General features: G+C 70.1%; 52 protein-coding genes and 1 tRNA gene (2 of these 53 only partly in view). 25 read left to right on the forward strand and 28 right to left on the reverse strand.

The window, feature by feature from the left end:
• A protein-coding gene (gene map, locus HBH26_RS09280; RefSeq protein WP_168134327.1) for a type I methionyl aminopeptidase crosses the window boundary here: on the reverse strand, positions 1-276 show its start. Its footprint begins 555 nt before the window's first position; only the first 276 of its 831 coding nucleotides appear in the window; it begins with the start codon at positions 274-276; its stop codon lies off the left edge, out of view.
• Between the two features lie 50 nt (positions 277-326).
• Here map and HBH26_RS09285 point away from each other — a divergent pair, with 50 nt between their 5' ends.
• Positions 327-1,085, forward strand: coding sequence for a competence/damage-inducible protein A (locus HBH26_RS09285; protein ID WP_168134328.1), 759 nt, complete (start codon positions 327-329; stop codon positions 1,083-1,085).
• A gap of 95 nt (positions 1,086-1,180) precedes the next feature.
• Here HBH26_RS09285 and dinB read toward each other — a convergent pair whose 3' ends face one another.
• Positions 1,181-2,254: a DNA polymerase IV gene (gene dinB / locus HBH26_RS09290; RefSeq protein WP_168134329.1), complete on the reverse strand. Its 1,074-nt coding sequence runs from the start codon at positions 2,252-2,254 to the stop codon at positions 1,181-1,183.
• Between the two features lie 168 nt (positions 2,255-2,422).
• Between dinB and HBH26_RS09295 the strand changes: the two genes are divergently transcribed.
• Both HBH26_RS09295 and HBH26_RS09300 read left to right on the forward strand, forming a co-directional pair.
• Entirely contained in the window at positions 2,423-3,091 is a 669-nt protein-coding gene (locus tag HBH26_RS09295) for an epoxyqueuosine reductase QueH (RefSeq protein WP_168134330.1), read from the forward strand.
• A 60-nt stretch (positions 3,092-3,151) separates the two neighbouring features.
• Positions 3,152-3,228, forward strand: a tRNA-Pro gene (locus HBH26_RS09300).
• An 18-nt stretch (positions 3,229-3,246) separates the two neighbouring features.
• Here HBH26_RS09300 and HBH26_RS09305 read toward each other — a convergent pair.
• Positions 3,247-4,539, reverse strand: coding sequence for an FAD-dependent oxidoreductase (locus tag HBH26_RS09305; protein ID WP_168134331.1), 1,293 nt, complete (start codon positions 4,537-4,539; stop codon positions 3,247-3,249).
• A gap of 88 nt (positions 4,540-4,627) precedes the next feature.
• Between HBH26_RS09305 and lepA the strand changes: the two genes are divergently transcribed.
• Positions 4,628-6,424, forward strand: coding sequence for a translation elongation factor 4 (gene lepA, locus HBH26_RS09310; protein ID WP_168134332.1), 1,797 nt, complete (start codon positions 4,628-4,630; stop codon positions 6,422-6,424).
• Here lepA and HBH26_RS09315 read toward each other — a convergent pair.
• Positions 6,421-6,657: a KTSC domain-containing protein gene (locus HBH26_RS09315; protein ID WP_168134333.1), complete on the reverse strand. Its 237-nt coding sequence runs from the start codon at positions 6,655-6,657 to the stop codon at positions 6,421-6,423. The two genes, lepA and HBH26_RS09315, sit on opposite strands and share 4 nt — an antisense overlap.
• Positions 6,658-6,809: 152 nt before the next feature.
• Here HBH26_RS09315 and modA point away from each other — a divergent pair, with 152 nt between their 5' ends.
• Genes modA through HBH26_RS09335 form a run of 4 tightly spaced genes read left to right on the forward strand, consistent with a single transcriptional unit; the run spans position 6,810 to position 9,188 of the window.
• The gene (gene modA, locus HBH26_RS09320) at positions 6,810-7,568 is read left to right on the forward strand and encodes a molybdate ABC transporter substrate-binding protein (RefSeq protein WP_239024694.1); all 759 of its coding nucleotides are present in this window, start codon (positions 6,810-6,812) and stop codon (positions 7,566-7,568) included.
• Positions 7,568-8,236 carry a molybdate ABC transporter permease subunit gene (gene modB / locus HBH26_RS09325; protein WP_168134334.1) on the forward strand — a complete coding sequence of 223 codons (669 nt, stop codon included), beginning with the start codon at positions 7,568-7,570 and terminating at the stop codon, positions 8,234-8,236. The genes modA and modB overlap by 1 nt, the downstream gene beginning before the upstream one ends.
• Positions 8,226-8,831 (forward strand): ATP-binding cassette domain-containing protein, encoded by a 606-nt coding sequence (locus tag HBH26_RS09330; RefSeq protein ID WP_168134335.1) that lies wholly within the window; start codon positions 8,226-8,228, stop codon positions 8,829-8,831. The genes modB and HBH26_RS09330 overlap by 11 nt, the downstream gene beginning before the upstream one ends.
• Before the next feature lie 9 nt (positions 8,832-8,840).
• Positions 8,841-9,188 (forward strand): hypothetical protein, encoded by a 348-nt coding sequence (locus HBH26_RS09335; protein WP_168134336.1) that lies wholly within the window; start codon positions 8,841-8,843, stop codon positions 9,186-9,188.
• A 43-nt stretch (positions 9,189-9,231) separates the two neighbouring features.
• Here HBH26_RS09335 and metK read toward each other — a convergent pair whose 3' ends face one another.
• Together metK and lnt are read right to left on the reverse strand one after the other, a co-directional pair.
• Positions 9,232-10,449, reverse strand: a complete 1,218-nt coding sequence (gene metK, locus HBH26_RS09340; RefSeq protein WP_168134337.1) for a methionine adenosyltransferase — start codon at positions 10,447-10,449, stop codon at positions 9,232-9,234.
• 49 nt (positions 10,450-10,498) lie between these two features.
• A complete protein-coding gene (gene lnt / locus HBH26_RS09345; protein WP_168134338.1) occupies positions 10,499-12,028 on the reverse strand; it encodes an apolipoprotein N-acyltransferase in 1,530 nt (509 codons plus the stop codon).
• 161 nt (positions 12,029-12,189) lie between these two features.
• Here lnt and HBH26_RS09350 point away from each other — a divergent pair, with 161 nt between their 5' ends.
• Entirely contained in the window at positions 12,190-12,621 is a 432-nt protein-coding gene (locus HBH26_RS09350; protein ID WP_168134339.1) for a VOC family protein, read from the forward strand.
• The gene (locus tag HBH26_RS09355) at positions 12,618-12,920 is read left to right on the forward strand and encodes a polyhydroxyalkanoic acid system family protein (protein WP_168134340.1); all 303 of its coding nucleotides are present in this window, start codon (positions 12,618-12,620) and stop codon (positions 12,918-12,920) included. The genes HBH26_RS09350 and HBH26_RS09355 overlap by 4 nt, the downstream gene beginning before the upstream one ends.
• A gap of 55 nt (positions 12,921-12,975) precedes the next feature.
• Here the strand turns inward: HBH26_RS09355 and HBH26_RS09360 are convergent, their stop codons facing one another.
• The 13 genes from HBH26_RS09360 to HBH26_RS09420 form a co-directional block, all read right to left on the reverse strand.
• On the reverse strand, positions 12,976-14,301 hold the full coding sequence (locus HBH26_RS09360) for a PQQ-dependent sugar dehydrogenase (RefSeq protein WP_168134341.1): 1,326 nt from the start codon (positions 14,299-14,301) through the stop codon (positions 12,976-12,978).
• Positions 14,302-14,584: 283 nt separating this feature from the next.
• A complete protein-coding gene (gene katG / locus HBH26_RS09365; protein WP_168134342.1) occupies positions 14,585-16,780 on the reverse strand; it encodes a catalase/peroxidase HPI in 2,196 nt (731 codons plus the stop codon).
• Positions 16,781-16,911: 131 nt separating this feature from the next.
• Entirely contained in the window at positions 16,912-17,823 is a 912-nt protein-coding gene (locus HBH26_RS09370) for a hemolysin family protein (protein ID WP_168134343.1), read from the reverse strand.
• A 10-nt stretch (positions 17,824-17,833) separates the two neighbouring features.
• A complete protein-coding gene (gene ybeY / locus HBH26_RS09375; RefSeq protein WP_168134344.1) occupies positions 17,834-18,346 on the reverse strand; it encodes an rRNA maturation RNase YbeY in 513 nt (170 codons plus the stop codon).
• Positions 18,343-18,738: a type II toxin-antitoxin system VapC family toxin gene (locus HBH26_RS09380; RefSeq protein ID WP_168134345.1), complete on the reverse strand. Its 396-nt coding sequence runs from the start codon at positions 18,736-18,738 to the stop codon at positions 18,343-18,345. Before HBH26_RS09380 ends, ybeY begins: the two co-directional genes overlap by 4 nt.
• Entirely contained in the window at positions 18,735-18,983 is a 249-nt protein-coding gene (locus tag HBH26_RS09385; RefSeq protein ID WP_168134346.1) for a type II toxin-antitoxin system VapB family antitoxin, read from the reverse strand. Before HBH26_RS09385 ends, HBH26_RS09380 begins: the two co-directional genes overlap by 4 nt.
• Positions 18,984-19,032: 49 nt before the next feature.
• Positions 19,033-20,031: a PhoH family protein gene (locus HBH26_RS09390; protein WP_168134347.1), complete on the reverse strand. Its 999-nt coding sequence runs from the start codon at positions 20,029-20,031 to the stop codon at positions 19,033-19,035.
• A 72-nt stretch (positions 20,032-20,103) separates the two neighbouring features.
• A complete protein-coding gene (locus HBH26_RS09395; RefSeq protein WP_168134348.1) occupies positions 20,104-20,997 on the reverse strand; it encodes a hypothetical protein in 894 nt (297 codons plus the stop codon).
• Positions 20,998-21,132: 135 nt separating this feature from the next.
• Positions 21,133-22,455 carry a tRNA (N6-isopentenyl adenosine(37)-C2)-methylthiotransferase MiaB gene (miaB, locus tag HBH26_RS09400; protein ID WP_168134349.1) on the reverse strand — a complete coding sequence of 441 codons (1,323 nt, stop codon included), beginning with the start codon at positions 22,453-22,455 and terminating at the stop codon, positions 21,133-21,135.
• Between the two features lie 32 nt (positions 22,456-22,487).
• Positions 22,488-24,035 (reverse strand): DHA2 family efflux MFS transporter permease subunit, encoded by a 1,548-nt coding sequence (locus HBH26_RS09405; RefSeq protein ID WP_168134350.1) that lies wholly within the window; start codon positions 24,033-24,035, stop codon positions 22,488-22,490.
• Between the two features lie 88 nt (positions 24,036-24,123).
• The gene (locus tag HBH26_RS09410; protein ID WP_168134351.1) at positions 24,124-25,308 is read right to left on the reverse strand and encodes an HlyD/EmrA/EmrK family protein; all 1,185 of its coding nucleotides are present in this window, start codon (positions 25,306-25,308) and stop codon (positions 24,124-24,126) included.
• The gene (locus HBH26_RS09415) at positions 25,305-26,702 is read right to left on the reverse strand and encodes an efflux transporter outer membrane subunit (protein WP_168134352.1); all 1,398 of its coding nucleotides are present in this window, start codon (positions 26,700-26,702) and stop codon (positions 25,305-25,307) included. Before HBH26_RS09415 ends, HBH26_RS09410 begins: the two co-directional genes overlap by 4 nt.
• Positions 26,690-27,151: a MarR family winged helix-turn-helix transcriptional regulator gene (locus HBH26_RS09420; RefSeq protein WP_168134353.1), complete on the reverse strand. Its 462-nt coding sequence runs from the start codon at positions 27,149-27,151 to the stop codon at positions 26,690-26,692. The genes HBH26_RS09415 and HBH26_RS09420 overlap by 13 nt, the downstream gene beginning before the upstream one ends.
• A gap of 110 nt (positions 27,152-27,261) precedes the next feature.
• Between HBH26_RS09420 and HBH26_RS09425 the strand changes: the two genes are divergently transcribed.
• Together HBH26_RS09425 and HBH26_RS09430 are read left to right on the forward strand one after the other, a co-directional pair.
• Positions 27,262-30,105: a M16 family metallopeptidase gene (locus tag HBH26_RS09425; RefSeq protein WP_239024695.1), complete on the forward strand. Its 2,844-nt coding sequence runs from the start codon at positions 27,262-27,264 to the stop codon at positions 30,103-30,105.
• 13 nt (positions 30,106-30,118) lie between these two features.
• Positions 30,119-30,418 carry a DUF3833 domain-containing protein gene (locus tag HBH26_RS09430; protein ID WP_168134354.1) on the forward strand — a complete coding sequence of 100 codons (300 nt, stop codon included), beginning with the start codon at positions 30,119-30,121 and terminating at the stop codon, positions 30,416-30,418.
• A gap of 73 nt (positions 30,419-30,491) precedes the next feature.
• Here the strand turns inward: HBH26_RS09430 and HBH26_RS09435 are convergent, their stop codons facing one another.
• The 3 genes from HBH26_RS09435 to HBH26_RS09445 form a co-directional block, all read right to left on the reverse strand.
• Positions 30,492-31,559 (reverse strand): 5-(carboxyamino)imidazole ribonucleotide synthase, encoded by a 1,068-nt coding sequence (locus HBH26_RS09435; RefSeq protein WP_168134355.1) that lies wholly within the window; start codon positions 31,557-31,559, stop codon positions 30,492-30,494.
• A complete protein-coding gene (gene purE / locus HBH26_RS09440; protein ID WP_239024709.1) occupies positions 31,556-32,032 on the reverse strand; it encodes a 5-(carboxyamino)imidazole ribonucleotide mutase in 477 nt (158 codons plus the stop codon). Before purE ends, HBH26_RS09435 begins: the two co-directional genes overlap by 4 nt.
• A gap of 113 nt (positions 32,033-32,145) precedes the next feature.
• Positions 32,146-33,144, reverse strand: coding sequence for an LLM class flavin-dependent oxidoreductase (locus HBH26_RS09445; RefSeq protein WP_168134356.1), 999 nt, complete (start codon positions 33,142-33,144; stop codon positions 32,146-32,148).
• A 112-nt stretch (positions 33,145-33,256) separates the two neighbouring features.
• Here HBH26_RS09445 and HBH26_RS09450 point away from each other — a divergent pair, with 112 nt between their 5' ends.
• The 4 genes from HBH26_RS09450 to HBH26_RS21175 all read left to right on the forward strand — a co-directional run bounded on the left by HBH26_RS09450 (position 33,257) and on the right by HBH26_RS21175 (position 36,682).
• The gene (locus tag HBH26_RS09450) at positions 33,257-33,922 is read left to right on the forward strand and encodes a pyrimidine 5'-nucleotidase (RefSeq protein ID WP_168134357.1); all 666 of its coding nucleotides are present in this window, start codon (positions 33,257-33,259) and stop codon (positions 33,920-33,922) included.
• A complete protein-coding gene (gene dapD / locus HBH26_RS09455) occupies positions 33,919-34,734 on the forward strand; it encodes a 2,3,4,5-tetrahydropyridine-2,6-dicarboxylate N-succinyltransferase (RefSeq protein WP_168134358.1) in 816 nt (271 codons plus the stop codon). The genes HBH26_RS09450 and dapD overlap by 4 nt, the downstream gene beginning before the upstream one ends.
• A gap of 148 nt (positions 34,735-34,882) precedes the next feature.
• Positions 34,883-35,845: a class II fructose-bisphosphatase gene (gene glpX / locus HBH26_RS09460; protein ID WP_168134359.1), complete on the forward strand. Its 963-nt coding sequence runs from the start codon at positions 34,883-34,885 to the stop codon at positions 35,843-35,845.
• Between the two features lie 117 nt (positions 35,846-35,962).
• Positions 35,963-36,682 carry a CPBP family glutamic-type intramembrane protease gene (locus HBH26_RS21175; protein WP_168134360.1) on the forward strand — a complete coding sequence of 240 codons (720 nt, stop codon included), beginning with the start codon at positions 35,963-35,965 and terminating at the stop codon, positions 36,680-36,682.
• On the opposite strand, the gene HBH26_RS09470 is transcribed toward HBH26_RS21175, so the two are convergent.
• The 5 genes from HBH26_RS09470 to HBH26_RS09490 all read right to left on the reverse strand — a co-directional run bounded on the left by HBH26_RS09470 (position 36,654) and on the right by HBH26_RS09490 (position 43,278).
• Positions 36,654-37,415 carry an ABC transporter permease gene (locus HBH26_RS09470; protein ID WP_168134361.1) on the reverse strand — a complete coding sequence of 254 codons (762 nt, stop codon included), beginning with the start codon at positions 37,413-37,415 and terminating at the stop codon, positions 36,654-36,656. The genes HBH26_RS21175 and HBH26_RS09470 overlap by 29 nt on opposite strands.
• Complete coding sequence (locus tag HBH26_RS09475) at positions 37,412-38,341, reverse strand: ABC transporter ATP-binding protein (protein WP_168134362.1); 930 nt, start codon at positions 38,339-38,341, stop codon at positions 37,412-37,414. The genes HBH26_RS09470 and HBH26_RS09475 overlap by 4 nt, the downstream gene beginning before the upstream one ends.
• Positions 38,342-38,434: 93 nt before the next feature.
• On the reverse strand, positions 38,435-39,151 hold the full coding sequence (locus HBH26_RS09480) for a DsbA family protein (RefSeq protein ID WP_338057310.1): 717 nt from the start codon (positions 39,149-39,151) through the stop codon (positions 38,435-38,437).
• A complete protein-coding gene (locus tag HBH26_RS09485; protein ID WP_168134363.1) occupies positions 39,148-40,494 on the reverse strand; it encodes a M48 family metalloprotease in 1,347 nt (448 codons plus the stop codon). Before HBH26_RS09485 ends, HBH26_RS09480 begins: the two co-directional genes overlap by 4 nt.
• A 93-nt stretch (positions 40,495-40,587) precedes the next feature.
• Entirely contained in the window at positions 40,588-43,278 is a 2,691-nt protein-coding gene (locus HBH26_RS09490) for an Rne/Rng family ribonuclease (protein WP_168134611.1), read from the reverse strand.
• A 414-nt stretch (positions 43,279-43,692) separates the two neighbouring features.
• Here HBH26_RS09490 and HBH26_RS09495 point away from each other — a divergent pair, with 414 nt between their 5' ends.
• Positions 43,693-44,697 carry an N-acetylmuramoyl-L-alanine amidase family protein gene (locus HBH26_RS09495; protein WP_338057311.1) on the forward strand — a complete coding sequence of 335 codons (1,005 nt, stop codon included), beginning with the start codon at positions 43,693-43,695 and terminating at the stop codon, positions 44,695-44,697.
• 37 nt (positions 44,698-44,734) lie between these two features.
• On the opposite strand, the gene HBH26_RS09500 is transcribed toward HBH26_RS09495, so the two are convergent.
• Positions 44,735-46,132 carry a porin gene (locus HBH26_RS09500; RefSeq protein WP_168134364.1) on the reverse strand — a complete coding sequence of 466 codons (1,398 nt, stop codon included), beginning with the start codon at positions 46,130-46,132 and terminating at the stop codon, positions 44,735-44,737.
• A 102-nt stretch (positions 46,133-46,234) separates the two neighbouring features.
• On the opposite strand from HBH26_RS09500, the gene HBH26_RS09505 reads away from it, so the two are divergent.
• From HBH26_RS09505 to lspA, 8 genes are all read left to right on the forward strand, one after another.
• Positions 46,235-48,697: a penicillin-binding protein 1A gene (locus HBH26_RS09505; protein ID WP_168134365.1), complete on the forward strand. Its 2,463-nt coding sequence runs from the start codon at positions 46,235-46,237 to the stop codon at positions 48,695-48,697.
• A gap of 347 nt (positions 48,698-49,044) precedes the next feature.
• Positions 49,045-50,172: a peptide chain release factor 2 gene (gene prfB / locus HBH26_RS09510; protein WP_168134366.1), complete on the forward strand. Its 1,128-nt coding sequence runs from the start codon at positions 49,045-49,047 to the stop codon at positions 50,170-50,172.
• Positions 50,169-50,939, forward strand: a complete 771-nt coding sequence (locus HBH26_RS09515) for a class I SAM-dependent methyltransferase (RefSeq protein WP_168134367.1) — start codon at positions 50,169-50,171, stop codon at positions 50,937-50,939. Before prfB ends, HBH26_RS09515 begins: the two co-directional genes overlap by 4 nt.
• Positions 50,940-51,006: 67 nt before the next feature.
• Positions 51,007-51,801, forward strand: a complete 795-nt coding sequence (locus HBH26_RS09520; RefSeq protein ID WP_168134613.1) for a thymidylate synthase — start codon at positions 51,007-51,009, stop codon at positions 51,799-51,801.
• A 145-nt stretch (positions 51,802-51,946) separates the two neighbouring features.
• Positions 51,947-52,417, forward strand: a complete 471-nt coding sequence (locus tag HBH26_RS09525) for a dihydrofolate reductase (protein WP_338057312.1) — start codon at positions 51,947-51,949, stop codon at positions 52,415-52,417.
• Between the two features lie 51 nt (positions 52,418-52,468).
• A complete protein-coding gene (locus HBH26_RS09530) occupies positions 52,469-53,410 on the forward strand; it encodes a bifunctional riboflavin kinase/FAD synthetase (protein ID WP_168134368.1) in 942 nt (313 codons plus the stop codon).
• Between the two features lie 23 nt (positions 53,411-53,433).
• Positions 53,434-56,250, forward strand: a complete 2,817-nt coding sequence (gene ileS, locus HBH26_RS09535; protein WP_168134369.1) for an isoleucine--tRNA ligase — start codon at positions 53,434-53,436, stop codon at positions 56,248-56,250.
• Positions 56,247-56,492, forward strand: the 5' portion of a protein-coding gene (gene lspA, locus HBH26_RS09540; RefSeq protein WP_168134370.1) for a signal peptidase II. It continues 318 nt past the right edge of the window; only the first 246 of its 564 coding nucleotides appear in the window; its start codon is at positions 56,247-56,249; the stop codon falls past the right edge of the window. Before ileS ends, lspA begins: the two co-directional genes overlap by 4 nt.

Genomic DNA, 56,492 nt, shown 5'->3' on the forward strand with positions numbered 1-56,492 from the left:
CACGACGTGGTTGATCGAGATGCAGCTGGAGTGGGTGTAGCCGCGATAGCCCAGCGTCGCCGGCGTGCCGCCGTTCGCGGCGACGAAGTCGTAGATCAGCCGGTCGATCTCCGCCGTGGTGACGCCTGGCACCATGTGCGGCACCAGCATGTCGAGCGTCTCGGCGGCCAGGCGCCCGGCCTTGTGCATCCCCGCGAAGGCCTCGCGCCCGTGCAGCTTGATCGCGCCGGTGCGCCCCAGCGGCGCGTCGGAAGTGACGGTGACGTAATCGGTCATGACCGCGATATAGCGTGACGCGCGGCGCTTTGCGAGGTTATGCCCCGGGGATGGCAGAGGAACGCATCTTCACCGCCGCGCTGGTCGTCATCGGCGACGAGATCCTGTCGGGGCGCACGCAGGACAAGAACGTGGCGCAGATCGCGCAGTGGCTGAACGTGCAGGGCATCCGCCTGGCGGAGGTGCGCGTGGTCGCCGACCAGGAGGAGGCGATCGTGGAGGCGGTGAACACGCTGCGTGCGCGCAACGACTATCTGTTCACCACGGGCGGCATCGGCCCGACGCACGACGACATCACCGTGGACGCGATTGCCGCCGCGCTGGGCACCGGCGTGACGCATCACCCCAAGGCGGTCGCCACGCTGACCCGCTACTACGAGACGCGCGGCGGCGTAACGCAGGCGCGGCTGCGCATGGCGCGCGTGCCAGAGGGGGCGGAATTGATCGAGAACCGCGTGTCCGGTGCCCCGGGTATCCGCATCGGCAACATCTTCATCATGGCGGGCGTGCCGCATATCACGGCCGGCATGCTCGATGCGCTGACCGGCACGCTGGAGGGCGGGCGACCGGTGGTCAGCAAGACGATCGGCGGCTGGGTGGCGGAGAGCGAGGTGGCCGACATCCTGCGGGAGGCGGAGAAGGCGCACGCCGGCGTGGCGATCGGCAGCTACCCGTTCTTCCGGGAAGGACGCGTCGGCGCCAATTTCGTCGTCCGCTCGCCGGACGAGGTGCTGGTGGACCGCTGCCTGGCCGATCTGACGCGCGCGCTGGAGGGGGCGGGGCACGTGGTGACGGGCGGGGGCATCTAATTCCTCGCACCGTTCGTGCTGAGCCTGTCGAAGCACGTGGTCCGGACAGGCCCTTCGACAGGCTCAGGGCGAACGGCAGTCCTGCTACGCCGGCCTCACCCGAACGGCAACGTCGGCTGCGCGACGTCTTCCTCGCGGACCAGGCCCGACAGCGTCAGGCCGAGGAGGCGGATGCCGCGTTCCACCGGCAGTTCCGCGCGCAGCAGCGACCAGCCCGTTTCCAGCAGCATCTCCCGCGTCGTCACCGCCTCCACGGTCGATCGCGCGCGGGTGAGGGTGCGGAAATCGGCGTGGCGCAACTTCAGCGTCACCGTGCGGCCCCGCGCGGCGTGCCGCTCGATCCGTACCCAGGCGGCGTCGGCCACCCGCTCCAGCGCGGCGCGAAGGTCCGCCTCGGCGGCGAGATCGGTCTCGAACGTGCGCTCGGCACCGATCGACTTGGCCTCCCGGTCGGCGCGCACCGGCCGCTCGTCGATGCCGCGCGCGGCGCCGTGGAGATAGTCGGCGTGGCTGCCGAAATGTGCGCGCAGGAACTCGATGCTCTGCGCCGCGAGGTCGGCGCCGCTCTCGATGCCCAGCCGCGCCATCTTCGCCGCGGTGACGGGGCCGACGCCGTGGAAGCGCTTGACCGGCAGGGTCTGAACGAAGGCGGCGCCTTTCGCGGGCGGGATGACGCACACGCCGTCGGGCTTGTTCTGGTCGGAGGCGAGCTTGGCGACGAACTTGTTGTAGCTGACCCCTGCCGAGGCGGTGAGTGCGGTGTCCGCGCGGATGCGCGCGCGGATCTCCTCCGCGATGGCGCGCGCCGAGCCGAGCGCGCGGCGATCCTCGGTCACGTCGAGGTACGCCTCGTCGAGCGACAGCGGCTCGATGAGGTCGGTGTAGTCGGCGAAGATTGTGTGGATCTGCCGGCTGACCGCGCGATACACGTCGAAGCGCGGGGGCACGAAGACGAGGTCGGCGCAGCGGCGGAGCGCGGTGACCGAGGGCATGGCGCTGCGCACCCCGAACGCCCGCGCCTCGTAGCTCGCCGCTGCCACCACCCCGCGCCCCCTCGCGCTGCCCACCGCCACCGGCCGTCCGCGCAACGCCGGATCGTCGCGCTGCTCCACCGACGCGTAGAAGGCGTCCATGTCGATGTGGATGATCTTGCGCGAGTTCCCGGTCACCAGGGGCTATATAAATATCCTCCCCGGCACGGGGAGAGGGATCATGCGCAGCATGGTGGAGGGGTGGGCCGCATACGCCGCACGCCGTGGCACGCCCCCTCCACCACGCCGCTGCGCGCGTCGCGGTCCCCCTCCCCGTACCGGGGAGGATATGGTAGGCGCGCCGGCATGACACAGGAACTCGTCCGTCCCGTCCTCGTGCCCCCCGCGGGCGAGAAGAAGGTGCTGCTCCACAGTTGCTGCGCGCCCTGCTCGGGCGAGGTGATGGAGGCGATGACGGCGAGCGGGATCGACTATACGATCTTCTTCTACAATCCCAACATCCACCCCAAAGAAGAGTATCTCCTGCGCAAGGACGAGAACATCCGCTTCGCGCGGGAGCACGACGTGCCGTTCGTCGATGCCGACTACGATACGGCCAATTGGTTCAAGCGCGCCAAGGGAATGGAGTGGGAGCCGGAGCGGGGCCCGCGCTGCACCATGTGCTTCGACATGCGGTTCGAGCGGACGGCGCTCTACGCGCACGAGCACGGCTTTCCCGTCATCACCTCCTCGCTCGGCATCTCGCGCTGGAAGAACATGGCGCAGATCAACGATTGCGGGGAGCGCGCGGCGGCGCACTATCCCGGCATTCGTTACTGGACGTTCAACTGGCGCAAGGGCGGCGGCGCCGCGCGCATGATCGAGATCTCCAAGCGGGAGCGCTTCTACCAGCAGGAATATTGCGGCTGCGTCTATTCGCTGCGCGACACCAACGCCCACCGCGTCGCGCAGGGGCGGGAGGAAATCCGCATCGGCGAATTGTTCTACGAGGATAAGCCGAAAGCGGACGAATGACCGTTTTTTGGCTTGCGGGCCGGGGGGCGGACGTCTAGGCGCTCCGCTTCCGCAATGTGTCGGGGCGTGGCGCAGTCTGGTAGCGCACTGGTCTCGGGGTCCAGGGGTCGTAGGTTCGAATCCTATCGCCCCGACCATTGCGGTGTTTCACCCCGTCATCTGCGCGCGTCCAGCATCGCCTCGATCGCGGTAAACTTCTCGCGCGGGGCACCGTCGCGCGCATTGGCCACTTCCGCCTTCTCGATCGCCTGCCAGTCGCGGAAGGTGACGACGTCGACCCCGCGTTCCGCCAGCAGCGCATCCAGCCCCGCCCGGCCCGGCTTGCCCGAACCGTCCGCCACGTCCGCGGCGATATGGTCCGCGATCAGGAAGCCGTCGGGCCGGTTGGTGCCGATCGTTCCGGTCGGTCCCCGCCGTGCCCAGCCGACCGCGTAGAGGCCGGGTGCGATCCGTCCCTCGCTGTTGGCGAAGCGCCCCAGCTTCGCATCATAGGGCACGCCCTCGATCCGCGGGGTCTGATAGCCGATGCAGCTGACGACCAGGGTGGCGGGGATCGCGTAGGTCTCGCCGGTCCCGCTCGCACGGCCATCCGCGTCCAGCCGGGTGCGCTCGACGATCACCTGCTCGACCCGGCCGTCGCCCTCGATCGCGACCGGCTGCGCGAAGAAGTCGAAGGCGATCGTCACCGGTTTCTCCTCGCCCGCTTCGGCAAAGGCGCGCAGATGGGCGACCGACTTGCGCTGGCCGGGATCGAGCGCCGCGTCCGCCGCCGGGGCGGGCAGGTCGGCGGCGTCCACCATGGCCCGCGCGCGCGACAGATGGGCGAGCTCGCCCAGCTCCTTGGGCGTCATCGCGATCTGGTGCGGCCCGCGCCGCGCCAGTAGCGTGATCCGGTCGTGCGTGCCGGTGCCCAGGTGGTCGAGCGCGTGGCCGACGATGTCCGACCCGCCGAACTCCTCCGCGGTCTTCGCCAGGATGCGCGCGACGTCCAGCGCCACGTTGCCCGCGCCGACGACGACGGCGGGACCGTCGAGCGGGGGGCGGAGCGCGGCATGATCGGGATGGCCGTTGTACCAGCCGACGAAGGCTGCGGACCCGACCACGCCGGGCAGGTCGTCGCCCGGCACGCCGAGCGGTCGGTCCGCCGGTGCGCCGGTGGCGAGCACGACCGCGTCGTAGAGCGAGAGCAGCTCGCCGATCGACACGTCCCGCCCGACCGCGACGTTGCCGACGAAGCGGACGTTGTCGCTGAGCGCGGTCGCCTCGTAGCGGCGCGACACCGCCTTGATCGACTGGTGGTCGGGTGCGACCCCGCTGCGGATCAGGCCGTAGGGGACAGGCAGGCGATCGACGATGTCGACGCGCACGTCGTCTGCGAACAGCTTCTGCAACGCCTCCGCGGTATAGTAACCCGCCGGGCCGGAGCCGATCACCGCGACGTGCCGCATCCGCTTCCTCTCTCGCTGTCCGTGCCGGACCCTAGCCGGTTATGCGCGACGCTGGAAAGAGCGCACCGCCTTCGCTACGGCGCGCGGCATGGCCACTCCGCTCGACAAGATCCGCAACTTCTCCATCATCGCGCATATCGACCACGGCAAGTCGACGCTGGCCGACCGGCTGATCCAGCGCACCGGCGGCCTGTCCGACCGCGAGATGAGCGCGCAGGTGCTCGACAACATGGAGATCGAGAAGGAGCGCGGCATCACCATCAAGGCGCAGACCGTGCGCCTGGAATGGAAGGGCCATGTCCTGAACCTGATGGACACGCCCGGCCACGTCGACTTCGCCTACGAGGTCTCGCGATCGCTGGCGGCGTGCGAGGGCGCGCTGCTGGTCGTCGACGCCGCACAGGGCGTGGAGGCGCAGACGCTGGCCAACGTCTACCAGTCGATCGAGCACGACCACGAAATCCTGCCCGTCATCAACAAGATCGACCTGCCCGCCGCGGAGCCGGAGAAGGTGCGGCAGGAGATCGAGGACGTGATCGGCCTGGACGCGAGCCACGCCGTCCTCGCCAGCGCCAAGTCGGGCATCGGTATCGAGGAGATCCTCGACGCGGTGGTGGAGCGCATCCCCGCGCCCAAGGGGGACGCCGCTGCGCCGCTGAAGGCGATGCTGGTCGATTCGTGGTACGATCCATACCTCGGCGTCATGATCCTCGTCCGCGTGATGGACGGCGTGTTGAAGAAGGGGCAGCAGGTCAGCTTCATGCAGGCGGGTACGACGCACCTGATCGACCGCGTCGGCTGCTTCCGCCCGAAGATCGAGCAGCTGGCCGAGCTGGGGCCCGGCGAGATCGGCTTCATCACCGCGCAGATCAAGGACGTGGCGCAGGCCCGCGTCGGCGACACGCTGACCGACGCGAAGAAGCCGGCGGCGGCGGCGCTGCCGGGCTTCAAGGAAGTGCAGCCGGTCGTCTTCTGCGGGCTGTTTCCCGTCGACGCCAACGACTTCGAGAAGCTTCGTGAGAGCATCTCGAAGCTGCGGCTGAACGACGCCAGCTTCTCGTTCGAGATGGAGACGAGCGCGGCGCTGGGCTTCGGCTTCCGCTGCGGCTTCCTCGGCCTCCTCCACCTAGAGATCATCCAGGAACGGCTGACGCGCGAGTACGACCTCGACCTCATCACCACCGCGCCGAGCGTGGTCTATCAGATCGAGCTGACCCACAACGGCGGCCACATCGACCTGCACAACCCCGCCGACATGCCCGATCCGAACAGGATCGCGTCGATCAGCGAGCCGTGGATCGAGGCGGTGATCTACGTGCCGGACGAGTATCTCGGCTCGATCCTGAAGCTGTGCCAGGATCGGCGCGGCATTCAGAAGAACCTGACCTACGTCGGCGGACGTGCGCAGGCGACTTACGAGCTGCCGCTGAACGAGGTCGTGTTCGACTTCTACGACCGGCTGAAATCGCTGTCGAAGGGCTATGCCAGCTTCGACTATCACCAGATTGGCCATCGCGAGGGCGACCTGGTGAAGATGAGCATCCTTGTGAACGAGGAGCCCGTCGACGCGCTCAGCATGATCGTTCACCGCGGCACGGCGGAGACGCGCGGGCGCGGCATGTGCGAGCGGCTGAAGGAACTGATCCCGCGCCACCTGTTCAAGATTCCGATCCAGGCGGCGATCGGCGGGAAGGTGATCGCGCGCGAGACGATCAGCGCGATGCGCAAGGACGTGACCGCCAAATGCTACGGCGGCGACATAACGAGAAAGCGCAAGCTGCTGGAAAAACAGAAGAAAGGTAAGCTGAAGATGCGCGAGTACGGCTCGGTGCAGATCCCGCAGGAGGCCTTCATCGCGGCGCTGCGGATGGGCGACGAGAACTAGCTTTCCAACGGGTACCGCCGCCGATTTGATTGGACCGCGAAATGTCCGCGGATCGCCTCGTTGAAGAAGCGTCCCGCGGATCGGGCCGTCGTCAGCGCGTCGTAGATCGCGCGGGGCACGCCGAAATAGGTGTAGCTGCGCCCCGACCCGCGGAACGACACGCGCAGCGTCTCCGCCTCGTCGTCGAACACGACGCGATCGATCAGCGAGGACTTCAGCCGGCGGGCACGCATCCTGCCGCGACGAGCGACCGACTCGCGCGTTCCTGCGCCTGCGCCGACGCGAATCGGATTTACGGCGAAGCGAATCGTCCATCGCTGGAGCCGCCGACAGACGCATGGAGGGGCTGCCGCGTTGTTTCTCCGTTGCGAGAATGCGATGAGCCATGACGATGCGCCGGATCTGCTTCCTTCTCTCGCTCCTCCTCGGCCTGATCGCCACCTCCGCGACCGCGCAGCGGCGCGGGCCGCTCGTGCTGGCGGCGGCGAGCATGCAGGAGGCGCTGACCGACGCCGCAGACGCCTGGCGCGCGCAGGGGCACGCCCGCCCGGTGCTGTCATACGCCGCTTCGTCCGCGCTCGCGCGGCAGGTGATGGCCGGAGCGCGCGCCGACCTGTTCGTCTCCGCCGACGCGGAGTGGATGGATGCGGTGGCGGCGAAGGGCCTGATCGTCGCGGGCACGCGTGCGACGCTGGCGCGCAACCGGCTGGTCGTCGTGGGGCGGGTCGGCGGTCCCAGGCTCGGCACGTTGCGCGGGGCCGCGCTGGCGCGGGTGCTGGCGGCGGGGCCGCTGGCGATGGCCGATCCGGATAGCGTGCCCGCCGGCCGCTACGGCCGCGCTGCGCTGACCAGGCTGGGTGCGTGGGAGGCGGTCGCGCCGCGCGTGGTGCGGGCGGAGAACGTCCGCGCCGCGCTGGCGCTGGTCGAGCGTGGCGCCGCGCCGTACGGCGTCGTCTACGCCACGGATGCGCGGGCGGCGCGTGGCGTGGCGATCGCCGGCTACTTCCCCGCCACCAGCCACGTGCCCATCGTCTACCCGGTCGCGCGGCTGTCGGCCTCCGACGAGGCGGAGGGCTTCCGCCGCTTCCTGCTGTCGACGCGCGGGCAGGCGATCCTCGCGCGGCGCGGGTTCGCGCGGCGCTGATGGAGGATGTCGCCGGGATCGTCCGGCTGTCCCTGCTGGTCGGGCTGGTCGCGACCGCGGCGGCATTGCCCGTCGCCTTCGCGCTCGCCTGGGTGCTGGCGCGCTGGCGGTTTCCGGGGAAGGTGCTGCTCGACGGGCTCGTCCACCTGCCGCTCGTCGTGCCGCCGGTCGTCACCGGCTGGCTGCTGCTGATCGCCTTCGCGCCCGAGGGGCCGCTGGGGTCCATCGGCGACCGCGTCCTTTTCCGGTGGACTGGCGCCGCGATCGCTGCCGCAGTCATGGCCTTGCCGCTGATGGTGCGCGCGATGCGGCTGTCGATCGAGGGGGTGGACCGCCGGCTGGAGCAGGCGGCGCGCACGCTCGGCGCATCGCGCTGGCGCGCCTATGCCACCGTTACGCTGCCGCTCGCGCTGCCCGGCGTGCTGGCCGGTGCGATGCTGGGCTTCGCGCGGTCGCTGGGGGAGTTCGGCGCGACGATCACCTTCGTCTCGAACGTGCCGGGCGAGACGCAGACGCTCCCGCTCGCCATCTACGCCGCGCTCCAGCGTCCCGGTGGCGAGGCGCTGGTGTGGCGGCTCGCCGCCGTTTCCGTCGCCCTCAGCCTCGCCGCGCTGGTCGCGTCGGAGGCACTGGCGCGGCGCGCGGGCAGGGGGGTGCATGTCCTTTGACGTCGACGTAACGGTGCGGCGCGGCGGGCGCGACCTCCACGTCGCCTTCGCCGCGGGGGGCGGCGTCACCATCCTCTTCGGCCCTTCGGGCGCGGGCAAGACCAGCACGCTGGACATGATCGCCGGCCTGTTGCGGCCCGCGGCGGGCCACGTGCGGGTCGCCGAGCGCACCCTGTTCGACCACGCGGCGGGGATCGACCTGCCGCCCGAGCGCCGGCGCGCGGGCTACGTCTTCCAGGACGCGCGCCTCTTCCCGCACCGGCGCGTGCGCGCCAACCTGCTGTACGGCGCGCGGAGCGACGCGCGGCTGGCGGAGGTGGCGGCGACGCTCGACATCGCGCCGCTGCTGGGCCGCTGGCCGCGCAGCCTGTCGGGCGGCGAGGCGCGGCGCGTGGCGATCGGCCGCGCGCTGCTGGCCGATCCGGACTTTCTGTTGCTGGACGAGCCGCTATCCTCGCTCGACGCCGACCGGCGCGAGGAGGCGACGCGCGCGATCGAGCGAGTGCGCGACGCGGCCGGGCTGCCGATCCTGCTGGTGACGCACGACGCGGCCGAGGCGGACCGGCTGGGCGACCGCGTGGTGCGCGTGGGATAGGAGGCGGACATGCCGGGCTTCGACGAGGTGTACGCGGGTCTGCGGGCGATCATGCTGGAGGCGGCAGGCGACCTGACCGTCGCGCGCGACCTGCCGGGCGACCTGGAGGTGCGCACGCCTGTGCTGGACGCGAAGACAAGGCAGCCGGGCTGGTTCGGGACGGTGACGCTGAAGAAGAGCTACGTCGCCTATCACCTGATTCCGCTCTACGACGCGCCCGCGCTGACCGAGGGACTGTCCGACGCGCTGACGAAGCGGCGGCAGGGCAAGACCTGCTTCAACTTCAAGGTAGTGGACGAGGCGCTGTTCGCCGAAGTTGCGATGCTGACGCGGCGGGTGCGCGCGGCGGTCGCATGACCGCGCCCGTGCTCCCGCGCGAGCGGGAGCACGGGGAAGGGGATCAGGCGACCGCGGCCTTCAGTGCGTCAACCAGGTCGGTCTTTTCCCAGGTGAACAGATCGCCCTCCGGCTCGCGGCCGAAATGGCCGTAGGCGGCGGTCTTCGAGTAGATCGGCGCGTTCAGCTTCAGGTGCTCGCGGATGCCCTTGGGCGTCAGGCGCACCAGCTGCGGCAGCGCCGTCTCCAGCTTCGCCTCCGCCACCGTGCCGGTGCCGTGCAGGTCGACGTAGACCGACAGCGGCTCGGCGATGCCGATGGCGTAGGACAGCTGGATCGTGCAGCGACGCGCCAGGCCCGCGGCGACCACGTTCTTCGCCAGGTAGCGCGCAACATAGGCGGCGGAGCGGTCGACCTTCGTCGGGTCCTTGCCGCTGAACGCGCCGCCACCGTGCGGCGCCGCGCCGCCGTAGGTGTCGACGATGATCTTGCGCCCGGTCAGCCCGGCGTCGCCGTCCGGCCCGCCGATCTCGAACTGGCCGGTCGGGTTGATGTAGACCTTCGTGTCGCCATCGATGAACCCGTCGGGCAGGACGTCGCGGAACACCTGCATCACGTAGTCGCGCAGCACCGCGTATTTCGCGGCATCGGCGTTGTCGCCCTTCTCGCAATAGCCGGGCGCGTGCTGCGTCGAGACGACCAGCGCGGTCGCCTTGACCGGCTGCTCGTTCTCATAGGCGAGCGTCACCTGGCTCTTCGCGTCCGGCTCGAGGAAGGGCGCCGCGCCCGAGTGACGGTCGGCGGCCATCCGCTCGAGGATCTTGTGGCTGTAGTAGAGCGTGGCGGGCATCAGGCCTGGGGTCTCGTCGGTGGCGTAGCCGAACATGATGCCCTGGTCGCCGGCGCCCTCGTCCTTGTTGCCGCTCTCGTCCACGCCCATCGCGATGTGCGCCGACTGGCCGTGCAGGTTGTTCTGGAAGACGAACTCGTTCCAGTGGAAGCCGGACTGGGCGTAGCCGATGCGCTTCACCGTGGCGCGGACGGTGTCCTCGATCTCCTGCTCCACGCCCGGCGCCCACTGGCCGTTCTCGTACACGCCCTTGCCGCGGATCTCGCCGGCCAGGACGACCAGCTGCGTCGTCGTCAGCGTCTCGCATGCCACGCGCCCCTGCGGGTCCTTCGACAGGAACAGGTCGACGATGGCGTCGGAGATCTGGTCCGCGACCTTGTCGGGATGGCCCTCGGACACGGATTCGGAGGTGAACAGGAAAGACTGGGGCATGGAGGCTCCGCGAACAGATAACGATATAAAGATAACTTTATGTGTTCCCCTATCGCGCCCGCCGCCGCAAGGCAATCGCCGCGGCGACCAGCGCGATGCCGACGATCAGCGCCGCCCAATTACCGATGCGCGAAAAATGTGTGGGCGGCAGCGCTGGTGGGATCGGCACGTCGATCGCGCCGGCGACCTTGTGCGGCACCTGCGCCAGCACCCGTCCGTCCGCCGCGATCACCGCAGAAATGCCGTTTGGCGTAGAGCGCGCGACCGGCACGCCCTCCTCAATCGCACGCATCTGCGCCTGGCGCAGGTGCTGCGGCGGGCCCCAGGAGCCGAACCAGGCGTCGTTGGACGGATTGAACAGCAGCAGGGGGCGATGGTCCCGGTCGATGACTTCGCCGGAGAAGATGATCTCGTAGCAGATTTGCACCGCCACGGGGCCGAACAGCGGAAGGTCGCTGGTCTCCGGCCCTGGCCCGGGAAGGAAGTCCATCTCTCCTGGCACCAGCCGGGCGAGGCCGAGCGGCTTCAGCAGCCACGGCATCGGCAGGTATTCGCCATAAGGTACGAGATGCGACTTGTCGTAGCGCATCTCCACCTGTCGCCCGCTGTTCAAGGCGAAAACCGAGTTTGTCGCGGCGACCACATCGCCACGCGCGTCGAATTGCAGCGCATCGCCCCCGGTCATCAGGATGTCGCGCGGTCCGAGCACCGATGCCAGTCGCGCGCGCGTCGCCCACGGACTGGTCGCGCCATACACCCACAACGGATAGCCGCCCTCGATCAGGTTGCGCATCACCCCTTCCGGCCACAGCACCAGCCGCGGCACCGCGGCCGGGCGCCCGGACAGGCGGGTGAGCCGCGCCAGCATCATCTCCTGATCGCTCTCGCCGCGCTGGTCCTGCGGCACGTTGGGCTGGACGACGACCAGCCGCGGGGCACCGGCGGGGGGCGGGGGCAGTGCGGGCGTGCCGCGGACGACCTGAACGGCGACCAGCGCGACGATCGCGGCGGCGAGCGGCCAGCGTCGGCGTGCGAGGAGAAGAAGCAGCGCGCCGGCCGCCGCCACGAACAGCGCGGACAGCGCGTAGGTGCCGATCTCGCGCCCCAGCAGCGCGACATGCGGGATCGGCAGCCCGAGCCAGGCAACGCCCAGCGGATCCCACGCATAACCGGTAAAGACCCAGCTGCGCAGCCACTCGCCGAGCATCCAGGCGGCGGCGAAGAACAGCACCCACGCCGTGTCGACCCGCTCGCGCCGCATCCGCCACGCCAGCCCTGCCGCGAGCGCGGGATAGACGGCGAGGTACAGCGCCAGCGCGAACGGGGCGATATAGCCCAGCTCCGCCGGCATCTTGTCCTGAAAGGTGAAGGCGTGCTGGAACCAATTGTCGTTGATCGTGAAATGGCCGACGCCGAAGGCGTAGCCGCGCCACAATGCCTGACGCGCCGAGGGGGCGGCGTGGACCAGCCACATCCACGCGGCGAGCGCGGGCAGGGCGAGCCACCACAGGTCGAGCGGCGCGAAGGCGCAGGCGGTGACGACGCCGAGGAGCAGGGAGAGCGGGGCGGGAAAGCGCATGGGCCGCGACCTAGCCTATCCTCCCCGGTACGGGGAGGGGGACCAGCGACGCTGGTGGAGGCGGGGCGCCACGAATGTCACGCTTGTGGCCACCCCCTTCACCATTCGCTGCGTGAACGGTCCCCCTCCCCGAGCCCGGGAGGATAGTGTATGAGAGCGCCATGACACTCCGCCCCTTCCATCTCGCTTTCCCCGTCCACGACCTCGACGCCGCGCGCGCCTTCTATCGCGACGTGCTCGGCTGTGCCGAAGGGCGGTCGAGCGGGCAGTGGATCGACTTCGACTTCGGCGGACACCAGATCGTCGCGCACCTCGACCCCGCTGCGAAACCGGTCGCGGTTGCCAACGAGGTGGACGGCCATCACGTGCCGGTGCCGCATTTCGGCATCGTGCTGACGATGGCCGACTGGCAGGCGCTGGCGACGCGGGTGGAGGCGGCCGGCGTGCCCTTCGGCATCGCGCCGCACGTCCGCTTCAAGGGGAAACCGGGGGAGCAGGCGACGATGTTCTTTCGCGATCCCAGCGGCAACGCGCTGGAGTTCAAGGCGTTCGCCGACGACACCATGCTGTTCGCCACGGAGGAGCCACGATGAGCCGCCCGATCGAGATCGACCTTCCGCACAAGCTGGGCCGCGACGCCGCGCGCGCGCGGATCGATGGCGGGTTCGGCAAGATGGCGAGCTACATCCCCGGCGGCGCGGTAACCGAGCATCGCTGGACCGGCGACCGGCTGGATTTCACCGTGGAGGGCATGGGGCAGCGCGTGGCAGTGACGCTGGACGTCGCCGACACCAACGTCCACGCCACCTTCGTCCTGCCCGCCTTCCTGCAGATGTTCGCCGAGCCGCTTCGCGCGAAGCTGCAGAAGGACGGGCCGAAGCTGCTGGAGTAAGCGACCTGCCCACGGTCGACTGAGCGTCGACAGGCTCGGTACGAACGGTTCGGGTCTAGCGCGCCGCGCTGACCCGCCAGATCGCGTTGCCGACATCGTCGGCCACCAGCAGCCCGCCGGTCCGGTCCGCGATCACACCGACGGGACGGCCCCGCGCCTTGCCGTCTACGAGGAAGCCCGACAGCACGTCGATCGGCTTCGCGCCCTTCATCGGCCAGCCCTGCGGCGTGAACGGCACGAACACCACCTTGTAGCCCGACAGCGGCTTGCGGTTCCACGATCCGTGCTCACCGACGAAGGCGCCGCGCTGGAACCGCCCGCCCAGCTTCAGCCCGTCGGCGAAGGTCAGCCCCAGCGCAGCCACGTGCGGCCCCAGCGCATAGTCCGGCCGCTTTGAATATTGCTGAAGCTGCGGGTTCTTCGGCTCCACCCGCGGGTCGACGTAGCCGCCCCAGTAGAACCACGGCCAACCGAAATGGTCGCCCAGCTCCACCGCCGTCAGGTAATCGGGCACGATATCGGAACCGAGCATGTCGCGCTCGTTCACCACCGTCCACAGCGCCTTGGTCGACGGCTCCAGCGCCATGCCCACGGGGTTGCGCAGGCCGGCGGCGTAGATGCGGCTGGTCTTGTCGTCGGGCCACACCTGAAGGATGGCGGCGCGGCGCTGCTCCGCCGCCACGCCGTTCTCCGCCACGTTGGAGGAGGAGCCGACCGAGACGTAGAGGCTGCGCCCGTCTTCCGCGGTGATGAGGCCGCGCGTCCAATGGTTCGCACCGCCGGGATAGCGCACGATCGTCTCCGGCGTCGCGCTGATCCGCGTCTCGCCGCCGCGATAGGGCACCCGCACCAGCGCGTCGGTGTTCGCGATGTAGAGCTGCCCGTTCAGCAGCGTCATGCCGAAGGGCGAGTTCAGCCCCGTCATGAAGACGCCGCGCGTCTCGGCGACGCCGTCGCCATCCGCGTCGCGCAGCAGCGTGATTCGATTGGGGGAGGGCACCCCCGCGCCGACCCGGCCCATCAGCACCTTCATGACCCAGCCCTTGATTCCGCCGCCCTCGCGCGGAGGCGAGTTGCTCTCCGCCACCAGCACGTCGCCATTGGGCAGGCGGTAGAGCCAGCGCGGGTGGTCGAGCCCCGTGGCGAAGGCGCGCACCGCCAGCCCCGGCGCGGCGACCGGCGTCTGCCCCTGCTGCCAGCCGACCGGCTCCGCGGTGCCGACGGTGGGGATCACCTGCTCGCGCGGCGCGGTGATCTGCGGACGCTGGCCGGTGACCGCGGCGAGATCGAGCTGCGCCTTGTCGGGCCAGGCGAGCCAGGCGACCACGGCGATGCCGATGAGGAGCAGGAAGGCGAGAAAGCCCAGGATGTGTTTGCGCATGGCGTCCCGATACCGCGCCGGCGGCACAAGCGCCACGGGCTGCGTGGAAACGCGTGACGCAGGCTGTCGGGAGCAGCCGTCCGCGCAGCGATCGTCTCGCGGGACGCCAGAAAAAAGTTAGGCCGCCGACGTGGGGGGCACGCCGACGGCCTCCGGCCTTTCCGACCCAAGGTGCGACCCGAGGGGCATACTCAACCGGTTCCGGAGGGGAGGGGCGCCGTACCGACCGGTGCGACGCCCCTTCCTCAAACCATTCCGCTACCCGTTAGCGGAAGCCGGACCGTCACGCCAGATCGAAACGGTCAGCATTCATAACCTTAGCCCATGCCTGCACGAACTCGGCGACGAACGTGTCCTTGGCGTCATCGCAGGCATAGACCTCCGAGATGGCGCGCAGCTGCGAGTTGGAGCCGAACACCAGGTCGGTGCGCGACGCGGTCCACTTCTGCTCGCCGGTGTGGCGGTCGGAGCCGACGAACTCCTGGTCGCTCTCCTCGCTCACCTGCTTCCACGCCGTGCCCATGTCGAGCAGGTTGACGAAGAAGTCGTTGGTCAGCTGCCCGGGACGATCGGTCAGCACGCCGTGCTTCTCCGCCTTGGCATGGTTGACGCCCAGCACGCGCAGGCCGCCCACCAGCACCGCCATCTCCGGCGCGGACAGGCCGATCAGCTGGGCGCGGTCGACCAGCAGCTCCTCCGTCGGCACGTTGAAGCGGACCTGCAGGTAGTTGCGGAAGCCGTCGGCCTTGGGCTCCAGCGGCTCGAAGCTCTCGACGTCGGTCCACTCCTGCGTCGCGTCCCCGCGACCCGAGGTGAACGGCACGGTCACGTCGTGGCCGGCCGCCTTCGCCGCCTGCTCGATGCCCAGGTTGCCGCCGAGCACGATCAGGTCGGCGATACTCACCGTCCCGGCGAAGTCCGCCTTGATGCCCTCGTACACGTCGAGCACCTTGGCGAGCTGCTCCGGCTCGTTGACGTCCCAGCTGCGCTGCGGCTCCAGCCGGATGCGCGCGCCGTTCGCGCCGCCGCGACGGTCCGAACCGCGATAGGTGGAGGCCGAGGCCCAGGCGGTCTTCACCAGCTGCGCGATCGTCAGGCCCGACGCCGCGATCTTCTCCTTCAGCGTGGCGACGTCGCCGTCGGACAGCGGCGTGCCGGCGGGGATCGGATCCTGCCAGATCAGGTCTTCGGTCGGCGCCTCGGGCCCCAGGTACCGCGTCTTCGGGCCAAGATCGCGATGGCACAGCTTGAACCACGCGCGCGCGAACGCATCGGAGAAGTACGCCGGATCGGCGCGGAACTTCTCCAGGATCTGGCGGTAGCCGGCGTCGTCCTTGAACGCCTTGTCCGCCGTGGTCATCATCGTCGGCACCTTCTTGCCCGGCGTGTGCGCGGCGGGAGCCTGCGTCTCTTCCGGATTGCCGACCGGCTGCCACTGGTTCGCGCCCGCGGGGGACTTCACCAGCTCGTATTCATGGTCGAGCAGGTTGTCGAAATAAGTCATGTCCCACTTGGTCGGCGTCGGCGTCCACGCGCCCTCGATCCCCGAGGTGATTGTGTGGTCGCCCATGCCGCTCTCGTGCGTGGAGGCCCAGCCCAGGCCCATCTGCGCGATGTCCGCGGCTTCCGGCTCCCGGCCGACCAGCGAGGCGTCGCCCGCGCCGTGCGCCTTGCCGAAGGTGTGGCCGCCGGCGGTGAGCGCCGCGGTCTCCTCGTCGTTCATCGCCATGCGCTTGAACGTCTCGCGCAGGTCGCGGGCGGAACCCTTGGTGTCCGGCTTGCCGCCCGGCCCCTCCGGATTGACGTAGATGAGGCCGTGCTGGATCGCCGCGAGCGGGCTCTCCATCGCGAGGCCCGCCTCGTCGTCGATGCGGGTCTGGCCGAGCCACTCCTCCTCGGTGCCCCAGTAGATGTCCTTCTCCGGCTCGAAGACGTCCTCGCGCCCGCCCGAGAAGCCGAACACCGGCCCGCCCATCGACTCGATGGCGACGTTGCCCGCCAGAATGAACAGGTCCGCCCAGCTCAAGGCGCGACCGTACTTCTGCTTGATCGGCCACAGCAGGCGGCGAGCCTTGTCGAGATTGCCGTTGTCCGGCCAGGAATTGAGCGGAGCGAACCGCTGCGAGCCGGAGGACGAGCCGCCGCGCCCGTCACCGGTGCGGTACGTGCCGGCCGAATGCCACGCCATGCGGATGAAAAAGGGACCGTAGTGCCCGTAATCGGCCGGCCACCACGGCTGGCTGTCGGTCATCAGCGCGGTCAGGTCCTTCTTGACCTGCCAGTAATCGAGCTTCTGGAACTCGGCGCGATAGTCGAAGTCCTTGCCATAGGGGTTCGGCGACACGCCGTTCTGGGCCAGGATGTCGAGGCTCAGCTGCTCCGGCCACCAATCGCGGTTGGTGCGGCCCAGCAGCGTGCGCAGCGCCGCGGGCTGCTTTTGCGGGTCGTTGATCGGGCTGCCTTCGGTGATGGCGTCCATGATTGTCTCTCCAGTTGAGCCGCTGCCCGTATCGCTCTCGCGTGACGGGGTCATGGCGACGGACTAGACCAAGTGTATTGATCGGGAAAACGCGAAAAGGTGCGCGCGTTGATCGAGTGATGCGATCAGAACTACTCGTCCACGCCCTCGGGCACCGGGCGGGGCGGGTGGAGGCGCAGCCGGTCGATGCGGCGCTCGTCCGCGGCGACGATCTCGAGCCGCCAGCCGCTGGGATGGTCGATGCAGTCGCCCGGCTGCGGTACCCGCCCCGCCAGCACCGCGGCGAGTCCACCGAGCGTGTCGACGTCGCTTTCCGCCTCCGCCAGCCGCGGATCGACCTCGCGACCTACATCCTCCAGTTCGACCCGCGCGTCCGCTTCCCACGCGCCGCCGTCCAGCGGCACCAGTTGCAGCACGGGCGCCTCGTCGTGCTCGTCCTCGATCTCGCCGACGATCTCCTCGATCAGGTCCTCGATCGTGACGAGCCCCTCCGTGCCCGAATATTCATCCAGCACGACGGCGAGGTGGATGCGCGACTGGCGCATGTCGGCGAGGAGGTCGAGCGCGCCGCGGCTCATCGGCACGTAGAGCGGCTGGCGGATCAGCGCCGCGATGTCGTCCGGCCGCGGGCCGCCGGTGGCGAGGATCGCGAACACGTCCTTGATGTGGACCATGCCGATGATCTCGTCGAGGCTGTCGCGATAGACCGGCAGGCGGCTGTGCCCGGCCTCCGCGAACAGGTGGACCAGGTGGTCGAAGCTGGTCTTCTCCTCCACCGCGATCACGTCCGCGCGCGGCACGCCGACGTCGCCCGCGTCGCGCTCGCCGAAGTGGAGGAGGTTGCGGACCATCTGCCGCTCCAGCGGGGTCAGGTCGCCCTTGGCGTCGGGCGCGGGGTCGCCCTCGTGCCGGTCGATCGCGTCTTCCAGCTGGTCGCGCAGGGTATCTTCCTGCGGTTCGCCGAAGATCAGGTTGCGCAGCCCCGTCCAGATGCCGCTTTCGTGGGAGTCGCCGTTCCCGGCGGTACTTCGGTCCTCGGCCATGATGGCTGGGTCAGTCCTCTCGGATCAGATAGGGGTCGGCGATGCCGAGATCGGACAGCGCGGCGCGCTCGATCTCCTCCATCGCGTCCCCCTCGTCGTCGGTCAGGTGATCGTAGCCTAGCAGATGCAGCGCGCCATGCACCATCAGATGCGTGGCATGATGATCGACGGAGATGCCGCGCTCCGCCGCCTCGGCGGCGCAGACGCCATGCGCGAGGACGATGTCGCCCAGCAGCACCTCGCCGTCGTCGCTGTTCTGCGTGACGGTGGCGATCAGGTCGGGCTGCACCATGGGGAAGGACAGCACGTTGGTCGGCTTGTCCTTGCCGCGATACTGGCGGTTCAGGGTGTGCACCTCCTCGTCCGAAGCGAGCCGCACGCTGACCTCGACGTGCGCCGGGGTGGCCAGCAGCTCGCCATGCGGTGTTCGGGCGATCGCGGCGCGGGTGGCGGCGAGGGCGATCTCCTCCCAGCGGCCGCCATCGGGCCAGGGATCTTCGCGGGTGAGTTCGACGTGGATCATGCGAGGTCCGTGTGGGAGAAATCGTCACCCTTGTAGAGCAATTTCGCATCGTTGGTCACGGCACAGGCATAGGCGAAACAATCACCCATGTTGAGCCGGGCCGGGTGACGGCCCTTGCCGTAGCGGTCGTGCGCGTCGATGGCGGCGCGGTTCTCCGCTTCCCCGATGTCGACCATCCGCAAGGCTGCCTCCACGGCGAAGCTGGCGACGGCGTCGCTGGCCGCCCGCAAGCCGACCGTACGCGTTCTCGCAATCGCACGTGCGGCTTCCCAGGCACCCACGGCGCAGTAGCAGCGATCATTATGCCGCTCGATCGCGTCCGAGAAGGCGTCTGCCTCAGGTTCGCCGCTCATGATCGCGACGATCGCCGACGCATCGACGAGGATCGTCAATCGTCGTCCTCGTCGTTGAGGGAATCGTAGAAGGCTTTGTCGGCTTCCAGGCCGGTCGGTTCACCGAGCGGATGTGCCTTCCGCCACGCCGCCATCCGCTCGCGCAAGGGCGCAACTTGCTCCTCACGAGCGAGTTCGCCTCTCAGCGCCAGCTTCACCGCCGCGGTCTTCGATATGCCCCGCCGCGCCGCAAGCCGCGTCGCGAGTTCGTTCGCTTCCTCATCCTTGACGTAGAGCGACGCCACGACGGCCTCCCCGGATATCCTTCGAAGCTAGGAAGGATATCCTGCCCCGTCAAGCATCCGCCCCCTCGTACGCCTCCACGATCCGGCCGACGATCGGGTGTCGCACCACGTCGCCCGCGGTGAACCGGCAGAGCGAGATGCCCTCCACGCCCTCCAACCGGTAGGTCGCGTCGGCCAGCCCGCTCGCCGCCACGCCGCCGGGCAGGTCGGTCTGGTTCGGGTCGCCGCAGATCACCATCCGGCTGTTCTGGCCGAAGCGGGTGAGGAACATCTTCATCTGCGCGGGCGTCGTGTTCTGCGCCTCGTCCAGGATCACGAAGGCGTCGGCCAGCGTGCGGCCGCGCATGAAGGCGATCGGTGCGATCTCGATCTCGCCGCTGGCGATGCGCCGCTCCACCTGCTCGGCCGGCAGGCAGTCGTAGAGGGCATCGTACAGCGGGCGGAGGTAGGGATCGACCTTCTCCTTCATGTCACCGGGCAGGAAGCCGAGCCGCTCGCCCGCCTCCACCGCGGGGCGCGACAGGATCAGGCGCTGGACGCTGCCGGTGATGAGCTGCGCGACGGCCTGCGCGACGGCGATATAGGTCTTGCCCGTGCCGGCAGGGCCCAGCGCGAAGATCATGTCGTGCGTCGTCAGCTCGCGCATGTAATGCGCCTGTGCCGGCGTGCGCGGGACGATCGTCTTCTTGCGCGTGCGGATCATCACCGAGGGCGCGGCGCCCTTCTCCGCGGAGATGATGCCGTCGAGCGTGGGTTCCGCCATCATCGCGATCGACGCGTCGACCAGCCCCCCGTCGACGTCCTCGCCGCGCTGGATGCGCTTGTAGAGGTCGTTCAGCACGTCGCGCGCCATCGCCACCTGCTCGGCGGTGCCCTCCAGCCCGACCCGGTTGCCGCGCGCGGTGATGTAGACGCCGAGGCGATTCTCCAGCGCGACGAGATGCTGGTCGTACTGGCCAAAGAGCTGCGCCAGCAGCTGGGGGCGGTCGAACAGCAGCTCGACGCGCGAACGCTCGCCATGCTGCGCGGGTACGGGCTTGCGACTCATGCGGTCCTTTCGATCACGGCGCCCAACGTAGGACCGCGCAGGGCCCATGCAACCGGAACGATCGTCGCGCGGTCAATCGATCGGCGTCGTCGCGGGGCGTCCGACGACATAGGCGGATTCCGGATCGTCGAAGGGGAAGCCGAGCATCGCCAGCCCGGCCATCAGCCGCCGCAGGTTCGCCCACATGGCGACCTTCGTTTCCATGGACCGCGGGCTGCGCAGGAACGCCTCGTTGATGACCAGTCCGTCGGGCAGCTGCTGCACCTGTTCCTGCAGCATGATGTCGAGCCGCCGCCGAACCGTGGCCTTGGGCATCATCAGCAGCTCGCCCAGCCGCCGCGGTCTGAGCGGCACCTTCAACGCCTCGGGCAGCGTGGTGCCCATCGCGGCATACCGGCGTGTCAGCACCGGATTGGTCGCGACCTGCCGGTAGTTCGCGCACTGGATGGTGGAGAACAGCACCAGGTTCACGCGGTCCTGATGCGTGCCGATGTTGCAGTCCACCACCGCCAGCATCATGTCGACCGCGGTGAACCAGCCCGCGCGCCACGAATAGGGCCGCGTCGACCGGCGGAACGAGGGCAGGGCCCCGGTGGCGCCCAGGTCGGCGATGAAGCGGACCATGCAGTCGTGCGCCAGCGGTGCGAGCACGTCCATCGGTGCATCGTCCAGCGAGCCGGTGAACAGAACCCCGCCGCGATCGCGCCGGCACCAGCCGGCCTCCGCCAGCGCGGCGACGTGCCGCCGCGTCGTCTCGAACGGCAGCCCCAGCGAATTGGCGATCGAGAGGACCGGCGTCGGCCGGCCGCTGTCCAGCGTCCGCCGGGCGAGGAGCGTGAAGACCAGCAGGCGATCGATCCGGCCGCCGGCGTAGGGCAGCGCGGCCGAGATCATGGTGAACTGCATCTCGGAAAGGCCGTGGGACAGCGCCCGCAGCGGCAGTTCGGTGACGGGGTCAGGGCACATGGTCCGGCCGACCTGCGGGCGAACGCCCGCCGCTGTCCAGACCGCCGGGCCAAAACGGGTAAACCTGCGTCGCCCGGCGCGGCAGGAACACGCGCTCTCGATCCATGTAATTGACGATGCGGGAGCTTCGTCCCGTCAGGCGGCCAGGCCGGCGGTGACGATCCCGCCGAGCGAATTCGGCCCCGCGTGGGCGATCTGCACCGTCACGATATCGCCGATCGCGGCCGACGCGGTCAGGTGGACGGATTGCAGCCACGGCGATTTGCCGAGCATCTGCCCCGGCAGCTTGCCCCGGCGTTCGATCAGCACGTCGCAACGCGCGCCGACGGTGGCGGCGTTGAAGCGCTGCTGGTCGCGGTTCAGCGCCGCCTGCAAGCGACGAAGCCGGTCGTCCATCACCTCCGCCGCGACCTGTCCCGCCATGTCCGCGGCGGGCGTGCCCGGGCGCGGCGAATATTTGAAGCTGAACGCCTGCGCGTAGCCGACCGCGTCGACCAGGCTGAGCGTCGCGGCGAACTCCGCCTCCGTCTCGCCGGGAAAGCCGACGATGAAGTCGCCCGACAAGGCGATGTCGGGCCGCGCGGCGCGGATACGGTCGATCAGGCGCAGGTAGCTGTCCCGCGTGTGGCTGCGGTTCATCGCGCGAAGGACGCGGTCGTCGCCCGCCTGCACGGGCAGGTGGAGGAACGGCATCAGGCTCTCCACGTCGCGATGCGCGTCGATCAGGCCCTGCGTCATGTCGTTGGGATGGCTGGTCGTGTAGCGGATGCGCGCGAGCCCCGGGATGCGGTCCAGCACGCGGATCAGCGCGCCCAGGTCGCGCTCGCCGTCGGTCCACGCATTCACGTTCTGGCCCAGCAGCGTGATCTCGCGCGCGCCGGCATCGACCAACGCCTTCGCCTCGTCGACGATCGCGGCGAACGGCCGGCTCACCTCCGCCCCGCGCGTATAGGGCACGACGCAATAGGTGCAGAATTTGTCGCACCCTTCCTGCACGGTCAGGAACGAGCTCGGCCCGACGCGGCGGCGCGCGGGCAGCTGGCCGAACTTGCTGGCGAGCGGCATGTCGGTGTCGAGCGCCGGCGTACCGGCGGCGGCGTCCGCCACCAGGCGGGGCAGGTTGTGATAGGCCTGCGGCCCGACCACCACGTCCACCTTCGCGCGGCGCACGATCTCCGCCCCCTCGGCCTGCGCGACGCAGCCGGCGACCGCGATCATCGGCGCTGCGCGCCCCGCTTCGCCCTGCGTTTTGCGGATGCGGCCGATGTCCGAATAGACCTTCTCCGTCGCCTTCTCGCGGATGTGGCAGGTGTTCAGGACGACGAGGTCGGCGGCGCCGGCATCGTCGGTGGCGACCATGCCGTCCGCCGCCATCAGTTCGGCCATGCGCTCGCCGTCGTAGACGTTCATCTGGCAGCCGAACGACTTGACGTGGTAGGTTTTCGGAGTGCGCTTCATCGCGCGCGCCTTACTCCTCCCCGCGCCCGCGCTCAATCCGCCGCGACCGGCCCGCTGGGCGCCTGCGGCCGGCGGCAGAGCCAGACGAGGATGACGAGCGATCCGGCCAGCCACGCGGACAGGCGGAACAGGTCGGTGGAGGCGAGCAGATAGGCCTGGCCCACCATCTGCCGCGTCACCGCCGCCGCGGCCTGCGTCGCGTCGAGGCCGAGCCGCCGCAGCTGCTCGGCCGCCATGCGATACGGAACGCCGTTGCCGATCGCCTCGGCCAGCCGGTTCTGGTGCAGCGCTTCGCGCCGGTCCCAGGCGGTGGTGATGATCGACGCGGCGAAGCTGCCCGCCACGATGCGGCAGAAGTTGCTGATCCCGGTCGCCGACGGCAGCCGCTCGGGCGGGATGCGATCGAGTGAAATCGTCAGCATGGCAAGGAAGAAGGTGCTCATCGACACCCCCTGCACCAGCAGCGGCAGCATGAAGTCGGTGAAGCTGGCCGTGGTCGTATAGCCGGACCGCATCCAGTAGCTGATCGCGAAGCCGACGAAGGCGACCGTCGCCAGCAACCGCGCGTCGAACCGGCCGGACAGGCGCGCCACGAACGGCGTCAGCACCACCGCGACGAGCCCGCTGGGCGCCGCGACCAGCCCGGCCCAGGTGGCGGTGTAGCCGAGCTGCGTCTGCAGCCATAGCGGCAGGATCAGGATGTTGGCGAAGAAGACCGCGTAACCCAGGGCGAAGGCCAGGTTTCCGATCAGGAAATTGCGCCGTGCGAACAGCGTCAGGTCCACCGTCGGATTGGCGTCGGTCAGCTCCCAGATTACCCAGGACACGAACCCGACGATGGCGACCAGCGCGAGGACGACGATCAGGTCGTCGTTGAACCAGTCGGCATTCTTGCCGAGGTCCAGCATCACCTGCAACGCCCCCACCCACAGCACGAGCAGGCCGAGCCCGACCGTGTCGATCGGCAGCTTGGCCGTGGGCGTCTCCCGGTCCTTCAGGTTCGTCCAGCACACTGCCGCCGCCAGCACGCCGAAGGGCACGTTGATGAGGAAGATCCACGACCAATGGTAATTGTCGGAAATGTAGCCGCCCAGGATCGGCCCCATGATCGGCGCGACCAGCGTCGTCATCGACCAGATGCCGAGCGCGGTCGCGCGCTTCTGCGGCGGGAAGATCGAGATCAGCAGCGCTTGGCTGCCCGGCATCATCGGACCCGACACCGCGCCCTGCAGGACGCGGAAGGCGATCAGCGAGGGCAGGTTCCACGCGATGCCGCACAGGAACGAGGCGATGGTGAACATCACGACGGAGATGCAGAACACGCGCACCACGCCGAACCGCCGCATCAGCCAGCCGGTCAGCGGCACGGCGATGCCGTTCGCCACGGCGAAGGCGGTGACGATCCAGGTCGAATTGTCGCTGCTGACGCCGAGGTTGCCGGCGATCGTCGGCAGCGAGACGTTCGCGATGGTCGTGTCGAGCACCATCATGAAGGTGCCGAGCGCGAGGGCGAAGGCGGTGAGGCCCAGCCGCGCGCCTGATAGCGGCGTGGGGGCGGGGGGAGCGGGACGATCCGTCATGCCGGGCTCGTCCCGGCATCCAGGGCGCCAAGCCACGCCGTTCCTGGCTCTGGATGCCGGAACAGGCCCGGCATGACGAAGCAGGATTTCACCGATTCGCCGCCACGATCCGCGCGATCGCCGCCTCCACCGCGGGATCGTCGTAATTGGCGGTGTCGCCGCGATAGGGCGAGGCCGCCGCCTGTGCCAGCCGGGCGCCGCCCCTGGACGCGGTGTCCACCGTCGCCTTGACGGAGAGGCCGACGCGCAGTGGATTGGCGCCCAGTTCGCGCGGGTCGAGCGCGATGCGCACGGGCACGCGCTGGACGATCTTGATCCAGTTGCCGCTCGCGTTCTGCGGCGGCAGCAGCGCGAAGGCGTTGCCGCTGCCCGCGGCCAGGCCGACGACGCGGCCGTGATAGACGATGTCGTCGCCGTACATGTCCGCCACCACCGTCGCGGGCTGGCCGATGCGCAGGTCCTTCAGCTGCGTCTCCCGGAAGTTCGCATCCACCCACAATCGCCGCATCGGCACGATTGCCATCAGCGGGGTGCCGCCCTGGATCTGCTGGCCGACCTGCACCGTGCGCTGCGCGACCACGCCGTCGATCGGCGCAGTGACGCGCATGTGGCTGCGGGTGATGGCGGCGCGGCGATAGGCCGCCTTGGCGGCGAGGACGGCGGGGTTGGTGTCGACGTTGGTGCCCTGCACCGCGCTGGTCGCCTGACGCCGCTGCTCGCGTGCGAGGCGCAGGTTGGCGCTCGCCACCTTCACCGCGTCCGCGGCGTTGTCCAGCTCCTCGCCGGACACGGCGCCCTCCGCGGCGGCACCGCGACGGCGCGCGTAATTGCCGCGCGCGCGCGCCAGTTCCGCCTCCGCCTGCACGATCGCGGCGTCTGACTGGCCGACGCGGGTGAAGTCGGCGCGGGTGGCGCGTACCGCGCGGGCGAGCTCCGCCTCCGCCGACTGGAGCGCGACGTCGCTGGCGAGCGGGTCCAGCTCCAGCAGCGGCTGCCCCGCCTTCACCGACTGCGTGTTGTCGGCGTGGAGCGCCACGACGGTGCCGGGATCGCGCGCCGTCACCGCCACCACGTCGCCCGCGACATAGGCGTCGTCGGTCTCCTCCTCCGGCGCGGCGAGCAGGAAATGGAAGATCGCCCATATTACGACGCCGACCAGCACGACGACGGCCAGGATCGCGAAGGCGCGCCGGCGCGCGCGCGGCTTGCCCGAGGGAGCGGGGGCGGGGGTCGGGGTGTCGGCCGCAGGAGCGGGCGCGGCGGTGTCGGTCATCGGGCGGGGTCCTGCAGGGGATCGAACCCGCCGCCCAGCGCGACGGCGAGGGCGGCGCGCGCGGTCAGCGCGTCGATCGAGAGGTTGGCGGCGGCCAGCTCGGCGTCGAGCAGGCGGATGTCGTTGTCGATGCCGGTCAGCCGGCTGTCGAGCCCGCTGGCGACGCGCACGGCGTTGAGCCGCCCGGTCTCGGCGAAGCCCGCCACCACGGCGCGCTGGCGCACGCGGGCGGTGTCCGCGGCCTGCACGCGCGCGATGGCGTCCGCCGCGTCGCGCGCGGCGGCGATGACCGCCTCGTTGTACTGCGCGGTGGCCACGTCCTGCGCGGCGGTGGCGCCGGCCAGGTCTGCCTTCAGCCGGCCGTTGTCGAAGATCGGCAGGTGCAGCGCGGCACCCACGCCGGCCGTGCCCGCGTCCGGCTCGATGAAATTGCCGATGCCGATCGCCTGAAGCCCGACCAGCGCGGTCAGGTTCACGCTGGGGTAGAAGGCGCGCCGTGCCACCTGCCGCCCCGCCGCCGCGGCCTCTACCCGGGCGCGCGCCGCGGCGATATCGGCGCGGCGTGCCAGCAGGTCCGCGGGAACGGCGGTGGGGACGGGGAGGGCGACCTCCTCGGGGATGCGCGTGGGGCCGATGCCGCGGCCATAGTCCGGCCCGCGGCCCGCCAGCGCGGCGATCGCGTCCACCGCCAGCACCCGGGCCGCGCGCGCTTCCACCAGCGCGAGCTCCGCCTGCGCCAGCAGCGTGCGCGCCGCCTCATGGTCCAGCCGGCTGGCCAGCCGGTTGCGGACGCGCGCATCGACCAGCGCCAGCGAGCGGCGGCGCGTCTCGATCGCGCGGGCGGCAATGGTCGCGCGCCGCTCGGCGCGGGTCACCTCGGCATAGGCCTGCGTCACCGCGCCGGACAGCATCAGTCGCGCCGCCGCCGCGTCGAACCGCGCCGCTTCGGCGCCCGCCGCGGCTTGCGCGATGGCGGCGCGCTGACGGCCGAACAGGTCCAGGTTCCAGCCGAGCCCGGCCTGCGCGGTGCCCAGCTCGCGCACCGTGCCGGCGAAGGGCGGGGGGATGGTGTAGCGGCCCGACAGCCGCGAGGCCTGCACCTGCGCGTCGAGCGCGGCGTCGGGGCCGCGATCCGCATCCGCGCGCGCGAGCACCGCCCGCGCCTGACGCACCCGCGCCGCGGCGACCTCCAGCGAGGGGCTGGTCGCCAGCGCGTCGGCGACGATGCGGTCGAGCTGCGGGTCGCCCGCCGCGCGCCACCAGTCGGTCGCGACGGGCACGCTGGCACCGGTCAGCGCCAGGTCGCCCGCCACGCGCGGCGCGACGGCAGGCGGGGAGGCGGGCACCGCGCAGGCAGCGAGCGCCAGCGGAGCGAACGGGATCAGGCGGCGCACGTCTTGCCCTCCATGGTGGCGTGAAGGCGCGCGAGCTGCGCGATCAGCGCGTGAATATCCTCATCGGGCCAATCGGACAGCAGGTCGTTCCAGCACGCCATGGCATGGTCGCGGCAGCGCAGCGTCATCGCCTCGCCCGCGGGTGTCAGCGACAGGTTGACGACGCGTCGGTCGACGACGTCGCGCCGTCGCTCCACCAGACCGCGTTCTTCCAGGCCGTCGATAATGCGCGTCATCGCGCCCTTGTCGTGTGCCAGGTCGCGCGCCAGCGCCGCGCACGTTCCGCCACGGTCGAAGTGGATCGAGATCAGCGCGCTCCACTGCACCGCCCGCAGCCCCTCGGCGGCGAGCACCCGGTCCAGCGCGGCGACGCTGTGCTGATGGCAGACGCGCAGCAGATAGCCCGCCGACGTGGCGGGGTAGAAATTCGTGTCGTCGTAGAACGCCATCCCGTTGACATGACAATCGTTGCAACGGCAGTCAATTTCTTTTTGTTGCTGGCTTGTTGCTCCCCCGGCGGCGGCTATACCGGGGCTTTCCGCCCGAGGAGCCTCACCCCTTGTCCACGCGCCACCACGCCCTGGTCGTCGCCCTGTCGGCGCTCGCCGTTTCTTCGGCCTCGTCCCATGCCGCTACCGTCCAGCCGACCCCGGCCGCCGCGCCGGTCGCCTCGCTGGTCCGCGCGGTGGACATCCCGTTCGAGCAATTTACCCTGCCCAACGGCCTGCGCGTCGTGGTGCACACCGATCGCAAGGCGCCGGTGGTGGCGGTCAGCGTGTGGTACGACGTCGGATCGAAGCATGAGCCGAAGGGAAAGACCGGCTTTGCGCACCTTTTCGAGCACCTGATGTTCAACGGCAGCGAGAATGCGCCGGGCGACTTCTTCGAACCGCTCAAGCAGGTCGGCGCGACCGACTTCAACGGCACCACCTATTTCGATCGCACCAATTATTTCGAGACGGTGCCGACCGCGGCGCTGGACCGGGCGCTGTTCCTCGAATCCGACCGCATGGGCTATCTGACCGGGGCGATCACGCAGGGCGTCCTCGACGAGCAGCGCGGCGTGGTGCAGAACGAGAAGCGGCAGGGCGACAATCAGCCCTACGGGCTCGTCCGCTACAAGCTGACCGAGGGGCTGTTCCCCGCCGACCATCCCTACGGGCACACGACCATCGGCTCCATGGCGGACCTCGACGCGGCCAGCGTGCAGGACGTGAGGAACTGGTTCCGCAACCATTACGGGCCGAACAATGCCGTGCTGGTGCTGGCCGGCGACGTCGACGTGCCGACCGCGCGCCGGCTGGTGGAGAAGTATTTCGGGGCGATCCCCGCGGGGCCGAAGAGCGTCGCGCCGCCCGCGCCGGTGCCGACCGCGTTGCCGGGCGTGGCCGCGGAGGTGATGAAGGACCGCGTCGCGGCGCCGCTGATCCTGCGCACCTGGGCCGTTCCCGGCCTGAACGACGCCGATGCCGCCGGGCTGGACGTCGCCGCGGGCATCCTCGGCGGGCTGGCCAGCTCTCGGCTCGACAATGCGCTGGTCAAGCGCGAGAAGGTCGCGGTGCAGGTGGGGGCCGGCTACAGCGACTTCGCGCAGGTCGGCACGTTCACCGTCAACGCCGTGGTGCGCCCCGGCATCGATCCCGCCGCCGTGTCGAAGCGGATGGACGAGATCGTCGCCGACTTCGTGAAGAACGGTCCGACCGCGGACGAGGTCGCTCGCTACGTGACGCAGACCGTGTCGGGGCGGATCGCGGGCCTTGAATCGGTCGGCGGGTTCGGCGGCAAGGCCGTCGCGCTGGCGGAAGGCGCGCTCTATTCGGGCGACCCCGGCTTCTACAAGAAGCGGCTGGCCGCGCTGGCGGCGCAGACGCCGGCGACGGTGCGGGCCGCTGCGGCGCGCTGGCTGACGAAGCCGGGCTATCGCCTGTCGGTGCTGCCGGGTGCGCGCGACGCCTATCAGGATGCCGCGGTGCCGCCCGCCGTGCCGGTCGCCGCCGCGCCGGAACAGGCGCCCAAGGGCACGCGCGGCCCGCTGCCCGGCGTCGGGCAGGTCGCCGACCTCGGCTTCCCCGCGGTGGAACGCGCACGGCTGTCGAACGGGATCGAGCTGGTCTACGCCCGCCGCGCCGTGGTGCCCGTCACCCGCGCGGTGCTCAGCTTCGATGCCGGCGTCGCCGCCGACGTGCCGGACTGGTTGGGCACGCAGCAGCTGACGCTGGCGATGCTGGACGAGGGGACGCGGACGCTCGATTCGATCGCGCTGGCCGAGGCGCAGGAGCGGCTGGGTGCGGAAATTTACGCCGGCGGCTCGTACGATCGCACGATCCTGGGGCTGCGCGTGCCGAGCGCGAACCTGGCCGCGGCGTCGCAATTGTGGGCGGACATGGCGCGCGCGCCGTCCTTCGCCGAGGCGGAGCTGCCGCGCGTGAAGACGCAGCTGCTGACGCAGATCCAGCAGGAACTGACCAGTCCCGACGGGCTGGCGCAGCGCGTGCTGCCGCGGCTGGTGAACGCAGGCACCCCTTATGCCAAGGCGCAGGGGTCGGGCGATCCGCGCGCGGTGCAGGCGCTGACCCGCGCCGACCTGGTCGCGTTCCAGCAGGCGTGGCTGCGGCCCGAGAAGGCCAGGCTGTTCGTCGTGTCCGACCGCCCGCTCGACGAGATTCGCGCGCTGATGGAGCGACGCCTGGGCGACTGGAAGGGTACGGGCGCCGCCGGGACCAAGGGCGACGCCGCGCAGCCGACGCCGCTCACCCCGCGCATCGTCCTGATCGACCGGCCGGACAGCCCGCAGTCGCTGATCGCGGGCGGCACGCAGACCGGACTGAAGGGAACCGACGACCTGCTGCCGGTCGAAGTCGCCAACGACGCGCTGGGCGGCGGCTTCCTGGGCCGGCTCAACATGAACCTGCGCGAGGAGAAGCACTGGTCCTACGGCGTGGGCGGCAACTTCAGCCGCTACGCCGGCGCGGCCCCCTACATGGTCAACGCGCCGGTGCAGGCGGACAAGACCGGCGAGGCGCTGGCCGCGCTGCGCACCGACATCGCGCAGTTCGTCGGCACGAAGCCGATGACGCGGCCGGAGTTCGACCGCGCCATCGCCGGCGCCACCCGGTCGCTGTCCGGCAATTTCGAGACGTCGGACGACGTGCTGACCGCGATGCAGCTGAACGACCTCTACCGCCGGCCGGACGATTACTATGCCACGATCACGCGCCGCTATCGCGCGCTGACGCTGCCGCAGGTGACGGACGCGCTGCGCGGCGCGATCCGGCCCGACCGCTTCGTCTGGGTCGTCGTGGGCGACGCGTCCAAGGTGAAGCCGCAGCTTGACACGGCGGGGCTGCCCGTCGAGGTCATGCCCGCCGCGACGGTCGCAGGGGCGGGCGCGAACGGCAAATAGGTTGGAGAAGGCGATGTCTGATATCGACGGCAACTGGGACGTGGTCGTGAAGTCGCCGCTGGGCGATCAGAAGCTGACGCTGAACGTGAAGAGCGACGGCAGCACCTTCACCGGCACCGGCTCGGGAGCGATGGGGTCGGCCGACATCACCGGCCAGGTCGAGGGCAACACGCTCAGCTGGAAGCAGCAGGTGACGACGCCGATGCCGATGACGCTGGACATGACCGCCACGGTGGAAGGCGACAGCATGACCGGGTCGGTCGGCGCGGGCGCCTTCGGCAGCTTCCCGCTGTCGGGCACGCGCGCGGCGTAACCTAGCGTACCCTCACCCTTCCGGCGCTACGCGCCTCCCGGCGCAGCCGGGCGGGAAGGGTGAGGGTGACGATCTATCGCACCAGCCGGGTGACGTGTCCCATCTTGCGGCCGTCGCGGGTCTCGCGCTTGCCGTAGAGGTGCAGGTGTGCGTCCGGCTGGCCGACCAGTTCGGGCCAGCGCTGCCACTCCTCGCCGATCAGATTCTCCATCTCGACCCGCGTCGCGACCACCTTCGTGTCGCCGAGCGGCAGGCCGCAGATCGCCCGCACGTGGTTCTCGAACTGCGACGTGGCGGCGCCCTCGATCGTCCAGTGGCCGGAATTGTGGACGCGCGGCGCCATTTCGTTGAACACCGGGCCGTCGGCACCGGCGAAATACTCGCACGTCAGCACGCCGACATGGCCCAGCGCCTCGGCGATACGCCCCGTCAGCGCCGCCGCCTCCGTCCATTGGCCGGCGATCGGCGCGGGGGCGGGGAGCGTGGAGCGGTGCAGGATGCCGTCCCGATGCTCGTTCCACGGCGGCGGGTAGCTGGTGATCGTGCCGTCGCCGGCGCGCACCAGCACGATCGAGAATTCGTGCGTGAACTCGACGAAGGCTTCCAGCACCGCCGGTCCGCCCACCGCTTCCCATGCCGCGTCGGCATCGAGCGATGTGGCGATGCGCGCCTGTCCCTTGCCGTCGTAGCCAAAGCGCGTGGTCTTCAGCACCGCGGGCGTACCGATGGTCGCCAGCGCGTCGTCCAGTTCCGCGCGCGTCGCCACCGCGGCCCAGCGCGCGGGGCGTCCGCCCACCTCCTCGACGAAGCGCTTCTCCGCCACGCGGTCCTGCGCCACCTGCAAGCTGCGCGGCGATGGGTGGACGGGCACGCGCTCGGCGAGCCAGCGCACCGGCCCGGCGTCGATATTCTCGAACTCGTAGGTGACGACGTCGCACTGCGCCGCGAAATCGGCGAGGACGACGGTGTTGTGATAGTCGGCGCGCGTCAGCGAGGAGGCGGTCTGCGCCGCGACGCTCTCACGATCGGGGGCGAGGACATGGGTGCGATAGCCAAGCTGCGCCGCCGCCGCCGCGATCATCCGGCCGAGCTGCCCGCCGCCCAGGATGCCGATGGTGGAACCGGGCGGCAGCGCGGTCATGCCGGATCGGTCGCGACGCCGTCGGTCTGCGCGGCGCGCCACTCCTGGAGCCGCTGCGACAAGGCCGTGTCGGACAGCGCCAGGATCGCGGCGCCGAGCAGCGCGGCGTTGATCGCCCCCGCCTTGCCGATCGCGAGCGTGCCGACCGGAATGCCGCCGGGCATCTGCACGATCGAGAGGAGGCTATCCATGCCCTTCAACGCGTGGCTCTCGACCGGCACGCCCAGCACCGGCAGGTGCGTCATCGACGCCGTCATGCCCGGCAGGTGCGCGGCCCCGCCCGCGCCGGCGATCACCACCTTCAGTCCGCGGTCCGCGGCGGAAGCGGCGTAATCGTACAGGCGCTGCGGCGTACGGTGCGCGGACACCACCTTCGTTTCGTGAGCCACGCCGAGCGCGTCCAGCGTCGCGGCGGTGTGGCGCATCGTCTCCCAATCGGACGTGGACCCCATGATGATGCCGACCTGCGCCATCCGCGGCGCGTAGCGGGGGAGGGCGGCAGGGGTCAAGCACGCCTCCACTCGTCGAGCGAAGTCGCGGCACATGCCCGTGCCCTTCGGCTTTTCAGGAGGGCGCAGGTCGCGCCTTACGCCGCCACGGCCAGCTCGCCCATCGCCGCCGCCGCGATCGTCAGCGAGCGCTTGCGCGCCGCGTGGTCGTAGATGCTGCTGGTCAGGATCACTTCGTCCACGCCGGTGCGCCGGACGAAGGCGGCGATGCCGTCCGCCACGTCGGCCTGCGTGCCGGTGGCGCTGCACGACAGGACGTGGTCGAGGATCGCGGCGTGCGACGGCGGCAGCGATTCGCGGTAGCCCGCCACCGGCGGCTTCATCCGCCCGGGATTGCCGGTGCGCAGCGCGACGAACGCCTGCTGCTGCGATGAGGCGAGCAGCGCCGCCTCCTCGTGCGTGTCCGCGGCAAACACGTTGAAGCCCGCCGCGGCATAGGGGCGGTCGAGCGTCGCCGACGGCTTGAAGTCGCGCCGGTAGATGTCGAGCGCGGCGTCCAGCGCATCGGGCGCGAAGTGCGAGGCGAAGGCGTAGGGAAGGCCGAGGATCGCAGCGAGCTGCGCGCCATAGGTACTGGACCCTAGGATCCACATCTGCGGCGCGGCGCCAGCGCCGGGCGTGGCGGAGATGCCGGTACGCCCATCGTCCGCGAAATAGCTCTGCAGTTCGACCACGTCGGAAGGGAATTGGTTCGGGTCGCTCGCCAGCGTCCGGCGCAGCGCGTGCGCGACCCGCTGGTCGCTGCCGGGCGCGCGGCCGAGGCCCAGGTCGATGCGACCAGGGAACAGCGCGTCGAGCGTGCCGAACTGCTCCGCGATCTGCAACGGCGCCGAATTGGGAAGCATGACGCCGCCCGCGCCGACGCGGATCGTCCGCGTCGCCTGTGCGACGTGCGCGATCACGACGGCGGTGGCGGCCGACGCGATGCCGTTCATGCCGTGGTGCTCGGCCACCCAATAGCGGTGGAAGCCCAGCGCCTCGGCATGGCGCGCGAGGTCCGCGGCATTGGCCAGCGCCTGCGCAACGGAGCCGCCTTCGACGACGGGGACGAGATCGAGGAGGGAGTATCGGGTCATGCGGGGAAGATGGGGTCGGGGCGGGGAGAGCGCCAGCGAAGCTTTTCTATCCGCGCTGGAACGGGGAGGATCGCTTGCCCGCACCAGCCGCGCGACCTACAGCCCGCCATCGATGCTGCCCGCGCTCTCCCATGTCGACACGTGGATCTTCGATCTCGACAACACGCTCTACCCGGCGCGCGCGAACCTCTTCGCGCTGATCGACGCGCGGATGACTGCCTTCGTCGCCGACCTCTTGAAGGTCGATCGTATCGAGGCCTTCCGCGTGCAGAAGGAATATTTCCTCGGCCACGGCACCACGCTTGCCGGGCTGATGGCGCACCACGACGTCGATCCGCACGCCTTCCTGTCCTACGTCCACGACATCGAGATGGATGTGTTGGAGGAGAATGCGCCGCTCGCCGCGCATCTCGCCTGCCTGCCCGGGCGCAAATTGGTCTTCACCAACGGCGACAAGCCCTATGCGCTGAAGGTGCTCGACCGGCTGGGCCTCGGCGCCAGTTTCGAGGCGGTCCACGACATCATCGCGATGGACCTGGCGCCCAAGCCGTCCGCCTCCGCCTATGCGGGCCTGTGCGCCGCCTACGACATCGATCCGGCGCGCGCGCTGTTCGTGGAGGATATGGCGCGCAACCTGAAACCCGCCAAGGCGATCGGCATGACCACGGTGTGGGTCGACAACGGCAGCGAGCAGCACCACGACGCCGACCGCGACTACGTCGACTATCGCACCGACGACCTGACCCACTGGCTCGAACATATCCTGGAGGCCCGATGACCGACCTGCAACAGACCATCGACGCGGCATGGGAGGATCGGGCGAACCTGGGCCTGTCGACCGGCGGCGAGGTGCGCACGGCGGTGGACCGCGCGCTGGCGCTGCTCGACGGGGGCGAGGCGCGGGTGGCGGAGCCGGACGGTGCGGGCGGCTGGCAGGTCAACCAATGGCTGAAGAAGGCGGTCCTGCTGTCCTTCCGTCTGAACGACAACGCGCTGATCGATAACGGCCCGGGCGCCGGCCACTGGTTCGACAAGGTGCCGAGCAAGTTCTCCGGCTGGAGCGAGGCGGATTTCCGCACCGCCGGCTTCCGCGCCGTCCCCGGCTCGGTCGTCCGGCGCGGCGCCTTCGTCGGCAAGGGCGCGATCCTGATGCCCAGCTTCGTCAACATCGGCGCGCATGTCGGCGAGGGGACGATGGTCGACACCTGGGCGACGGTCGGATCGTGCGCGCAGATCGGCAGGAACGTCCACCTGTCGGGCGGCGCGGGTATCGGCGGCGTGCTGGAGCCGTTGCAGGCCGACCCCGTCATCATCGGCGACGGCGCGTTCATCGGCGCGCGCAGCGAGGTGGCGGAAGGCGTGCGCGTGGGCGAGGGCGCGGTGCTCTCCATGGGCGTGTACCTGGGCCAGTCGACCAAGATCATCGACCGCGAGACGGGTGAGGTGTTCCGCGGGGAGGTGCCGCCCTACGCGGTGGTGGTGCCCGGGTCGACGGGCGGCAACCTCGGCCTCTACTGCGCGGTGATCGTGAAGCGGGTGGATGCGCAGACCCGGTCGAAGACGAGCATCAACGACCTGCTTCGCGATTGATCGGAAGCGAAGCTGCGTTAAAGCCGGGAAGGATCACGTCTTCCCTCCGTTCGCCCTGAGCGAAGTCGAAGGGCAAGCGCGGCGCTTAGGCTTCGACTTCGCTCAGCCCGAACGGGCGTGGGGAAGAGCATACGAGAGGGGAACCGTTATGACGACCGCCGCGAGCCACGTTCTCGACCGCGTGCTGGTGCTGGAGATGGTGCGCGTCACCGAAGCCGCCGCCATCGCCGCGTCCACCCTGGTGGGCCGGGGCGACGAGAAGGCGGCCGATGCCGCCGCGGTGGAGGCGATGCGCGCCGCGCTGAACTCGCTCGACATGAACGGCACTGTCGTGATCGGCGAGGGCGAGCGCGACGAGGCGCCGATGCTCTACATCGGCGAGAAGGTGGGGACGGGGCACGGCCCGGCGATCGACATCGCGCTCGACCCGCTGGAAGGCACGACGATCTGCGCCAAGGCGGGGCCGAACAGCCTTGCCGTGCTCGCCATCGCGGAGGCGGGCGGGCTGCTGAACGCGCCCGACGTCTACATGGACAAGATCGCGGTCGGCCCCGGCTACTCGCCCGACGTCATCGATCTCGACCGCACGCCGACCCAGAACGTCCACGCCATCGCGGCGGCGAAGGGGGTGGAGCCCAACGAGATCATCGCCTGCGTGCTCGACCGCCCGCGCCACGAGGCGCTGATCGCAGAGCTGCGGCAGATCGGCTGCGGCGTCGTGCTGATCGGCGACGGCGACGTCGCGGGCGTGATCGCGACCACCGATCCCGACACGACGATCGACGTCTACATGGGCTCGGGCGGCGCGCCGGAGGGCGTGCTGGCCTGCGCGGCGCTTCGCTGCGTGGGGGGGCAGTTCAAGGGTCGGCTGCTGTTCCGCAACGACGCCGAGCGGTCGCGCGCGCGCAAATGGGGGATCGAGGACCTCGACCGCCAGTACGACCTGAAGGACCTGGCGAAGGGCGATTGCATCTTCGCCGCCACCGGCGTGACCGACGGCTCGCTGCTCGACGGCGTCAAGCGGCAGGGCAAGCGCATGACGACGGAGAGCGTCGTGATGCGCGCCTCGTCCGGCACGGTGCGCTGGGTGAAGGGCGAGCACCGGCTGTAAGCCCTGCGCCCTCGCCTTCAGCCTCACCCTTCCGGCGCTGTGCGCCTCCCTCCCTGTCCCGGTGGGAGAGGGAAGGGGCCCATCGGCGCCGCCGATGGGACGGGTGAGGGCGGGTAGGTGACAGCCGCCATCCTCCTGCCCACGCTCGGTCTCCTTTGGCTCTTCCTGCGCGGCGACATGCTCGGCCGCTGGCGCCGGGCCGCGGCATGGCGGCGCTACCCGGCGTGGATCGCGCGCGCGTGGACGCTGTTGGGGGCCGGATCGCTGACGCTGCTCGCCGCGATGGGCGAGGTCGGGGCGATCGCCGCCTTGCCCGACCGCTTCCTGCCTGCGCGCGCGATTGTGGTGACGTGGATCGGTGCGATCGATCCGTTCGGCAGCATGGGAGCGGCGGCGCTGGGCGGGGTCCTGCTCGGCGGGATCGTCGCGGGCCTTCTCGAGCGGCGCGGGCGGCGAGTCGCGTTCGGCGACGTGGAGCGCGTGCTGCCGCGCGACCGGCGCGAGTGGCGGTGGAGCGCCGCGCTGGCGTTGACCGCGGGGATGACGGAGGAGCTGTACTTCCGTCTGCTCCTGCCGCTGTCGATCGCCGCCGTCACCGGCAGTGCCGCGGCGGGATTCGCAATCGCGGCGATCCTCTTCGCGGCGGCGCATCGGTATCAGGGCTGGGCCGGGATCGCCGCCACGGGCGCGGTCGGCGTGCTGATGACGATCGTCTACCTTTCCACCGCCAGCCTGATCGCAGCGATGCTGCTCCACGTCGCGATCGACCTCAACGCCCTGGTGCTGCGGCCGATCGTCTCGCGCAGGCTCAGCTCTTCAGCCGCCACCCCGTCCTGAAGATCGCCACGATCGCCGCGAGGCACAGCAGCAGGAAGCCGAAGGTCACGCCCATGGCGAGGCCGACGTCGACGTCGCTGACGCCGAAGAAGGTCCAGCGGAAGCCGTTGATGAGGTAGACCACCGGATTGAACAGCGTCACCGTCCGCCACGGTTCGGGCAGGACCGTGACCGAGTAGAAGGCGCCGCCCAGGAACGTCAGCGGCGTGACCACCAGCAGGGGGATCACCTGCAGCTGCTCGAACCCGTTCGCCCATATGCCGAGCGCGAAGCCGAACAGGCTGAACGCCACGGCGACCAGAACCAGGTACAGCGGCATCAGCAACGGGTGCGCGATCGGCAGGTCGACGAACAGGTGCGCGGTGGCGAAGATGACGAGACCGATCACCACCGACTTCGTCGCCGCCGCTCCGACGTAGCCGAGCACCGTTTCCAGCGGCGACAGCGGCGCGGAGAGCAGCTCGTAGATCGTGCCGGTGAACTTGGGCATGTAGATGCCGAGCGAGGAGTTGAAGATCGACTCGCTGAAGATCGTCAGCAGCATCAGCCCCGGCACGATGAACGCGCCATAGGGCACGCCCTCCACCGATCCCATCTGCCGCCCGATCGCCGAGCCGAAGACGATGAAGTACAGCGTCGTCGTGATGACGGGGGTGAGCAGGCTGGTCCAGATCGTGCGACCGAAGCGCGCCATCTCGAAGCGATAGATCGCGAAGATGCCGTGGAGGTTCACCTCTTCTCCCCCACCAGATCGACGAAGATGTCCTCCAGGCTGGACTTGCTCGTCTCCAGGTCCTTGAACGCGATGTTGCGCTCGCCAAGGCGCTGGAGCAGTGCGGGGATCCCCGTTTCCTCCGCCTTGGCATCGAAGACGTAGCGCAATTTGTGCCCCTCGTCGGCGAGGGCGAGGTGCCATTCGTCGAAGCCGTCCGGCACCGCGTCCAGCGGCTCGACCAGGGTCAGGTCCAGCTCGCGCTTGCCCAGCTTCGCCATCAGCGCGGCCTTCTCCTCGACCAGCAGCAGCTCGCCGCTGCTGATGACGCCGACGCGGTCGGCCATCTCCTCGGCCTCTTCGATATAGTGCGTCGTCAGGATGATCGTGGTGCCGTTCTCGCGCAGGCGGTGGACCAGGTTCCACATGTCCCTCCGCAGCGACACGTCGACGCCGGCGGTGGGCTCGTCGAGGAACAGCAGCTCGGGTTCGTGTGCCAGCGCCTTGGCGATCAGCACGCGGCGCTTCATGCCGCCCGACAGGTCCTTGATCTTCGCGTGACGCTTTTCCCACAGGGACAGGTCGCGCAGGACCTGTTCGACGTGCCCGCCGTCGGCGGAGCGGCCGAACAGGCGGCGCGAGAAGGTGACGGTCGCGAGCACGCTCTCGAACTGGTCGGTCGACAGCTCCTGCGGCACCAGCCCGATCGCGCGTCGCGCCGCCTTGTAGTCGCCGAGGGCGTCGTGCCCCGCCACGGTGATGCTGCCCGACGAGGGGGTCACGATGCCGCAGATGATGCTGATGAGCGTCGTCTTGCCCGCGCCGTTCGGGCCCAGCAGCGCGACGATCTCGCCGCGTTCGACGGTGAGGTCGACCGACTTCAGCGCGGTCGGGCCGTTCTTGTAGGTCTTGGAGACGCCGCGAACGGTCAGGATCGGTTCGGGCATGGAGGGGGAGGTAGAGCGCGGAGCGTCGCGTCGCAAGTCTTTGACCCCGCTCTTCCGGGTGAACGCAAGTGGTGCCTGCCGTGCTCCCCCGACTCAGCGCGCCCGTGCCGCCGAAACGGCTTCCTTCAGCTTCTCGATCGGCAACGCGCCGGTCAGCAGCTGGTCGCCGACCACCCAGCTCGGCGTGCCGGAAATGCCGAGCTTCGCCGCGGTATCGAGCGTGTCGCGGATCGTCGCGTCGGCGTCCGCGGGGACGGCGGCGAGGTTCACGCCCGCCTTCGCCGCGGCGGCGCGGATCGTGTCCGGCGTCACCTGGCCGGCGGCGTAGAGCGCATCGTGGAACGGCTTGAAGCGCCCCTGGCTCGCGGCGGTCAGCGCGGCGCGCGCGGCGTTCCGGCTCGAGTCGGCGAGCACGGGCATCTCCTTGAAGACGACGCGAAGCCGCTTGTCCTCCGCCACCAGCCGCTCGATCGTCGGCAGCGCGGCGCGGCAATAGCCGCAATTGTAATCGTAGAATTCGACCAGGGTGACGTCAGCGTCCTTCGCGCCGATCCAGGCATCGCCGTACGGCTCCTCGATCGCGCCGCGATGCGCCGCCACGGCCTTCGACGATTCCTTCTGCTGCAATCGCTCCATCGCCTCGGGCAGCAGTTCGGGATGCGCGAGCACATAGTCGCGCACGATCCGCTCGACGCGGGCGCGATCGGCGCCGGAGAGGTCTCCGGGCGCCGCCCGCTCGGCCAGCCACATGCCGCCGGCACCGAAGAGGACGCCCAGCAGGACGAGGCCGAGCAGCGTCAGTCGGTTCACTTCTTCTTCTTCTTGTCCTTGTCGACCAGGTCCTGCGCGGTCATCGCGATGTCCTGCGCGCGGATCCAGTCGGCGGTGTTCTTCGGAATGCCCGCCATGGCGTAGCGCGCGCGGGCGACGGCGGTGCGGGGATCGCCCGTCATGCTCGCCCGCTCCGCAGTGGCGAGCGCGGCGCGCGCGTCGTCGCCGGTCAGCTCGTAGATCGTGCCCAGCTGCTGCCAGGCGAACGGGTTCTGGTCGTCGCGCGCGACGGCGATGCGCAGGATGCGCCGCGCCTCGTCGTAGTGCGACGGATCCTCGGTCGCGATCAGCGCGTGGCCGTAGGTGGTGGCGATCAGCGGGTCGGATCGCGAGCCGTCGGTCGCGGCCTTCAGCGGCGCCAGCGCGGCCTTGGGCTTGCCCGCCTCCAGCAGGATCTGCCCGACGATCTCCTGAAAATAGGGGTCGTCCGGCTGCGCCCTCAGCAGCGCCGCGCCTTCCGCGTCGGCTTTGTCGGGATAGCCGGAGCGGTGATAGGCGTAGGCGCGGGCGTAGTGGGCGCGGAGCGATTGGTCGCTCTCCGGATATTTCTGCAACGCCTGCGCGGGCGGCAACAGGTAGCCGTCCAGCTTCGCCTGCACCCGCTTGAACCGCGATTCCAGATCGGCGTTGGGCGCGTGTGCCCAGGCCGGGTCCTTCTCCATCGTCTCCGTCAGGTTGGCGATCCGCTCGCTGGAGACGGGGTGGTCGAGCAGGAACTCCACCTTGCGCGTGATGCCGTAGCGATATTCAAGCTGCTGCATCTTCTTGAAGAAGGAGAGATACCCCTTGCCGGTGATCCCGGCGGCAGAGAGGTATTTCGCGCCGGCCGCGTCGGTCGACGCCTCCTGCGCGCGGCTGAAGGCGAGATACCGGCCCATCGCCGCCTGCTGCCCCGCGGCCATCACCCCCGCGCCGGCCTCGCCCCCGCCCGCCGCAATGGCGGCGACGCCGATCAGGAGGCTGAGGAGCGTGATGCCGGTCGCCTCCTTCATCGCGCCGCCCGCCAGCGGCACGTGGCCGCCCGCGATATGCCCCAGCTCGTGCGCGATCACGCCCTGCACCTCGTTGGCGCTGGTCGCGGCCTGGAGCGTGCCGGTGTGCACGAAGACCATCTGCCCGCCGGCGACGAAGGCGTTGATCGAATCGTCGTTGACCAGGACGATCCGCACGTCGCGCGGGCGCAGGCCGGCCGCGGTGATGAGCGGCGCCGACATGTCGTTCAGCAGCTTCTCCGTCTCCGCATCGCGCAGGATCGACTGCGCATGCGCGGGCTGCACGGCGAGGAGGATCGCGGCGGCGAGGGCGGCGAGCAGCCGTTTCATTGCGTGGTCGGTCCCCCGTGGGTCGTGTCCGTGCGGCCGGACCCGTGCAGCGGCGCGACTGAACCGCTGCTGAAGGTCCGGCCGGACATGACGTCAGCCGCCGAAGGTGCGCTGCCACCAGCCGCGGCGCGGCTGGCTGCCGCCGCCCGCGGCGTCGCCCGTGGCCGCGGCTTCTTCCTCCGCCGCGTCCTGCTCTGCCTCGGCGGGAGCCGCCTTGACCGGCTCGGCCACCGGCTCTGCCACCGGCGCGTCCGCCTTCTTGCGGCGCGTGCGCTTCGGCTTGGCGGGCGGTGCTTCCTCTTCGGTCGCCGTGTCGGGCGCGGGCAGGCCGTCGCTGACGGGGGCGGCGTCTCCCGCCTCCACCACCGGGTCGGTCGCCTTCTTGCGACGCGTGCGCTTGGCCTTCACCGGCGCTTCCGCAGCGGCAGCAGGCTCGTCCGCCGGCGCTTCCGGCTCTGCCTCGGCCGCCTCGGCCGCCGGGGCCGCGGCACGGGCGCGCGGGCGACGGCGGGTCTTCGGCGCCGGCGCCTCCTCCACCGGAGCGGGGGCGGGAGCCTGCTCGTCCTCGGCGACGGGTTCCGCAGCGTCGTCCGCCGCGGCCATGGCCACGTCGGCCGTCTCGGCGGCGTCACCGCTCACCGCCGCGTCGCCACCCTCGCGCCGGCCGCGACCGCCGCGGCGGCGACGGCGACGGCGGGTGCGCCCGCCATTCTCCTCGCCGTCGGCCGTGTCCCCGGCGCCACCTTCGGAGATCGCGTCCTCCTCTTCGGCGTCGGCCGCCGGCGCGTCGTCGCCCGGCTCGTCGTCACCCCGCTCCTCGTTGTCGCGCGCGGTCGCGCCTTCGGCTTCCTCGCCCTCGGGACGACGGTTGCGGCGGCCGCGACGGCGGCGGCGGCGGCGATTGCCGCGGTCGTCGTCACCTTCGCGCGCGGTCTCGGCGGTGCTCTCCTCCGCCTCAACCTCCTCGTCCTCCTCGACGTCGATCTCGTCCTCGATATCGTCATCGGGCTCCTCGATCGGAGCGTCGAACTTGGGCGCGTGCGCCGGCGGCGGGCCGCTGGCCTCCACCGACATGCGCGCGCCTTCCTCCTCGCCGTCGGCCAGGATCTCGACGTGGACACCGTAGCGGTCCTCGATCTCGGCGATGTCCGCGCGCTTGCGGTTCAGCACGTAGAAGGCGGCCTCCTGCGACGCGCGCAGCGTCAGCAGCGAGCCGCGCCCGCGCGCCGCCTCGTCCTCGATCAGGCGCAGCGCGGAGAGGCCCGCGGAGGAGGCGGTGCGGACCAGGCCCGTGCCCTCGCAATGCGGGCACTGGCGCGTAGACGCCTCCAGCACGCCGGTGCGCAGCCGCTGGCGGCTCATCTCCATCAGGCCGAAGCTGGATATGCGGCCCACCTGGATGCGCGCGCGATCGTTCTTCAGCGCCTCCTTCATCGCCTTCTCGACCTTCCGGACGTTCGATCCGTTGTCCATGTCGATGAAGTCGATGACGACGAGGCCCGCCATGTCGCGCAGCCGCAGCTGTCGCGCGATCTCCTGCGCCGCCTCCAGGTTGGTCGCGGTCGCGGTCTGCTCGATATTGTGCTCTCGCGTCGACCGGCCCGAGTTGATGTCGATCGAGACCAGCGCCTCGGTGGGATTGATGACGAGGTAGCCGCCCGACTTCAGCTGCACGACCGGGTGGTACATGGCGGCCAGCTGGTCCTCGACGTGTGCGCGCTGGAACAGCGGCACGGGATCGCTGTAATGCTTCACCTTCTTCGCGTGGCTGGGCATCAGCAGCTTCATGAAGTCCTTGGCCTGGCGATATCCCTCGTCGCCCTCGACCACGACCTCGTCGATGTCCTTGTTGTAGATGTCGCGGATCGCGCGCTTCATCAGGTCGCTGTCGCCGTAGACCAGCGCGGGCGCGGCGGACGCGAGCGTCTTGTCGCGGATCTCGTCCCACAGCCGGGCGAGATAGTCGAAGTCGCGCTTGATCTCCGTCTTCGTGCGCTGGAGCCCGGCGGTGCGCACGATGCAGCCCATCGACGAGGGCAGCGCCAGCTCGGCCATGATCGTCTTCAGCCGCTTGCGGTCGGCCGCGTTGCTGATCTTCCGGCTGATCCCGCCGCCGTGCGACGTGTTGGGCATCAGCACGCAATAGCGGCCGGCGAGGCTGAGGTAGGTGGTCAGCGCCGCCCCCTTGTTGCCGCGCTCTTCCTTCACGACCTGCACCAGCAGCACCTGGCGGCGGCGGATCACGTCCTGGATCTTGTAGCGGCGGCGCAGGTTCATGCGGCGCTGGCGCAGCGCCTCCACCGCGTCGTCCTGCGCGCGGCCCTTGCGGCGCGGACGCGCCTCGGCGCTTTCGTCGCCGCCCTCGTCGTCAAGGTCGTCGTCGTCGTCGTGGCCGTCGGCGGTGATGCCCGCGAAATCCTCGGCGTCTTCCCCGCGGTCGCCGACCAGTTCGAGATTGTCCTCGTGATCGTCGTCGTCCTCGGCACGCAGCGCGGCTTCCTCGGCGGCGTGCTCCGCCTCCTCGCGCAGCAGCGCGTCGCGATCCTCCTTGGGGATCTGATAATAGTCGGGATGAATCTCGCTGAAGGCGAGGAAGCCGTGGCGGTTGCCGCCGTAATCGACGAACGCGGCCTGCAGCGACGGCTCGACGCGCGTCACCTTGGCGAGATAGATGTTGCCCTTGAGCTGTTTGCGCTCAGCGCTCTCGAAATCGAATTCCTCGATCCGGTTACCCTTGACGACCGCCACGCGGGTCTCTTCCCGGTGGCGTGCGTCGATCAGCATACGCATGGTCATGTACGATTCTCCGCGCGCCGCAGACGTCCCGAGGGGCCGCGGCGCGATAAAAGGGCGCGGCGGAACGCTCGCGCGGGGATGATGAAACTGCCTTCGCTCGCCGCGCATGCCCGGCCGATTGCGGGCCGGGCGATGGGGAGCCGCACAGGGCCGCAACCGCGCTGCCGCCGGCAGTGGCCGGGCGGGGCAGCGGTCGGGCGGAATACGGCATACGAACGTCAACCTGGTCGGCCCGGGACCGGCAATCTCGACGGGCGGGCGGTGATGCCGGGACGCGAGAACGCACCACCGGACGCGGGCGGGTTAGCATCGCTTTCGTCGCGCGACAACTGCCACGTTCCCCCGCATCCCGCACGCGCCTTAACCGTGCGTTAACCGCACTCTGCAAGCATAGGCTGAACGGTGGTGCGCCAGGGGAACGGCGTGGAAGCGCAGCGGCGAAGAGCGGGAATTCACTGGACCGGTGGTGCCGATTTCCGGCATCTGCGGCGCGTGCTGCCGCTGCTCGCCGCTTTGTCCGCCATGCTCCCCGCACCGCCTGCGCACGGCACCGCCGTCGAGCGGGTGAAGGTGGCGGGACCGGTTGCGGCGAGCGGCGCAGGGAAGACGGCCGTCGCGGACTGGAGCCGCGCGAGGAAGCCGCGCTACGTCGTCTCGCAGGCGGTACCACCGCCCGCGCGCCCGCTGCCGCTGCCGCGCGTGCAGGGGGAGGACGGGCGTCCGCTGGTCGTGATCGACGCGGGCCACGGCGGGGTCGATCCCGGCGCGATCAACCCGCTCGACGCGCGCCTGCGCGAGAAGGACGTGACGTTGAAGATCGCACGCGCGATCCGCGACCGGCTGGTCGAGAGCGGGCGCGTGCGCGTGGCGCTGACCCGCGACGACGACCGCTACATCCTGCACCGCGAGCGCTTCGGTATCGCCCGCCGGCTGAAGGCAGACCTGTTCATCTCGATCCACTGCGACAGCGTGGGCAGCGGCACGCCGACGGGCGCGACGGGCTACACCCTGTCCGACGTCGCCTCGGACAAGGAAGCGGCGCGGCTGGCAGCGCGCGAGAACAAGTCGGACGTGATCGCGGGCGTCACGCTGGATCGCGACGCCGACGTGTCGTCCATCCTGATCGACCTGGCGCAGCGCGAGACGATGAACGCCTCCGCCGGCTTCGCCCGGCTGCTGGGCCGCGAGGCGAAGCCGTTGATGCCGGTGAAGGAGAATTTCCACCGCACCGCGTCGCTGATGGTGCTGAAGGCGCCGGACCTGCCCTCGATCCTGTTCGAGACCGGCTACCTGTCCACGCCGGACGACGCCGCCTTCCTCGACAGCAAGGCGGGGCGGGAGAAGATCGCGGAGAGCGTGAAGCGCGCAGTGGAACGCTATTTCGCGCGGCGGCTGGCGGCGAATTGAGCGTCACCGCGGATCAGGTCCGCAACAACGAGCGTGCTCAGTAATTCCACTGCAATTGCGTGCGGATCAGATTGCCCTCCGCGCGCCCGTCGCGACGCTCGTCCGCCTCACGGCGCTCCATGTGCGCGAAGGCGAGCGTCAGCTCCAGCGGCGGGACCGGCTGGAACTCGATGCCCAGCTCCCACTCCTCGGTGTCGAGCTCGGGCGCGTTGAGCAGCGCCTTCCACCCGCCGCGATAATGCTGCCAGCGCGCATAGGGCATGAACGGTCCCACCGCGGAGCGGCGTACCCGCGCCATCCCCTGCACGTAGCCGCCCTCCAGCGAGCGGGTGACGATGGCGCCGAGCGCGCGGTCGAACTGCGGCCCACGGCCCCAGTTCCACTCCGCCTGAAACCCGATCGGCGCCGGATAGAGGATCGCGTGGACGCCGATGCGATCGTCGGCGAAGGAGCGGGCGCTCACCCCGCCGGCGCGCAGCTCCGGCTGCACGCGATTTCTATAGCCCGCCCCGCCCAGCTCCAGCACGCGCCCGCCACCCAGCTCGAACGGCCAGGTCACCATCGCGACGGTCATCAGGTCGTCGTTGGTCTCCGGCCGGTTGGTGCCCTGTCCGTTGAACGCGCCGAGCGCGAAGGCGCCGTAATTGCCGAACAGCTTCTGCCCGTCCTTCTCCAGCCGCTCCCAGATCCGCTGCACGCCTGGCGGGGTGTAGTAGGCGACCACGCCCAGGTCGCGCTCACTCGGCACCCCGCTGTTGATGCCGTCGCTGCGATCGAGCGTCAGGCGGTTGGAGGAGGATTGCATGTTCTCCCACCCGTACGGCACCTTCGACTGGCCGAGGCGCAGCTTGAACGTGCGGTCGGCGTCGGCGAACACGTCGACATAGGCGTCGCGCAGCTGGAGGAACCCCTCGCGCCGCTCGCCCGCGGACTGATTTGCGACGTTTGTGGCGAAATCAGGCTGGAGGTAGAAGGACACGCGATCGGACAGGTCGCCCTGCACGACCAGGCGGATGCGGCGGAACGTGAAGTTCGTGTCCTCGCCGATGCCGCCGTCGTGGACCGAGCGCAGCCGCGACACGCCCGCCGGGGCCGTGCGGTCGCCCGACACGAACTCGCTGAAGCGCAGCTGCGTGTAGCCCCGCAGCGTCACGCGCTGGAACCACGGCTGGCGCGGCGCGCGGGGGGGCGACGTGGGGGAGGGCGGCGCGGGAGCGGCGGCGACCTGCGCGGGCGGCGCGACGGCCGGTGGCGAAACCGCGGGCGGCGCGGGCGGCGCGCCGACCAAGCCCCGCGCCGCCCTCAGCTCCGCGATCTGCGCCTTCAGCTCGTCGATCTGCCGCTGCAGTTCGGCGACGGTCTGCGCGCCCGCGGGGGCGGCGACGAGGCACGCGGCGGCGCAGGCCGAAGCCGCGAGGAGGAGGCGCTGCGCCATCGATCAACCTTTGTTACGATCGTGTGACGCCTTGGCCCAAGCGGGTGCGGGCGGCAAGCGCGGCTTTCCCCATCCGGCGAACCTGCTACACGCTGGCGCGACATGGCTTCGTTTGCGTCCCTGCGTCGTTTCCCGGCCCGGTTGTGGCGGTTCCTGCCGGTGCGGCTCGCCGTCTACCTGACCGCGCTGGGCGTGCTCGCCGTCGCCGTCCTGCTGTTCGTCGTCTCGCGCGGGCTGCCCTCGGTCGACACGCTCAAGACGTACCAGCCGCCGCTGCCTACCAACGTGCGCGGCATCGATGGCACGCCGATCTACTCCTACGCGCGCGAGCGGCGGGTGCAGCTGGCGTTCAACGAATATCCGCCGCTGATGGTGCGCGCGATCCTGGCGGCGGAGGACAAGACCTTTTTCGAGCATCACGGCCTCGACTATCCCGGCCTGGTCCGCGCCGCGTACCAGGGGATCACCAGCGGATCGACGCCGCGCGGCACGTCGACGATCACGCAGCAGGTGGCCAAGAACCTGCTGGTCGGCAACGAAGTGAGCTACGCGCGCAAGCTGCGCGAGGCGATCCTGGCGTGGAAGATCGAGGATACGCTGTCGAAGCAGCAGATATTGGAGCTTTACCTCAACCAGATCGCGCTCGGCCGCAACGCCTTCGGCGTGGAGGCCGCGGCGCACGCCTATTTCGACAAGGAGCTGGACGAGCTGACGCTGCCGCAGTTCGCCTATCTCGCGATCCTGCCCAAGGGGCCGTCCAACTACGAGCCGTTCCGCCACACCGAGCGCGCGCTGGAGCGGCGCAACTGGGTGCTGGGCGAGATGGCGCGCAACGGCTTCATCACGGCCGGCCAGCGCGACGCGGCGCGGGCGGAGCCGATCGGCGCGGTGACGCGGCGCACGCCCAAGTTCGAGCGCGTCGGCGGCTATTTCGTCGAGGAGGTGCGCCGACGCCTGATCGGGCGCTTCGGCGAGACCGACCGCGACGGACCGTACAGCGTCTATGCCGGCGGGCTGTGGGTGCGGACCTCGCTCGATCCGCGCCTGCAGAAGCTGGCGGCGGAAGCTCTGCGGGACGGCCTGCTGCGCTACGAGGCGGGTCGCGGCTGGGCCGGGCCGATGCGGCACGTGGAGATCGACGGCGACAATTGGCAGGGCGCGCTGATCGCGACGAACATCAGCCTCGACTATTCCGACTGGCGCCCGGCCATCGCCATCGCGCGGGATGGCGACGCGTGGACGATCGGCTTCTCCGACGGGCGCACCGCGCGCCTGCCGCGCTGGGCGGCGCAGCAGCCGGTGCGCGGCACCGCCACGCCCGCCTTCGGCGCGATCAAGCCGGGCGACATCGTGGCCGTTGCGCCATCGGGAAGCGACTACGCGCTGCGCGGCGTGCCGCGGATCGCCGGCGGCTTCCTGGTGCAGGAGCCCGCCACCGGCCGCGTGCTGGCGATGCAGGGCGGGTTCGAGTTCAGCACCGACCCCTTCAACCGCGCCACGCAGGCGCAGCGCCAGCCGGGGTCGACGATCAAGCCGATCGTCTATTCCGCCGCTCTGGAACACGGCATGACCCCGGCGTCGATCATCGTCGACGGACCGTTCTGCGTCTACCAGGGCGCGCGGCTGGGGCAGAAGTGCTTCCGCAACTTCTCCGGCGGCGGTGCCGGGCCGCACACGATGCGCTGGGGCATCGAACAGTCGCGCAACCTGATGACGGTGCGCGCCGCGGCGCAGACCGGCATGGGCAACGTCGTGAAGCTGATGAAGGACATGCAGATCGGCGACTATTCGCCCTATCTGTCCTACTCGCTGGGGGCAGGCGAGACGACGGTGGAGAAGATGGTGAACGCCTATGGCGTGCTCGCCAACCAAGGGCGGTGGCACGATTCCACCGTCATCGACTACGCGCAGGATCGCGACGGCAAGGTGATCTGGCCGGAGGGCTGGCGCGCCTGCACCGGCTGCAACGCGCGCGACTGGAACGGCAAGGCGATGCCTCGCCCCGTGCTGCGCGGGCGGCAGGTGCTGGATGCGATGAGCGCCTACCAGATGGTGCACATTACCGAGGGCGTGATCCAGCGCGGCACTGCGACGCAGCTGCGCGACCTGGGCAGACCCGTGTTCGGCAAGACCGGTACCAATTCGGGCCCGACCGACGTCTGGTTCATCGGCGGCACGCCGCAGATGGTGGGCGGGCTGTACATGGGATACGACAGCCCGCGCGGTTTGGGCGGCTACGCGCAGGGCGGCACGCTGGCGGTGCCGATCTTCAAGGCGTTCGCGAAGAAGGCGTGGGAAGGAATGGCGGTGCTGCCGTTCCGCGCGCCCCGGGGCATCCGGATGGTGCGCATCGACCGCGGCTCGGGCCGCCCCGTCTACGGCACCTGGCCGGGGTTCGAGGAGGCGAAACCGGCGGTGATATGGGAGGCGTTCAAGCCGCAGGCGGAGGCGCGCCGTGCCCGCCGCACCAGCCCCACCGCGCAGCCCAGCGCCGCGCCCACCGCCCGCGCGACGCAGGCGCCGCGCGACAGCGACTTCCTGCAACGCCAGGGCGGCATCTACTGAAGCCTGGCCGTCACCCCAGCGAAAGCTGGGGTCGCACGCCTAGGCGATCCGATCGTAGAGGTCGTCCCACACCGGGTTCATCGTCCCGCCGGCTCGTCATGATGTAAGTCCAGCCGCCCATACGGTCGCGTAACGAAGATGGAGAACGATACCAGCTTGCGCTGGCATGACGAAGGGGGCGCGCGGACGAGGAACTCGCCAAGCGCCCCCATTGCCGCCCCGCGCTTCCCGGCGTACATCGCCGCCCCAACATCGTCGTTCCCGCACGGTCGTGGGAATTCCGCCATTCGCCGATCACGGGCGGGGCCTTTCCGCGGCGGAATGGCGACGCGAGAGGAGATTGATTGATGCGCGCCGAAGCGCAGGCCCATGTCGACACCATCAACGAGGCGCTGGCGCTGCTGCGCCGCTCGCTCGACTGGGACCGCGCGCTGCGCCGGCTCGACGAGCTGAACGCGCGCGTCGAGGACCAGGCGCTGTGGAACAATCCCAAGGAAGCGCAGGAAGTGATGCGCGAGCGGCGGCGGCTGGACGAGGCGGTCACCGCGACGCGGACGATCGAGCGCGAGCTGGCCGACACGGTCGAACTGATCGAGATGGCCGAGGCCGAGGGCGACGTGGAAATGACGGACGAGGGCACCACCGCGCTCGCCGACCTCGCCCGGCGCGCCGACCAGGACAAGGTGAAGGCGCTGCTGTCCGGCGAGGCCGATCCCAACGACACCTATCTCGAGATCAACGCCGGCGCGGGCGGCACGGAATCGCAGGATTGGGCCGAGATGCTCCAGCGCATGTACACCCGCTGGGCCGAGCGGCACGGCATGAAGGTGGAGCTGGTCGACTATCACGCCGGCGAGCAGGCGGGCATCAAAAGCGCGACGCTGCTGGTGAAGGGCGAGAACGCCTATGGCTATGCCAAGGTGGAGAGCGGGGTGCACCGCCTGGTCCGCATCAGCCCCTACGACAGCTCGGCGCGGCGGCACACCAGCTTCTCCAGCGTGTGGGTGTATCCCGTCATCGACGACAATATCGAGGTGGAGGTCAACGAGAGCGATCTGCGCATCGATACCTATCGCGCGTCGGGCGCGGGCGGGCAGCACATCAACACCACCGATTCGGCGGTGCGCATCACCCATCTGCCGACGGGCATCGTCGTGCAGTGCCAGAACCAGCGTTCGCAGCACAAGAACAAGGCGGAGGCGTTCAACCAGCTGCGCGCGCGCCTCTACGAGCGCGAGCTGGCCGAGCGCGAGGCGGTGGCCAATGCGGAGAACGCCAGCAAGACCGACATCGGCTGGGGGCACCAGATCCGCAGCTACGTCCTGCAACCGTACCAGCTGGTGAAGGACCTGCGCACCGGTGCCACCTCCACGTCGCCCGGCGACGTGCTGGACGGCGACCTGGACGATTTCATGGCCGCCGCGCTGGCGCAGCGCGTGACGGGCGAGAAGGTGGTGGTGGAGGACGTGGATTGAGGCGAGCGCGCCTCCTCCTGCTCGTGCCGCTGCTGCTCGCGTCGGCCTGCGACGGCTCGCAGCCGCTGGTGCCGCGCAAGGCGAAGGGCCCTGGGCCGTTCCCGGCCGCGGACCGGCCGGTGGCGAGCATCGTCTCGTCGCGCTGGTCGACCGAGGAGGCGCGCGACCGGCTGAACGAGGCGGAGCGGGTGATGACGCTCGCCGGCATCGCGCCCCGCATGACGGTGGCGGACCTGGGCGCGGGCGAGGGCTATTACACCATCCGCCTCGCCAAGCGGGTGGGCGAGGACGGGCGCGTGCTGGCGCAGGACATCGTGCCCGGCGTGCGCGACGCGCTGGCCGAGCGTGTCAGCCGCGAGCGGCTGGAGAACGTCTCCGTCCGGCTCGGCACCGCCGCCGATCCGAAGCTGCCGGCGAACAGCTTCGACCGCGTGCTGATGGTGCACATGTACCACGAGATCGCATCGCCCTACGAGTTCCTGTGGCGGCTGCGCCCGTCGCTGCGTGGCGACGGGCTGGTCGTGGTGGTCGACGCCAACCGCTCCACCCGCGACCACGGCACGCCGCCCGCGCTGCTGCGCTGCGAGTTCCGCGCGGTCGGCTACGAGCCGGTGTCGTTCCAGGAGCTGCCGTCCGCGGGCGGGTATTTCGCGACGTTCCGCGTGGCCGGAAACCGGCCCGATCCGGCCGCGATCCGCCCCTGCCGCATCGACGACGGGGCGGTTCCGGAGAGCCGCGCGACGTCTCACCCCGCGCGCGAGGGTTAGGACCGGGTCGAAGCGCGCGCCGCCCGCACACTGGCGCGACTCGCCCATGCGCGTTAGCGTCACCGCCATGCGGCAGTATCTCGACCTCATGCAGCGCGTGCTCGACCATGGCGCGCGCCAGGACGATCGCACCGGCGTCGGCACGCTCAGCGTCTTCGGCGCGCAGATGCGGTTCGACCTGGCCCAGGGCTTCCCGGTGCTGACGACGAAGAAGCTGCACCTGCGCTCGATCATCGTCGAACTGCTATGGTTCCTCAACGGCGACACCAACGTGCGCTGGCTGCAGGATCGCAAGGTCAGCATCTGGGACGAGTGGGCGGACGTGGCGGGGGAGCTCGGCCCCGTCTACGGCAAGCAGTGGCGCGACTGGGAAACGGCGGACGGGCGCCACGTCGACCAGATCGCCGAGCTGATCGCGCAAATCCGCACCAGCCCGGCCAGCCGGCGCCAGATCGTGACGGCGTGGAATCCGGGCGAGCTGCACGCGATGGCGCTGGCGCCGTGCCACTGCCTGTTCCAGACGCACGTCGCCAACGGTCGGCTCTCGCTCCAGCTCTACCAGCGGTCCGCCGACATCTTCCTCGGCGTGCCGTTCAACATCGCCAGCTACGCGCTGCTGACGCACATGCTGGCGCAGCAATGCGGGTTGCAGCCGGGCGAGTTCATCTGGACCGGGGGCGACTGCCACCTCTACGTCAACCATGTCGACCAGGCGCGCGAGCAATTGTCGCGCACGCCCGGAACGCTGCCGCGGCTGGAGATCCTGCGCCATCCGCTGGCGATCGACGCCTATGAGTACGAGGATTTCGCGCTCCATGATTATGCCGCGCAGCCGCACATCAAGGCGCCGGTCGCGGTCTGATGCGCGGTTCAGTTGCCGTTCAGCCGAACGACTACATCTGTAATCGCAAGAGGACGGATGGGAGCCCGGCGATGGTACGCAATATGATCGCGGTGATGGTGACGGCCACCTTGTGCGCGCTGGCTTTGCAGGCGTGCGGCGCGGCGTGACGATCGTCTTCCATCTCGCCCGCGCCGACAACGGCGTGATCGGCGTCGACGGTGGGCTGCCCTGGCACCTGCCGGCGGACCTGAAGCGCTTCAAGGCGGCGACGATGGGGCGTCCCATGGTGATGGGCCGCAAGACCTTCGAGAGCTTTCCCGCGCCGCTGCCGGGCCGCCGCCATATCGTGCTGACGCGTGATCGCGGCTGGTCCGCGCCGGCCGCGGAGGTGGCGCACACGCCCGACGAGGCGCTCGCGCTGGCTGGGCCGGGGGAGGTGGCGGTGATCGGCGGGGCGGAGGTGTTCGCGCTGTTCCTCGACCGCGCCGATCGCGTCGAGCTGACCGAGGTGCACACGACGCCTGCCGGCGACGCGGTCGTGCCGGCCTTTGACGGCTGGCGGGAAGTGTCGCGGGAAGATCACGAAGGAGTGGACGGCCGGCCGGCGTACAGCTTCGTCACGCTGGAACGCTGAGCCGCGCTCCACCGCTTGCCGCCCGCGAACCCGCACCGTAAAGCGCCGCACATGGAGCGGCTGGACGGCGGCGCAGCGCTTCCGCCGCATCTGACCGGCGGGATCGTCGCGCTCGGCAATTTCGACGGTTTCCACCTCGGTCATCAGGCCGTGGTCGGGCGCGCGGTGGAACGGGCGAGGGCGGCGGGTCGCCCCGCGCTGGTCGCCACCTTCGATCCGCATCCGGTGCGCTTCTTCCGGCCCGACGCGGCGCCCTTCCGCCTGACCACGCTGGACCAGCGCGAGCGGCTGTTCGCCGCCGCGGGCGTGGACGCGATGGTCGTCTTCCACTTCGACGCCAGCCTGGCGGCGCTCTCCGCGGAGGCGTTCGTGCGCGAGCGGCTGGTGGCGAACCTGGGCGTCGCGGGTGTCGTGACCGGCGAGGATTTCACCTTCGGCAAGGCGAAGGGCGGAAGCGTCGCGACGCTGGCCGCGTTCGGCGCGGCGCTGGGCTTCACCGCGGAGACGGTCGGCGCGGTCGCGCTGGACGGCGAGCCGGTGTCGTCGACGCGCATCCGCGACCTGCTGCGCGCCGGGGACCCGCGCGGCGCGGCGCGGCTGCTGACGCGGCCGTTCGCAATCGAGGGCGTGGTGCAGCACGGCGACAAGCTGGGCCGCACGATCGGCTACCCCACCGCAAACCTCGACATGGGCCGTTATCTGCGCCCCGCCTACGGCATCTACGCGGTGCGCGGGCGGCTGCTCGACGGACGCGTGCTGGACGGGGCGGCGAACCTGGGTGTCCGGCCGACCTTCGACCCGCCCAAGGAGTTGCTGGAGCCGTATTTCTTCGACTTCGCCGGGGACCTGTACGGACAGGCGATTGAGGTCGCGCTGATCGAGTATCTTCGGCCCGAGGCGAAGTTCGACGGGCTGGACGCGCTGACCGCGCAGATGGATGCCGATTGCGCGCGTGCGCGGGACATCTTGGACCGCGAGTTGCTGGCGGGCTGAGGCGACGCTAAGGCGCGTGCTCCATGCCCGACGAACACGAACCTGCGCGCGACTGGCGCGACACCGTCTTCCTGCCGAAGACCGACTTTCCGATGAAGGCGGGCCTCGCCGCCAAGGAGCCCGCGATCCTCGCGCGCTGGCAGCGGATCGGCCTGTACGACCGCCTGCGCGAGCAGCGCGCCGGACGCGAGCGCTGGATCCTGCACGACGGCCCGCCCTACGCCAACGGCGACATCCACATGGGCCATGCGATGAACAAGGTGCTGAAGGACGTGATCGTCCGCAGCCGCTCGCTGATGGGCTATGACGCGCCCTACGTGCCCGGCTGGGACTGCCATGGCCTGCCCATCGAGTGGAAGGTGGAGGAGGCGTATCGCGCGAAGAAGCTGGACAAGGACCAGGTCCCCGTCGCGCAGTTCCGCGCGGAATGCCGCGCCTATGCGGAGAAGTGGGTCGACGTCCAGAAGGGCGAGTTCGAGCGGCTGGGCGTGATGGGCGACTGGGCCGACCCGTACCTGACGATGAAGTACGAGGCGGAGGCGACGATCGCGGCGGAGCTGCTGGCCTTCGCCGAAACGGGCCAGCTCTATCGCGGCGCGAAGCCGGTGATGTGGTCCCCGGTTGAGAAGACCGCGCTGGCCGAGGCCGAGGTCGAGTACGAGGACATCGTGTCCACGCAGATCGACGTCGGGTTCGAGATCGCCGAGGCGCCCGAAGCGCCCGAGCTGGTCGGCGCGTTGGCGGTGATCTGGACGACCACGCCGTGGACGATCCCCGTCAATCAGGCGCTCGCCTACGGTCCGTCGTTCGATTACCTGTATTTCGGGCACGAGGGGCGCCGCTTCCTGGTGGCGGAGCCGCTGTTCCCCGCTTTCTCGAAGCGTACCGGGATCGGGCTGGGCGAGTTTCTGGGCCTGATGAAGGGCGTGGTGCTGGAGGGCGCGACCGCGCGTCACCCCATGCACGCGCTCGGCGGCTTCTTCGCGCGGCCGCGCCCGTTCCTCCAAGGCGAGTTCGTCACCACCGACGCGGGTACCGGCCTCGTCCACATGGCGCCCGACCACGGCGAGGACGACTTCCTGCTGTGCAAGGCGAACGGGCTGGACCCGGTGTTCGCCGTGGACGCGGCCGGCTTCTACCGCGCCGACTGGGCGTGGCTGGGTGGGCAGGGGAGCGTCATCAACAAGAAGTTCGTCGGCGCCGACGGGCCGATCTGCACCGATCTGCGCGAGGCGGGCGCGCTGCTGGCGGCGAGCGACGACTTCAGGCACAGCTACCCGCATTCGTGGCGGTCGAAGGCGAAGGTGATCTTCCGCTGCACGCCGCAATGGTTCATTCCCATGGATCTTTCGGCCGGGCAGAATGCCGCCGCCGGCATCGCTCCCCAGCCGTCGGAACGGACGGACGGCGGGAGGGGCAACGGCCCCACGCTGCGCGAACTCGCGCTGGATGCGATCGCGCGCACGCAATGGGTGCCGCCGCGTGCAGAGAACCGCATCCGCTCGATGGTGGAAGGGCGGCCCGACTGGGTCATCAGCCGCCAGCGCGCCTGGGGCGTGCCGATCGCGCTCTACGTCCACCGGCAGACGGGCCAGTATCTGAACGACGCGGCGGTCAATGCGCGCATCGTCGCCGCTTTCCGGCAGGGCGGTGCGGACGCGTGGTTCACTGCCGACCACCAGGCATTGCTGGGCGAGGCGCACGACCTTGCCGACTACGAGCCGCAGTCGGACATCCTCGACGTCTGGTTCGACTCGGGCTCGACCCACTCCTTCGTCGTCGAGGCGCGCTACGGCGAGGGCACGCGCGCGAACCTGTACGTCGAGGGGTCGGACCAGCATCGCGGCTGGTTCCAGTCCTCGCTGCTGGAAAGCTGCGGCACGCGCGGCCGCGCGCCGTACGACGCGGTGCTGACGCACGGCTTCGCGCTGGACGACAAGGGGCGCAAGATGTCCAAGTCGCTCGGCAACGTCGTCGATCCGCTGAAGATCATCGGCGAGAGCGGGGCGGACATCCTGCGGCTGTGGGCGGTGTCCACCGACTATTTCGAGGACGTGCGCATCGGCAAGGAGGTGCTGGCCACCGCATCCGACGCCTATCGCAAGCTGCGCAACACCTTCCGCTACCTGCTGGGCGCGCTCGACGGGTTCGACGAGGCGGAGCGGCTGCCGGTCACGCAAATGCCGGAGCTGGAGCGCTACATGCTCCACCTCGTGCACGCGCTCGACCTGGAGCTACGCGAGGCGGCGAAGGGGTTCGAATTCAATCGCTACGTCCGGCTGCTGACCGACTTCTGCAACGAGGATCTGTCCGCCTTCTTCTTCGACGTGCGAAAGGATTCGCTTTACTGCGACGCACCCGGCGACCCGACGCGGCGCGCCTATCGCACCGTGCTCGACGTGATGTTCCACGCGCTGGTGCGCTACTCCGCGCCGGTGCTCGTGTTCACCGCCGAGGAGGTGTGGCAGGCGCGCTTCCCGAGCGAGGACGGCTCAGTCCATTATCTCGAATGGCCCGAACTGCCGGAGGCGGCGGCCGAGGACCTGTCGCAGCGCTGGCTGGCGGTGCGCCGCCTGCGCGAGCGCGTGACCGAGGCCATCGAGCCGCTGCGCCGCGAGAAGACGATCCGATCGAGCAACGAAGCCGCGGTGACGGTGCCCGAGCTGCCGCTGGACGCGCCCGCGCTGGCGGAGGCGTTCATCGTCGCGAGGGTGACCCCCGGTGATACGGTGGACGTGACGCGCACCGACTATGCCAAGTGCGGCCGCTGCTGGCGCCACTTGCCGGAAGTGCCTGCCGACGGCGCGCTGTGCGCGCGCTGCGACGCGGTGGTCGCATGAGGCGCGGGCTGTTCCTGGCGGCGGCGGTGTTCGCCGCGGACCAGCTGACGAAGTGGATCGTCACCGGTCCGCTCGGCATCGCGAACTTCGGCGATTACCGTACCCTGCTGCCGATCTTCGACCTGCGCTTCGTGCAGAACACCGGCGTGTCGCTGGGCCTGCTGCGCTCCGACACCAACTGGATGCAGAAGCTGCTGGACGTGATCTCGTCCTGCACGCGCGAGGATTTCGCCTGCCGTGCC

The organism is Sphingomonas corticis, from assembly GCF_012035195.1.
GTDB classification, from domain to species: domain Bacteria; phylum Pseudomonadota; class Alphaproteobacteria; order Sphingomonadales; family Sphingomonadaceae; genus Sphingomonas; species Sphingomonas corticis.

Coding starts and splice junctions, on each gene's coding strand:
- HBH26_RS09285 (WP_168134328.1), top strand. CDS start 327: ATGGCAGAGGAACGCATCTTCACCGCCGCGCTGGTCGTCATCGGCGAC.
- HBH26_RS09295 (WP_168134330.1), top strand. CDS start 2,423: ATGACACAGGAACTCGTCCGTCCCGTCCTCGTGCCCCCCGCGGGCGAG.
- HBH26_RS09305 (WP_168134331.1), bottom strand. CDS start 4,539: ATGCGGCACGTCGCGGTGATCGGCTCCGGCCCGGCGGGTTACTATACC.
- lepA (WP_168134332.1), top strand. CDS start 4,628: ATGGCCACTCCGCTCGACAAGATCCGCAACTTCTCCATCATCGCGCAT.
- HBH26_RS09315 (WP_168134333.1), bottom strand. CDS start 6,657: ATGCGTGCCCGCCGGCTGAAGTCCTCGCTGATCGATCGCGTCGTGTTC.
- modA (WP_239024694.1), top strand. CDS start 6,810: ATGACGATGCGCCGGATCTGCTTCCTTCTCTCGCTCCTCCTCGGCCTG.
- modB (WP_168134334.1), top strand. CDS start 7,568: ATGGAGGATGTCGCCGGGATCGTCCGGCTGTCCCTGCTGGTCGGGCTG.
- HBH26_RS09330 (WP_168134335.1), top strand. CDS start 8,226: ATGTCCTTTGACGTCGACGTAACGGTGCGGCGCGGCGGGCGCGACCTC.
- HBH26_RS09335 (WP_168134336.1), top strand. CDS start 8,841: ATGCCGGGCTTCGACGAGGTGTACGCGGGTCTGCGGGCGATCATGCTG.
- metK (WP_168134337.1), bottom strand. CDS start 10,449: ATGCCCCAGTCTTTCCTGTTCACCTCCGAATCCGTGTCCGAGGGCCAT.
- lnt (WP_168134338.1), bottom strand. CDS start 12,028: ATGCGCTTTCCCGCCCCGCTCTCCCTGCTCCTCGGCGTCGTCACCGCC.
- HBH26_RS09350 (WP_168134339.1), top strand. CDS start 12,190: ATGACACTCCGCCCCTTCCATCTCGCTTTCCCCGTCCACGACCTCGAC.
- HBH26_RS09355 (WP_168134340.1), top strand. CDS start 12,618: ATGAGCCGCCCGATCGAGATCGACCTTCCGCACAAGCTGGGCCGCGAC.
- HBH26_RS09360 (WP_168134341.1), bottom strand. CDS start 14,301: ATGCGCAAACACATCCTGGGCTTTCTCGCCTTCCTGCTCCTCATCGGC.
- katG (WP_168134342.1), bottom strand. CDS start 16,780: ATGGACGCCATCACCGAAGGCAGCCCGATCAACGACCCGCAAAAGCAG.
- HBH26_RS09370 (WP_168134343.1), bottom strand. CDS start 17,823: ATGGCCGAGGACCGAAGTACCGCCGGGAACGGCGACTCCCACGAAAGC.
- ybeY (WP_168134344.1), bottom strand. CDS start 18,346: ATGATCCACGTCGAACTCACCCGCGAAGATCCCTGGCCCGATGGCGGC.
- HBH26_RS09390 (WP_168134347.1), bottom strand. CDS start 20,031: ATGAGTCGCAAGCCCGTACCCGCGCAGCATGGCGAGCGTTCGCGCGTC.
- HBH26_RS09395 (WP_168134348.1), bottom strand. CDS start 20,997: ATGTGCCCTGACCCCGTCACCGAACTGCCGCTGCGGGCGCTGTCCCAC.
- miaB (WP_168134349.1), bottom strand. CDS start 22,455: ATGAAGCGCACTCCGAAAACCTACCACGTCAAGTCGTTCGGCTGCCAG.
- HBH26_RS09405 (WP_168134350.1), bottom strand. CDS start 24,035: ATGACGGATCGTCCCGCTCCCCCCGCCCCCACGCCGCTATCAGGCGCG.
- HBH26_RS09410 (WP_168134351.1), bottom strand. CDS start 25,308: ATGACCGACACCGCCGCGCCCGCTCCTGCGGCCGACACCCCGACCCCC.
- HBH26_RS09420 (WP_168134353.1), bottom strand. CDS start 27,151: ATGGCGTTCTACGACGACACGAATTTCTACCCCGCCACGTCGGCGGGC.
- HBH26_RS09430 (WP_168134354.1), top strand. CDS start 30,119: ATGTCTGATATCGACGGCAACTGGGACGTGGTCGTGAAGTCGCCGCTG.
- HBH26_RS09435 (WP_168134355.1), bottom strand. CDS start 31,559: ATGACCGCGCTGCCGCCCGGTTCCACCATCGGCATCCTGGGCGGCGGG.
- purE (WP_239024709.1), bottom strand. CDS start 32,032: ATGGCGCAGGTCGGCATCATCATGGGGTCCACGTCCGATTGGGAGACG.
- HBH26_RS09445 (WP_168134356.1), bottom strand. CDS start 33,144: ATGACCCGATACTCCCTCCTCGATCTCGTCCCCGTCGTCGAAGGCGGC.
- HBH26_RS09450 (WP_168134357.1), top strand. CDS start 33,257: ATGCTGCCCGCGCTCTCCCATGTCGACACGTGGATCTTCGATCTCGAC.
- dapD (WP_168134358.1), top strand. CDS start 33,919: ATGACCGACCTGCAACAGACCATCGACGCGGCATGGGAGGATCGGGCG.
- glpX (WP_168134359.1), top strand. CDS start 34,883: ATGACGACCGCCGCGAGCCACGTTCTCGACCGCGTGCTGGTGCTGGAG.
- HBH26_RS09475 (WP_168134362.1), bottom strand. CDS start 38,341: ATGCCCGAACCGATCCTGACCGTTCGCGGCGTCTCCAAGACCTACAAG.
- HBH26_RS09485 (WP_168134363.1), bottom strand. CDS start 40,494: ATGAAACGGCTGCTCGCCGCCCTCGCCGCCGCGATCCTCCTCGCCGTG.
- HBH26_RS09490 (WP_168134611.1), bottom strand. CDS start 43,278: ATGCTGATCGACGCACGCCACCGGGAAGAGACCCGCGTGGCGGTCGTC.
- HBH26_RS09500 (WP_168134364.1), bottom strand. CDS start 46,132: ATGGCGCAGCGCCTCCTCCTCGCGGCTTCGGCCTGCGCCGCCGCGTGC.
- HBH26_RS09505 (WP_168134365.1), top strand. CDS start 46,235: ATGGCTTCGTTTGCGTCCCTGCGTCGTTTCCCGGCCCGGTTGTGGCGG.
- prfB (WP_168134366.1), top strand. CDS start 49,045: ATGCGCGCCGAAGCGCAGGCCCATGTCGACACCATCAACGAGGCGCTG.
- HBH26_RS09520 (WP_168134613.1), top strand. CDS start 51,007: ATGCGGCAGTATCTCGACCTCATGCAGCGCGTGCTCGACCATGGCGCG.
- HBH26_RS09530 (WP_168134368.1), top strand. CDS start 52,469: ATGGAGCGGCTGGACGGCGGCGCAGCGCTTCCGCCGCATCTGACCGGC.
- ileS (WP_168134369.1), top strand. CDS start 53,434: ATGCCCGACGAACACGAACCTGCGCGCGACTGGCGCGACACCGTCTTC.